29 protein-coding genes and 11 pseudogenes are annotated in these 40,708 nt (G+C 56.4%); 5 read left to right on the top strand and 35 right to left on the bottom strand.

Going from position 1 to position 40,708, the window contains the following annotated elements; translation table 11 throughout:
• Positions 1-170: 170 nt before the first annotated feature.
• From JCM13995_RS04885 to ruvA, 21 genes and pseudogenes are all read right to left on the bottom strand, one after another.
• A complete protein-coding gene (locus JCM13995_RS04885; protein WP_054663075.1) occupies positions 171-701 on the bottom strand; it encodes a CvpA family protein in 531 nt (176 codons plus the stop codon).
• Complete coding sequence (locus tag JCM13995_RS04880; protein WP_054663072.1) at positions 694-939, bottom strand: cell division protein ZapA; 246 nt, start codon at positions 937-939, stop codon at positions 694-696. The genes JCM13995_RS04885 and JCM13995_RS04880 overlap by 8 nt, the downstream gene beginning before the upstream one ends.
• Before the next feature lie 56 nt (positions 940-995).
• On the bottom strand, positions 996-1,316 hold the full coding sequence (locus JCM13995_RS04875) for a DUF1292 domain-containing protein (protein WP_054663069.1): 321 nt from the start codon (positions 1,314-1,316) through the stop codon (positions 996-998).
• Between the two features lie 13 nt (positions 1,317-1,329).
• Entirely contained in the window at positions 1,330-1,752 is a 423-nt protein-coding gene (ruvX, locus tag JCM13995_RS04870; RefSeq protein ID WP_054663066.1) for a Holliday junction resolvase RuvX, read from the bottom strand.
• Positions 1,752-2,012 carry an IreB family regulatory phosphoprotein gene (locus JCM13995_RS04865; RefSeq protein WP_054663081.1) on the bottom strand — a complete coding sequence of 87 codons (261 nt, stop codon included), beginning with the start codon at positions 2,010-2,012 and terminating at the stop codon, positions 1,752-1,754. The genes ruvX and JCM13995_RS04865 overlap by 1 nt, the downstream gene beginning before the upstream one ends.
• A gap of 217 nt (positions 2,013-2,229) precedes the next feature.
• Positions 2,230-4,831: pseudogene (gene alaS, locus JCM13995_RS04860) on the bottom strand (alanine--tRNA ligase).
• Positions 4,832-5,126: 295 nt separating this feature from the next.
• The gene (locus JCM13995_RS04855) at positions 5,127-6,062 is read right to left on the bottom strand and encodes a hypothetical protein (protein ID WP_054663063.1); all 936 of its coding nucleotides are present in this window, start codon (positions 6,060-6,062) and stop codon (positions 5,127-5,129) included.
• Positions 6,063-6,104: 42 nt separating this feature from the next.
• Positions 6,105-6,596, bottom strand: coding sequence for a helicase-related protein (locus tag JCM13995_RS17550; protein ID WP_369385610.1), 492 nt, complete (start codon positions 6,594-6,596; stop codon positions 6,105-6,107).
• Between the two features lie 49 nt (positions 6,597-6,645).
• Positions 6,646-7,446 (bottom strand): annotated as a pseudogene (locus JCM13995_RS17545) (DEAD/DEAH box helicase).
• A pseudogene (locus JCM13995_RS04845) lies at positions 7,430-8,402 on the bottom strand (DHH family phosphoesterase). The pseudogenes JCM13995_RS17545 and JCM13995_RS04845 overlap by 17 nt, the downstream one beginning before the upstream one ends.
• Before the next feature lie 31 nt (positions 8,403-8,433).
• Complete coding sequence (locus JCM13995_RS18010; protein WP_156314320.1) at positions 8,434-9,012, bottom strand: CBS domain-containing protein; 579 nt, start codon at positions 9,010-9,012, stop codon at positions 8,434-8,436.
• Positions 8,991-9,575 (bottom strand): DRTGG domain-containing protein, encoded by a 585-nt coding sequence (locus JCM13995_RS18005; RefSeq protein ID WP_225350719.1) that lies wholly within the window; start codon positions 9,573-9,575, stop codon positions 8,991-8,993. Before JCM13995_RS18005 ends, JCM13995_RS18010 begins: the two co-directional genes overlap by 22 nt.
• A 197-nt stretch (positions 9,576-9,772) precedes the next feature.
• Positions 9,773-10,855, bottom strand: a complete 1,083-nt coding sequence (gene dinB / locus JCM13995_RS04835) for a DNA polymerase IV (protein WP_054663078.1) — start codon at positions 10,853-10,855, stop codon at positions 9,773-9,775.
• A gap of 75 nt (positions 10,856-10,930) precedes the next feature.
• Positions 10,931-12,408 (bottom strand): annotated as a pseudogene (gene zwf / locus JCM13995_RS04830) (glucose-6-phosphate dehydrogenase).
• Positions 12,409-12,439: 31 nt separating this feature from the next.
• Positions 12,440-13,084 carry a metal-dependent transcriptional regulator gene (locus JCM13995_RS04825; RefSeq protein ID WP_054663060.1) on the bottom strand — a complete coding sequence of 215 codons (645 nt, stop codon included), beginning with the start codon at positions 13,082-13,084 and terminating at the stop codon, positions 12,440-12,442.
• A 116-nt stretch (positions 13,085-13,200) separates the two neighbouring features.
• Positions 13,201-15,805: pseudogene (gene adhE, locus JCM13995_RS04820) on the bottom strand (bifunctional acetaldehyde-CoA/alcohol dehydrogenase).
• A gap of 255 nt (positions 15,806-16,060) precedes the next feature.
• Positions 16,061-16,449, bottom strand: a pseudogene (yajC, locus tag JCM13995_RS04815) (preprotein translocase subunit YajC).
• Positions 16,450-16,514: 65 nt separating this feature from the next.
• A complete protein-coding gene (tgt, locus tag JCM13995_RS04810) occupies positions 16,515-17,654 on the bottom strand; it encodes a tRNA guanosine(34) transglycosylase Tgt (RefSeq protein WP_054663056.1) in 1,140 nt (379 codons plus the stop codon).
• Positions 17,655-18,016: 362 nt separating this feature from the next.
• Positions 18,017-19,051 carry a tRNA preQ1(34) S-adenosylmethionine ribosyltransferase-isomerase QueA gene (gene queA / locus JCM13995_RS04805; RefSeq protein ID WP_054663053.1) on the bottom strand — a complete coding sequence of 345 codons (1,035 nt, stop codon included), beginning with the start codon at positions 19,049-19,051 and terminating at the stop codon, positions 18,017-18,019.
• A 9-nt stretch (positions 19,052-19,060) separates the two neighbouring features.
• Positions 19,061-20,062 carry a Holliday junction branch migration DNA helicase RuvB gene (gene ruvB, locus JCM13995_RS04800; RefSeq protein ID WP_054663050.1) on the bottom strand — a complete coding sequence of 334 codons (1,002 nt, stop codon included), beginning with the start codon at positions 20,060-20,062 and terminating at the stop codon, positions 19,061-19,063.
• A gap of 21 nt (positions 20,063-20,083) precedes the next feature.
• Positions 20,084-20,658, bottom strand: a pseudogene (gene ruvA, locus JCM13995_RS04795) (Holliday junction branch migration protein RuvA).
• A gap of 202 nt (positions 20,659-20,860) precedes the next feature.
• Between ruvA and JCM13995_RS04790 the strand changes: the two are divergent.
• Entirely contained in the window at positions 20,861-21,469 is a 609-nt protein-coding gene (locus tag JCM13995_RS04790; RefSeq protein ID WP_054663047.1) for a TVP38/TMEM64 family protein, read from the top strand.
• Positions 21,470-21,557: 88 nt separating this feature from the next.
• Here the strand turns inward: JCM13995_RS04790 and JCM13995_RS04785 are convergent, their stop codons facing one another.
• The 9 genes and pseudogenes from JCM13995_RS04785 to groES all read right to left on the bottom strand — a co-directional run bounded on the left by JCM13995_RS04785 (position 21,558) and on the right by groES (position 32,177).
• Positions 21,558-21,893, bottom strand: a complete 336-nt coding sequence (locus JCM13995_RS04785) for an LPXTG cell wall anchor domain-containing protein (protein ID WP_056989446.1) — start codon at positions 21,891-21,893, stop codon at positions 21,558-21,560.
• Between the two features lie 5 nt (positions 21,894-21,898).
• On the bottom strand, positions 21,899-22,867 hold the full coding sequence (locus JCM13995_RS04780) for a WxLIP family cell surface protein (RefSeq protein ID WP_054663041.1): 969 nt from the start codon (positions 22,865-22,867) through the stop codon (positions 21,899-21,901).
• A 78-nt stretch (positions 22,868-22,945) separates the two neighbouring features.
• Positions 22,946-23,659, bottom strand: coding sequence for a WxL domain-containing protein (locus JCM13995_RS04775; protein ID WP_162230908.1), 714 nt, complete (start codon positions 23,657-23,659; stop codon positions 22,946-22,948).
• A gap of 779 nt (positions 23,660-24,438) precedes the next feature.
• A complete protein-coding gene (locus tag JCM13995_RS04770; RefSeq protein ID WP_054663035.1) occupies positions 24,439-24,990 on the bottom strand; it encodes a Maf family protein in 552 nt (183 codons plus the stop codon).
• A pseudogene (mutL, locus tag JCM13995_RS04765) lies at positions 24,987-26,933 on the bottom strand (DNA mismatch repair endonuclease MutL). The gene JCM13995_RS04770 and the pseudogene mutL overlap by 4 nt, the downstream one beginning before the upstream one ends.
• Positions 26,934-26,937: 4 nt before the next feature.
• A pseudogene (gene mutS / locus JCM13995_RS04760) lies at positions 26,938-29,511 on the bottom strand (DNA mismatch repair protein MutS).
• A 204-nt stretch (positions 29,512-29,715) separates the two neighbouring features.
• Positions 29,716-30,066 (bottom strand): DUF1827 family protein, encoded by a 351-nt coding sequence (locus tag JCM13995_RS04755; RefSeq protein ID WP_054663032.1) that lies wholly within the window; start codon positions 30,064-30,066, stop codon positions 29,716-29,718.
• A 139-nt stretch (positions 30,067-30,205) separates the two neighbouring features.
• On the bottom strand, positions 30,206-31,834 hold the full coding sequence (groL, locus tag JCM13995_RS04750; protein ID WP_054663029.1) for a chaperonin GroEL: 1,629 nt from the start codon (positions 31,832-31,834) through the stop codon (positions 30,206-30,208).
• Positions 31,835-31,892: 58 nt separating this feature from the next.
• Positions 31,893-32,177 (bottom strand): co-chaperone GroES, encoded by a 285-nt coding sequence (groES, locus tag JCM13995_RS04745; protein WP_054663026.1) that lies wholly within the window; start codon positions 32,175-32,177, stop codon positions 31,893-31,895.
• Positions 32,178-32,332: 155 nt separating this feature from the next.
• On the opposite strand from groES, the gene JCM13995_RS04740 reads away from it, so the two are divergent.
• Together JCM13995_RS04740 and JCM13995_RS04735 are read left to right on the top strand one after the other, a co-directional pair.
• Positions 32,333-32,962 (top strand): CPBP family intramembrane glutamic endopeptidase, encoded by a 630-nt coding sequence (locus JCM13995_RS04740; protein WP_054663023.1) that lies wholly within the window; start codon positions 32,333-32,335, stop codon positions 32,960-32,962.
• A 94-nt stretch (positions 32,963-33,056) separates the two neighbouring features.
• Positions 33,057-34,137, top strand: a pseudogene (locus JCM13995_RS04735) (LCP family protein).
• 52 nt (positions 34,138-34,189) lie between these two features.
• Here the strand turns inward: JCM13995_RS04735 and JCM13995_RS04730 are convergent.
• On the bottom strand, positions 34,190-34,852 hold the full coding sequence (locus JCM13995_RS04730) for a redox-sensing transcriptional repressor Rex (RefSeq protein WP_054663020.1): 663 nt from the start codon (positions 34,850-34,852) through the stop codon (positions 34,190-34,192).
• Positions 34,853-35,055: 203 nt separating this feature from the next.
• On the opposite strand from JCM13995_RS04730, the pseudogene JCM13995_RS04725 reads away from it, so the two are divergent.
• Positions 35,056-36,976: pseudogene (locus tag JCM13995_RS04725) on the top strand (ABC-F family ATP-binding cassette domain-containing protein).
• Positions 36,977-37,044: 68 nt separating this feature from the next.
• Here JCM13995_RS04725 and JCM13995_RS04720 read toward each other — a convergent pair.
• Positions 37,045-37,455: a MarR family winged helix-turn-helix transcriptional regulator gene (locus JCM13995_RS04720; protein ID WP_054663017.1), complete on the bottom strand. Its 411-nt coding sequence runs from the start codon at positions 37,453-37,455 to the stop codon at positions 37,045-37,047.
• Between the two features lie 133 nt (positions 37,456-37,588).
• Between JCM13995_RS04720 and JCM13995_RS04715 the strand changes: the two genes are divergently transcribed.
• On the top strand, positions 37,589-38,146 hold the full coding sequence (locus JCM13995_RS04715) for a LysE family transporter (protein ID WP_054663014.1): 558 nt from the start codon (positions 37,589-37,591) through the stop codon (positions 38,144-38,146).
• A 74-nt stretch (positions 38,147-38,220) separates the two neighbouring features.
• Here JCM13995_RS04715 and tsaD read toward each other — a convergent pair whose 3' ends face one another.
• From tsaD to tsaB, 3 genes are read right to left on the bottom strand one after another with little or no spacing between them, the layout of a single operon-like run.
• On the bottom strand, positions 38,221-39,243 hold the full coding sequence (gene tsaD / locus JCM13995_RS04710; protein ID WP_054663012.1) for a tRNA (adenosine(37)-N6)-threonylcarbamoyltransferase complex transferase subunit TsaD: 1,023 nt from the start codon (positions 39,241-39,243) through the stop codon (positions 38,221-38,223).
• 12 nt (positions 39,244-39,255) lie between these two features.
• Entirely contained in the window at positions 39,256-39,789 is a 534-nt protein-coding gene (rimI, locus tag JCM13995_RS04705; RefSeq protein WP_054663009.1) for a ribosomal protein S18-alanine N-acetyltransferase, read from the bottom strand.
• A complete protein-coding gene (gene tsaB / locus JCM13995_RS04700; RefSeq protein WP_054663006.1) occupies positions 39,773-40,495 on the bottom strand; it encodes a tRNA (adenosine(37)-N6)-threonylcarbamoyltransferase complex dimerization subunit type 1 TsaB in 723 nt (240 codons plus the stop codon). Before tsaB ends, rimI begins: the two co-directional genes overlap by 17 nt.
• Between the last annotated feature and the right edge of the window lie 213 nt (positions 40,496-40,708).

Raw genomic sequence — 40,708 nt, 5'->3', positions numbered from 1 at the left:
GTCGGCCGTCGGGGTCAGCGCGAGGGCCCGCGCGTGGCCAGCCGCCGTCACGACATCCTTGGCCAAAGCCGCTTTGATCTGGTCAAACCCAAGGGTGCTCAAAATTTTTTTTATTCATGCTTAGACTCCTTAAAAATGCGAAAAACCAGCACGCAATGATGTGCTGGTCGTTAAAGCCAAAGTGCCGTGACCCAGTTTGTCAGACCCAGCGAGTACCGGACAATCGTGCGGGCCAGAAACGAGTTTGCCAACATGTTCTGGAGACCGGCCAAAGGAATGAGCGCCACCACATAAAGGACCAAGAAAAGGAACACGTAGCCCATCACCAGGTTCAGTAAGCCGCCGGTGATGAAACTGGCACGGTCCGCCTTGCGGTACTTCAGGTCGTGGACCCACAGCGCGCCAAACCGCGTCAGCAGCCACCCGACTGCCAGCACCAGCAGAAACGCGATGCCGCGGTAAAAGGCATCATCCAGTGTCAGCCCGACCCGGTTCGAGAAGAAAACAAAGTGGCTGGACTGAGTGGCCGAAGGGTACGGGACCCAAAGCGAAAGCAGCTTGGCGACCGGCTGGTAAAGCAGCGCCGCCAGGCCCAGGCTCACTAAGTAACCGCCGACGTGAACTAACTGAAGCCACAGCCCCCGTTCAGCGCCTGCGTAAAAGAAATACGCCAGAAAGACGATGATCGCAAAGCTAAGCATCCGGCTCCTCCGTCTTTTGCTGGGCGGCCGCCTGATCCACCTGGTCGGAAAGCGCATTGAACGCCAACAGCACCGCTGCGTCTTCCTTCGTTAACTTGGGCGAGGCCTCACGCAGTGCCGCCAGGCGCTGATTCAACAGCGTAGTGACCGCCTCAAAGTGGGCAGTCGTCCCCGGCCCAATGATCGTGTATTCTTTTCCGTCAATCACAGCTTTGAACCGCCGCTTGCGTTCAGCCATTACTGGTCCCCTTCCGTAAAAAAACCGCGCCCCATCACTGCGGCGCGGTGCATTGGTTATTCGCCGTCCTCATCCTCATCGGCCAAGAAGGTATTGAGCACCTCTTCGACCATGTCCCATTCGTCGTCGTCTTCGATGGGGTAAAGATTCCCCGAGCTGGCGTCGCCGTTTTCGTCTGGGGTGAAGGAAAAGGCTTGAATATCAACCTCTTCATCGTCGCTGGCGCTTTCTGGATACAACAACACGTAACTCTTGCCGTAATCCTCTGAATCGAAAGTGAAAAGCACCTGATATAATTCTTCGTTGCCTTTATCGTCGATCAGCGTGATCTGCTGCTGGTCGTCGCCTTCGTGCACATGGTTATTCTTGTCTGCCATGATGGCCTCCTTGTTAGCGGCTGTGAAGATCTAGGTAATTCTGCAAAATCAGCTGTGCCGCCAGTTTGTCGATGACTTGTTTTTGTCGTTTACGTGAGGCATCCGCCTCTTCAATGAGCATCCGACTCGCTTCGACGGTCGTCAGCCGCTCGTCGGTGTACGCGACCGGCAACTTGAACCGGTCGGCCAGCATCTGCCCGTACGCCTTCGATTTCTCGACGCGCGGACCTTCGGTGTTGTTCATGTTCTTGGGCAGGCCCACAACAAAGTTGGTCACCTCGTACTGGGTGACCAACTCCGCAACGCGGGCGAGGCCAAATTCTTCCTTGTCCTCGTTGATGCGAATGATTTCAAGTCCCTGAGCCGTCCACCCCAAAGGATCAGAAATCGCGACGCCCACCGTGCGTGACCCCACATCCAGTCCCATGTAGCGCACTACTTTTTCTCCTTGCCGAGGTAGTTGCGAACAAGCTCCTCAATGATCACGTCGCGTTCGTATTTGCGAATCAAGTTCCGCGAGTCGTTGTACCGCGGAATGTAGGCCGGATCTCCTGAGATCAGGTAGCCGACAATCTGGTTGATCGGGTTGTACCCCTTCTCCTCCAGCGACTTGCTGACCGTCTCCAGCGTCTCATGAATGTTTTTCGGATTATTCTCCGGAAAATCAAAATGAACGGTTTGATCTAATGTGCCCATTTTCAACACCTCTATCCCTTCCAGCTAGCCTCTATTTTACTTGAAAGCCGGTTAAAGTACAACGTTCCGTCAAGGCCGCCACGAGTCGCCTCGGGCTTGATGTGCCAGCCATTGCGGCCGTGCGACCAACGGCGTGTGCGTTACATTTTCATTGCAAACAAAAGCCGCGGCGCCATGACGCCGCGGCTTTTGAACTCATTCAGCCTTGTCACACTACTTAGCTGCCAGCGCCTCTTGCGCCTGCTTCAGCTGATGGGATCCCCTCTGGCTTCTTACCACCGGCCTGAGCCATGTCCGGCCGACCGCCGCCACCGCCACCGATGGCCGGCGCAATGGCCTTGATGAGGTCACCGGCCTTCACACCCTTAGCAATGGCAGCCTTGGAAGCGCCCACCAGCAGGCTGACCTTGCCGCCGTTGGCCGTCGCCAAGACCAGCACGTCAGACGCATCCTTATCGCGCCACTGGTCAGCCAAATCACGCAGTTCCTTCATGCCAGCCACCTTGAGCTGCTTGGCGATCAGGGTAAACTGACCGGCCTTTTCCGCATCGTCGAAGATGCCGGCCGCCGCTTCATTTGCGAGCTTGGCCTGCAAACCTTCGACCGTCTTCTGGCTGGCCTTAAGTTCCTGCTGCAAGCTTTCGACCTTAGCCGGGACGCCGTCCACGTGATCGATTTTAAGCGTCCGCGCCGTTTGGGCCAGCTCGTCTTGCTGCTTGGTCAGGTAGTCGTACGCCTCTTTGGACGTCACGGCCTCAATGCGCCGAATGCCGGCGCCAATTCCCGACTCGCCGGTGATTTTGAACAGGCCAAGCGCGGCGGTGTTGGTCGGATGCGTGCCACCATCGAACTCACGGTTAAAGTCCCCAATCGTCACAACGCGGACGGTTTCGCCGTACTTATCGCCGAACATCGCGATGGCGCCTTGCTTCTTGGCCTCTCCAATCGGCATTTCCTTCCACGTGATCGGCAGCTGCCGCCAGATCTGTTGGTTGACGACGGTTTCGACCTCCCGCAGCTGTGCTTCGGTGACCTGCCCAAAGTTGGTGAAGTCAAAGCGCAGATAGGTCGGCTCGACCAGCGAGCCCGCCTGGTGCGTGTGCTCGCCCAGAACCTGCCGCAGGGCCTGATCCAGCAGGTGCGTCGCGGTGTGGTTCATGGAAACCTTCTTACGCCGTTCGACATCGACCTTCAGGGTGTAAGTCTCGCCCTTCTTCAGGGTGTTTTCGACCTCAACCGTGTGCAGATTCTGGCCGTTGGGCGCATGCTGCACGTCAGTGACCTTGGCCACGACAGCGCCAGTGCCATCGACGATTTCGCCGTGGTCGGCCACTTGGCCACCCATTTCCGCGTAAAACGGGGTCTGGTCAAAAATCAGCTGGGCCACGCCGCCGGTGACCCGGTCTTGTTCCTGATCATCCTGAATCAGGTCAGTCAGCTTGGCATCGTCCTGCAAATCAGTCCAGCCAGTGAACTTGCTGGGGGTCTTGATGGCCATCAGCGTCTTATCCTGACTGCCCATCGACTGCGCGTCCCCGCGTGCGGCCCGCGCGCGCGTGCGCTGGGCCTCCATATTCTTTTCGTAACCCTTCATGTCAACGTCAATGCCTTGATCCTCGGCAATCTCCTTCGTTAGCTCAACGGGGAAGCCGAACGTATCAAACAGCTTGAACGCAGTTGCCCCGGGCACCACAGTTTCGTTATTGGCTTTCAGGTCCGCAATGGTTTGGTTCAGCAGGCTCAGCCCCGCGTCCAAGGTCTCGGCAAACCGATCCTCTTCAGACCGAATGACCTTCTGGATAAAGGCCTTGTTCCGGTTGATCTCCGGGTAATAGCTTTCCATAATGTCACCAACCACCGGCACCAGTTTGTACAGGAACGCATCCTTGATGCCCAGCCGGCGGCCATTGACGGCCGCGCGCCGAATCAGGCGGCGCAGCACGTAGCCGCGGCCCTCGTTGCTGGGCAGAGCGCCGTCGCCAATGGCAAAGGTGACTGTGCGCGCGTGGTCCGCAATGATCTTGAAGGCCACGTCGTCGCGGCCGCCGTTGCCGTAGGTCTTGCCGGCCGAAAGCTTTTCAGTCGCCTTGATGATCGGCAGGAACAGGTCGGTCTCGAAGTTGGTCTTGGTGCCTTGGATAACTGACACCAGGCGTTCAAGCCCCATCCCTGTATCAATATTCTTGTGCGGTTGGTCGACGTAGCGGCCGTCCGGCAAGTGGTTGTACTGAGAGAACACGATGTTCCAGATTTCCTCGTAGCGCTCGTTTTCACCACCAGGATAACTTTCCGGATCATCTTCCGGCAGATTGTTGAAGCTTTGACCCCGGTCGTAGAAGATTTCGGTATCCGGACCAGAGGGTCCTTCACCAATGTCCCAGAAGTTGTCCTCTACCTCGTAAATGTGCGAAGCCGGCACGCCGGTCTTCTCCACAGTTCCTTGGCGTCTTTGTCCTTCGGGTAAACCGTCACGTAAAGCTTATCCTTGTCCAGACCAAGCCACTTGTCCGACGTCAGAAATTCCCACGCCCACGGAATGACCTCTTTTTTTGAAGTAGTCACCAACACTGAAGTTGCCGAGCATTTCGAAAAAGGTCAAATGCCGCGCTGTTTTGCCGACGTTTTCAATATCGTTGGTGCGAATCGACTTCTGCGCATTCGTGATCCGCGGGTTCTTCGGGATCACCGTGCCATCGAAGTATTTCTTCAACGTCGCGACCCCGGAGTTGATCCACAAGAGCGTCGGGTCGTCCACTGGGATCAGGCTGGCACTGGGCTCAACCGAGTGACCCTTGGACTTGAAAAAAATCAAGAAACATTTGGCGAATTTCGCCGCTTGAAAGTTTTTTTCATGCTGTCCTCCTTGGCAAAAGAAAAAAAACACCGCTGCATTCCAAGGACGCTTGCGCGCGGTACCACCTTGGTTGCAACGATGTTGGTCGTTTACCACTTCATTAATTGATTATCGTCTTCAGATCAGGGAGCACAAACGTCTGTCCCTATCGCCTCACAGCACCCGGTGACTTTCTGAAAGTGGGCAACACGTTTGCATATCCTAACAAAGATTCATTATACGAACCGAGTTAGACGGTGTCAACAGGTCACCGGTCAGGCCTACTGTAGCTCGACCTTGGCGATTTTACGGTAGCGCATGGTCTTAAAGGCCCCAGGCCGCGTGCGATAAAACTGCGACAGGGGCAGCAGCGCTTGGACGGTTGCCCCGGCCGAAACAGCAGCGCTTTTGGCAAAGGCACTGCGCACCAGCTCGGCGCCTTTGCGCGCGACTGGCACAGTCAAGCCAAAACGGTTCGGCACGTACCGCATCCCCGCTTCGGGCAGCCGATTACCCCAGCCAAACAGCGAATCCAGCCCACCGCCCATCAGGTACTCGTACTCGCGCTCATCCGGCAAAGCAAAGCCAAACCCGGAAAGGCGCTTGACTAAACCCGCCTGGTCCCAGTCCCGCTTCACGGCAACCTGATAGGTGTGTTCGCCGGCCAGCCGCAACACCACGGTCGCGTTCTCCAGGCGAGGCGCAAACGCGTCTGCGCGAGTCGGGGTCAGCCCCGCCGCTTTTGGCCGCAGCAGTGCCAGCACCTGATTCTTGATCGGGACGTAGGCAAAATGATCGCCGGAAAACACCTGAGTTGTCAGGTCAATCGTCCCGATCACTTCTTCCCCTGTGTTGACGCTTGTACGCGCCACCAGCATCGGCGGCATATCTCGCACTGCCGCCGGACTGAGGTGCTGCTGCGCGGTCGTCTTGCTCACCCCAAGCGCGTTTAACGTCCCCTGCATCTCAGCCGGGATCGGCTGCTTGACGCCCAGCGCCACGTGCCGCATCCCTGGAATAAACCGGAGCCACTCCCCGCCAATCAGAATGTCAAAGGTGTTCAGGTGATTGCCGAAATAATCCACCGCAACTGGCATGATGGCATCAACTGAAAGCAGCGGACTGAGAAAGTAGCGACTCAGCTGGCTCGCAATAAAGCGCTGACGTTCAGGTGCCAGTGCGTTCCATTCTGAAAGCATCAGTTCAACTTTTGGCATGGGACCCTCCTTTAAATGCGATGGTTACCGGAGTAGCGACGACTACTGCTGCGTCTTTTTGGCCTTGCGGGCGGACCGGGCAGAATTGCGCTTCTCGACCCGGTTGTTGAACCAGGCCTCTTTTTCCGCCGCCTTGCGGATCTTCTTCTTGTAGCCTGGCATCTTTTTCTTGGCCTCCTTGGCGGCCATGCCGGCGATTTTGCCGGACACTGGGGTGGCCTTCTTCTGCCGGTGGATGCGGCGATTGCGATCATACGTGTCCACCAGCTCGCCGTTTTTCAGCGCTTTCGGGGTGAAGTGCACACCCATGTGCTCGAGCTCGGCGATTTGGGCTTCTTGCCCAGGCTCGTAAAGCGTGATGGCGGTGCCGGACTGGCCATTGCGCCCCGTCCGACCCACGCGGTGAATGAAGAACTCGTTGTCTTTAGGCAGCTCGGCGTTGATCACCAGTGATACCCCGTCGATGTCGATTCCGCGCGAAGCCAGGTCAGTGGCAACGACGTACTGGTACTTGAGCTCGCCGATCTGTTTCATCACCTGCGCCGGCGCCTTGGCTCCACGTCGCCGTGGATCTTGGCTACTTTCAGGCTTGATCCGTCAAGTACTTGTGAAGCGCGTCCACGTGCGTCTTGGTGTTGGCAAAAATCAGCACCAAGAACGGTTCCCCCATGGTCGCCAGCTTATAAATCAGCGCGTTGCGGTCGCGGGCTGGGACCTGAATCAGGTCATTCTGGACGGTGTCAGCAATCACCGTTTTGGGCTTGAGCTCGATCACCGTGGGGTTGGCCATATACTTTTTCAAAAACGGCTGCAGTTTTTGCGGAATCGTGGCGGAAAATACCGCCATCTGAAGATTCTCGCCAAACTGGCCGGCGATCTGGTCCACAGTCTCCAAAAAGCCCATGTCCAGCGTCATGTCCGCCTCGTCGACCACAAACATGGTCGCCGTGTATGCCGTCAGCGCGTGATCCGAGATCAGGTCAAGCAGCCGGCCCGGAGTGCCAATGGCCACTTGCGCTGCTTGCTTTCTAGCTTACCTTCCTGGCGGCTCTTGTCCGTGCCGCGACGTAACGCTGGATTCGCAGCTGCGGCTCAAACTGGGCCAGGTCGCTGGCGACTTCGTAAAGCTGATCGGCCAGCTCGCGCGAAGGCGCGTGATCACAAGCTGCACCTCGTCTTTGGCCAGATCGATGCGCGACAGCAGCGGTAGCAAAAAGGCGTGCGTTTTACCAGACCCGGTCTGACTTTGGCCCACGACACTTTCGCCCCGCAGCAAAGCCGGGATCACTTTTTCCTGGATCGGCGTGGGCGTGTCGATGTGCTCAGCGTCCAGCGCCTTGAATAAAAATGGGGCTAACTGATATTGCTTAAATTGATTGGTCATGATGTCCTACTTTCGAAAATCCTGCGGTAAGCTCGTCTAGTTCTTTGGTGATCTGGCAATCTCTGCTTGGTCCTCTGCCTTAGCCCCACTGGCGAGCGGATGCCCACCGCCGCGATGGGCCTTGGCCAGGCCATTAATGATTGGCCCCTTGGAGCGTAAGTTGACGCGGTAAGCTCATCGCCTGCTTGCTCTACAAACAGCGCCCAGGCCTGGACTTCACCCAGTCGGCCCGGAGTGCCAACTGCGGCGTGGACCTCGTCAGGCTGCAGGCCGAGCTTTTCGGTTTCCGCAAGCGGGATTGTCACCGTCGCCGCGCCACTGTCTGAGATCGTCATGTGGTCGAATATGTAACTCTGCAACTTAGCCTGCGCAAAGGTCATCGCGTTCATGCGGTTGTTCAGGCCGGCCGGATCGAAGTCCTCTTCAATCAGCCGGGCCGCTGCCGCCAGCGTGTGCGGCTGCGTGTTGTTGAACCGGAAGCGGCCGGTGTCACCGACAATGCCTGCATACAGCAGGCGGGCGCTGGCCGCGGTCAGAAACAGTTTGCGCGTTGAACCCTGGATCAAGTCAAAAATCATTTCCGACACCGAGCTGGCATCCTCGTCGACCCACTGCAAGTCACCGTACGCGTCGTCATTTGGGTGGTGGTCGATTTTGATCAGCATGGCCCCACGGTCAAACCGGTCATCCGAGATGCGTGGCCGATCGGCAGTGTCGCACACGATCACCAGTGCGCCCTGGTAGGTGTCATCTGGCACCTCCTGCATCGTACTCAGCCAGTTCAGATCGCCGACCGGCCCACCGACTTGGTAGACATGCTTGCTGGGGTAGGCTTCGCGAATGGCCGCGGCTAACCCACCTTGAGAGCCCAAAGCGTCGGGATCCGGCTTCACGTGCCGGTGAATGATGATCGTAGCATAACTTTGAATGGCTTCTAGAATCTTTTCTTGAATCATCGTGTTGTCCTTTCCAATAACTGACAAGTGGTCAGCGCCAGGCCGCCAGCATGCCGTCCGCTGACAGCGCCACTTCAAACACTGCGGTGTGCGAGTTCAGCTCCAACGTCTTCACTGCAATGTGAATCGTGGTTTCCAGCTGAATCGGGCGAAACGCGTGCAGTGAGAGTTGTTCAATCAACACGTTGCGGCGCCCCTGCGCGTTAAGAAAATGCGTCACGGCATAATTGACGATTTCATTCATGACGCCAAAGCTCAGCGTGCCCAGCTTGTTCATCATCATCGGAGTGGTCACCAGCGTGTAGGCCGCACTTTGCGCCGACTCGGAAGGTGCCGGCGTGACTGCCGTGGCAACCGAATCGGCAATCGTTGTCCCTTGAGAGTTGGTCCCAAGCTCCGCCAGCGCCGAGTACACCGATCCGCGCGTCACGATGCCCAGCAGCTGCCAGGAATCATCGACCACTGGCAGCACGGACAGGCCGTTGCCTTGCATCATGTGACCGACGGCAGTGACCCCTAAGTAAGGCCGCACCGTGATCGAATCTTTGATCATGACGCGCTCCAGCGCGGTGCTCGGCTTCTTGCCGGTCACCTGCTTTTTCCCCACCATGCCCACCAGCGCCCGGCAGGCGTGACGATCGGTAAAGCAAAATCGCTGCGGCCGGCCCGCAACTTCGTGAAGTCCGCCACTGTCTGATCCGGCCGGCCGGTTTGGACCCCATCGGCCAGCGGCGTGTAAATAGCCGCAATCGTCAGGATATCCTGTTTGATGGCCTGGTCAGACAGTGCCCGGTTGATCATGGTCGCCACCGTGAACGTATCGTGCGTGGTTTGCATGACCGGCAGCTCCATCTCGTTGGCCAGCCGGATCACCCGGTCGGTCGTTGCAAAGCCCCCTGTGATCAGCACTGCGGCACCGTTTTGTAAGGCCAGCATTTGCGCGTCTTCTCGGTTACCGACGATCACCAGAGAATTTTTCGTGATGTAGCGCAGCATCTCGTCCGGCGTCATCGCCCCGATCACAAACTTGTCCAGGTGCTTCGCTAGTCCGGCAGAGCCACCTAAGATCTTCGCGTCGGTCAGCGATAGCAGGCCGCGAAAAGTCAGCGAATCAATATTGTTGAGCGGTTTTTGCTCGATGCGGATCGTCCCGACCCGTTCGATGGTTGACACCAGCCTGTGGTTTCCGCCTCTTTGATTGCCCGGTAAGCTGTTCCTTCTGAGACGTGTTGCTCCCTGGCAACAGCCCTGACAGAAATCTTCGTGCCCACCGGCAAACTGCCGATGTAGGCTAGAATTTGTTCATGTTTGGTGGCCATAGACGACGCCTCGCTTCCTGCTTTTTCTGTAGTATAACACATGTCAAGCTGTTATACCGGCAGGTCGATATTCTCATACTGCTGGGGGTCAAGACCGGTCACCGTGATCCCGAGCAGGCGGATCTGCGCAGGCTGGTCCGTGTCCTGCGTCCACAGCTGCCAGGCCGCGTCGAGGATGGACTGCGCGGAGCGGAAATAATGGTCGGAAGTCTGGCGCCTGGTTTGCGTGTTGAATTCCCCATCCCGGACCTTCAACACCACAGTCTTGCCATGCATTTGCTTCTTGGCCAGGGCTTCAGCCACCATGCCCGCCAGCTTTTCCAGCTGAGCCCGCACCGCTGCCTCACTGGTCAAAAAGGCGCGGTAAGTCCGCTCCTTACCAATTGACTTGGCTGTGCGGACTAGGACGGGCCGGTTGTCGATGCCCAGCGCGTGGCGGTACAGCTCGTAGCCCATTTTTCCAAGCTTGGCGATCAGCCGGTCTTGACCATACGCACGCAGCGTGGCACCGTTCGTGATCCCCAGGTCCTGCAGCATTGGCGCGGTCTTTTTCCCGACCCCGCGAAATTCCTCAATTGGCAGTCGGTCCAAAAACAGCTGCGCCTGCTCCGGCAAAATCACTGTGCGCCCGCGCGGCTTGTTGTACTCAGAGGCCTCCTTGGCCAGAAATTTGTTGTACGACAAGCCAATCGAGCTGCTGAGCTGCGTCTGCTGACGAATCTGATCTTGGAGCCAAAGCGCCAGTTGAATCGTGGTGTTGAAATCATGGTTGGCCGTGACGTCAAGGTACGCCTCGTCCAAGGCCACAGGCTCGATCAGGTCCGTCACTTGGTGAAAAAGCTGATGGATCTGATCCGAAACGGCTCGGTACTTCTCAAAGTCCGGGGTCTTGAAGGTCAACAGCTTTTGCGGCACCAGCTTCAGGGCCTCGTTGGCCGGCATCGCCGAATGAACGCCGTACTGGCGCGCCACGTAATTCGCCGTGGTCACCACGCCTTTGCCGCCAGTTTGCCGCGGGTCATGCGCCATCACCAGCGCCCGGGGTTTGAGGCTGGGGTCGTCGCGCTCCTCGATTGACGCGTAAAAGGCGTCCATGTCGACGTGCACGATCTTGCGCGTTGTATCATTTTGCATTGGGATCTCAAGCACGTCGCCCCTCTCCTTTCCGGGCAAAAAGGCCGGCGCGCGGCCGACCTTGATCCATCATATTTAATCAGCCAGCTGCGTGTGCCGCGGCTGCCAATACCACTTATGATCACCGGGTTTGAGCAAGTCAAACGCTGCTTGGGGACCCATCGACCCCGCCTTGTAAGTGGGCATGGTCTTGTCATTCGCCCAGGCGCGGGTGATCACATCCACATAACGCCAAATCTGGGCCAGCTCGTTCCAGTGGTTAAAATTCGTCTGATCGCCGGCCAGCACATCGCCAATCAGGCGTTCATAGGCTTCCGGCGCATCGCTAACAGCCTGATCATCGTGGCGCATGTTGAGCCACTCGCGCTCAAGCGTGGCCGTCTCACCGAGTTTCTTGGCGTTGATCTCCAGCGTGTAGCTTCGTTCGGCTCAATGTAAACCGTGAGCTGATCGCCAGGGGTGTGGCCGAACAGGCCGTCGCCGTCCTTAAAGGTGACCGTGACCTGCGTCGACTTGCGGGTCAGCCGCTTGCCGGTGCGAATGAAAATCGGCACGCCGGCCAGCTTCGGGTTGTCCGTCAGCATCTTCCCCGCCACAAAGGTATCCGTCAGCGAATCCGGCGCCACGCCGTCTTCTTCGCGGTAGCCAGGCACCTTTTTGCCATCCACAGTGGCAGAGGCATACTGAGCGCGGACAAAGTTCTGCCGTGCCTCGTCTTCGGTGTACCGGTGCAAGTCGTCGAAGGCCTTGGCCTTGACCGCGTGGATTGCCTCGGAAGTCAGCGCCTCAGGTTCATCCATAGTCAGGTAGGCGAGCAGCTGCATCACATGATTTTGCACCATGTCCCGCAGCGCGCCAGCCGTTTCGTAGTAACCGGCCCGCTCCTCGACCCCGACCGCTTCGGCCAACGTGATCTGAATATCTTTGATGTGATCCTTGTCCCAAACTGCCTTGAACCAAGGATTGGCAAAGCGCAGCGCCAGGATAGCCTGGGCCATGTCCTTACCCAGGTAATGATCGATGCGGTAAATCTGCTCTTCCTTAAACGTCCCGGTGATTGCGTCGTTTAGCGCCTTGGCGCTTTCGTAATCGTGACCGAACGGTTTTTCAATGATCAGCCGGTTGAAGCCGGTATTGGTCAACAGCGACTCCGACTTGAGGTGCGTCGCGATCGTGCTGAAGAACTTCGGCGCCATCGCCATGTAGTACAGGCGGTTGCCCCCCACTTCGTACTGTTCGTCCAACTTGGCCGCCAATTGTTTTAGGGTGACGTAGTGATCGGCGTCGGTGACGTCGTGGGATTGGTAATAAAAGTGCTTAGCGAAAGCGGCAATGGCATCTTGATCAGTGTTGCCCGCTTCTTTGACCGAATCACGCACGACCTCCTGATAATGGTCGTCGCTCCACGGCCGCCGCGCGGTCCCAATCACTGCAAAGTGGTCCTTCAATACCCCGTGCTGAAACAGGCCAAACAAGGCTGGGTACAGCTTGCGATGCGCGAGGTCGCCCGAGCCACCGAACATGATAATTACTGCATTGACTTCGTTACTCATAGTGATACTGCCACCGCTTTCAAAAAAATGATTATAATTCAACAAAAATGTGCTCCGCACGGACCGGGTCAATGTCGAGCTCCTTGCCCGTCTCACGCTGCCGGATACGAATGGCCGAAGAGCTTTTGGCAATGACTTCAAAGTGGTCCTCGATCGCCAGTCCCAGACCGAAGACGTAATCGATCAGTCCCGGCTCGTCAACGATGCGCTCGATATGCCCTTGAGTGCCCACGTCGACCTGGCTCAGCGTGACGCGGCTTTGATCCAGGTAATGACCGTCGGCGTCGGGAATGACGCCGCCGTGCGGACAATACTTCGGGTTGCCAAGAAATTTCGCCATGCGATCGGCCATTTCCGGTGTCATCGCGTGCTCCAGCATTTCGGCTTCGGAGTGCACGTTATCCACCGGATAGCCTAAGTCTTCAGTCAAAAAGACTTCCCAAAGCCGGTGATTGCGCACTAAGGCCGCCGCCCGGCTTTGGCCGCTGGCGGTCAGCTTGATTCCTTGGTACGGCGTGTGGGTCACATAGTGCTGCTCGACCAATTTGGTGACCATCTCACTGACAGAGGCTGCCGAAACGTTCAGCCCGACCACAATCTGCTTGTTGGAGATCAGAGCCGTGTCACCGCCCAGTTCGAAAATCATTTTGAGGTAGTCTTCTTTATTTGGTGTCATACTCATCCTTACTTTCAGTTTATACACATTACCTATTATGCATGACTTGCACAAAAAAACACGCCTTTCGACGTGTTCTTCCGGTTTCCCTAGACTTGTGTGAAGGCTTGAAATGGTTACTTGGTGCCCTCGCTTGAGGCGGTTCCTTCGTACTCATCGAGCACGATCTGCTTCATGTCGGCGATCAACGGCTCAACTGTTCGTGACCGTGCAATTGTCTTCGTAGGCCAGTTCGGCGATGCGATCAACGTTATCCAGCACGTCCTGCTTGGCGATACCCTGGTCCTTCAGGCTCATCTTGACGCCGACCCGGTGGGCCAAGTCAATGTATGCATGCGCAAAGGCTTCAACCAGCTCGGCGGTCGTGTCGCCTTTCAAGCCCAGGAAGCGGGCAATTTGGGCGTAATCTTCGTCGGCACGGAAGTAGTTGTACTTCGCCCATACGGCACGCTTCTTCGGCCGTGCGGCGTTGTAGCGAACGATGTGTGGGAAGGTGATCGCAATGCAGCGTCCGTGAGGCAGGTGGAAGGTCTGACCCAGCTTGTGCGCGATACTGTGGTTGATGCCCAGCAAGGCGTTGGCAAAGGCCATCCCGGCGATGGTCGAGGCGTCGTGCATCTTCGCTTTGGCTTCCAGATCGCCGTTGTAGGAGGCTTCCAAGTTTTCGAAGGCCAGCTTCAAGGCTTGCAGGGACAGGCCGCGCGTATAATCACTGGCCATGGTCGAGACAAAGCTTTCGGTGGCGTGGCAAATGACATCCAGCCCAGTGTCGGCCACAACCTTCGGCGGCACTGTTTCGATGAACTGAGAGTCAACTAGGGCAACGTCCGGGGTCAGCGCATAGTCGGCCAGCGGGTATTTGATCCCGGTGTCGGAGTCGGTGATGACCGCGAATGGGGTCACTTCGGAACCCGTCCCGGAAGTGGTCGGGATGCAGACCAGCTTAGACTTAGTCGGCTTCGGGAACTTATAAGTCCGCTTGCGGATATCCAGGAACTTCTGCTTGGCGCCGAAGAAGTCGCCATCGCCGTCGTAGAACAACCAGATGCCTTTGGCCGCATCCATGACAGAGCCGCCGCCGACCGCAACGATCGCGTCAGGCTTGAAGTCCTTTGCAATGGCTGTGCCCTTGTATACCGTGTTGGTCGAAGGATCCGGCTCAACGTCCAAGAAGGTTTGGATGTCGACTTTATTACTGCGGTTCTTCAGCACGTCTTCAACGATCCGGACATAGCCTAACTTCTCCATCCCACGGTCCCCAACAATCAGGACGCGGTCCAGGCCGTCCATCTTTTCGAGGTAACGAACCGAGTTGCGTTCGAAGTAAATCTTCGGCGGCAGCTTGACCCATTGCATGTTGTTGCGGCGCTTTGCCAGAGTTTTGATGTTAAGCAAGTCGATCGTCCCCACGTTGTGTGAAATTGAGTTACCACCGTACGAGCCGCAGCCAAGCGTCAGACTTGGAATCATTTCGTTGTACAGATCTCCGATCCCCCCGAAGGTCGACGGGCTGTTGACCAGCACCCGGCACGCCTGCATTTTATCGGCGTAATCCAGTGCCAGGTCCTGATCGGCGGTGTGGATGATGGCTGTGTGGCCCAGGCCGCCGATGTCGAGCATCGTTTCGGCCAGCGTGAACGCGTCCTCGTGGTCCTTAGCCTTCATCATGGCTAGAACTGGGCTCAGTTTCTCGTGTGACAGCGGGTAAGCATCCCCGACGCCCTTGAGCTCGGCAATCAGAATAGTGGTGTCTTGAGGAATCTCGATGCCGGCCCATTCGGCGATCTGCTGAACACTTTGGCCGACAATCCGTGGGTTGACCGCCATCTTCTCGGTGTTGATCACGGTCTCAGTGAACTTCTTCATGTCCTTTTGCTTAACAAAGTAAGCGCCTGGGCCTGGAACTCTTTCTTAACGTCCGCGTAAATCGGCTCGTCCACGATAATGCCTTGCTCGGAAGCGCAGACCATGCCGTTATCGAAGCTCTTGGACAGCACAATATCGTTGACCGCCTGCTTGATGTTGGCCGTCTTTTCAATGTAGGCCGGCGCATTGCCCGCGCCAACACCTAAGGCAGGCTTGCCGCTTGAGTAGGCGGACTTGACCATGCCCGGGCCGCCAGTCGCCAGAATCGTCGCAATGCCCGGGTGGTGCATCAGGGCTTGGCAGGCCTCAATGCTTGGCTCAGCGATAAACTGCAACGCGCCTTCTGGCAGACCGACCTTCATCGCCTCGTCGCGAATCACTTCCAGGGCCTTAGCAGAGGACTTCTGCGCGCCTGGGTGGAAAGAGAAGATGATCGGATTACGGGTCTTGATCGCGATTTCCGACTTGAACATGACCGTCGAAGTCGGATTGGTGACCGGGGTGACCCCAGCGATGACCCCAATTGGCTCAGCAATCTTGGTCAAGCCGCGCTGCTTGTCCTCAGAAATGACGCCGACCGTCTTATCGTTCTTGATCGAGTGCCAAATTTCCTCGGTGGCGAACATGTTCTTGATGGCTTTATCTTCGTACACACCACGGCCGGTTTCCTCAACCGCCATCTTGGCCAGTTCCATATGGTGGTCCAGCCCGGCAATCGCCATGCGGTGCACGATGTGATCAATTTTGGCCTGATCATAGGTCTTCAGCACTTTGAGCGCTTCTTGGCCTTTTTTTGACCAAGTCGTCGATCATCGCGTCGATGTCAGTTTGTGTCTCTGGCTTCTGTTTGAGCATTGATATCCCTCCACAAGTCTGTCAAAGTTTTTCGTTAACCATTTCACAAACAATAATATACAGGACCTATGTGAATTTGTAAACAAGTTTGAGTGAAAAATTTCACGGATTTGGTCTCGACCAGCGTTTATCCCCGGTAATAAAACATTTTCACAAAAAATTTCTTTAGTGACTGGATGAGCGTAACCGAATTCATTCATTAGATTTTGGCAAAAAAAAACTCCGCAACTGCGGAGTCTCGCTTCAGGCCTAAATTTACTTGTTCGTATCGTCTTGGTCATCGGCAGATGAATCGCCATCGCCTTCGGAGTACGGCTTATCGTCGTCACTGGAATCTTTAGCGGTGTTTGTCGTGGCGACCGGCGCCGGGGTCTCCCCTTGCGGCGTCACTGTGCGAATCGCCGAAAGGTTAAACGTCAGATAAACCCCGTCAAGATCCAAGTCTACCGTGTTATTGTTACGGTCGATTTTATCGATCACCCCGTGCAACCCGCCAATCGTGATGATCTTGTCGCCTTTTTTTTCAGGCCGCTAAGCATTTCTTGACGTTGCTGTTGCTGCTTTTTCTGTGGCCGCATCATGAAGAAATAGAAAAACGCAAACATGACGACGATCATTAGAATTGTAGATATACTTCCTGCCAAATTACGCACCTCGTTTTCTTATTGTTCATGGAACACTGTACCAAAGTTAAGGCTTGATAGCTAGTTCAGAAGTTCTTGGCGTTCGGCTTGAAGTACCCATACCGCGCGAAAAAGTCCTGCCGAAAATCGTTCAAAGCGTCTTCCGCGATTGCCTCGCGAACCTGCTTCATCAAATGTAGCAGGAAATAGACGTTGTGATAAGACGTCAGGCGCTCGCCGAAGCTCTCGTTTGCTTTGAGCAGATGCCGAATGTAAGCCCGGCTGTAATTGCGACAGGTATAGCAGTCGCAATTGTCATCAAGCGGCGTGAAGTCACGCGCGTACTGGGCGTTTTTGACGACCAGACGGCCGTACGACGTCATGACGGTGCCCTTGCGCGCAATTCGCGTCGGCAGGACGCAGTCGAACATGTCAATGCCGCGCAAAACACCATCGATCAGCGCATCAGGCGACCCAACCCCCATCAGGTAACGGGGCTTGTTGGCCGGCAGCATCGGCACGGTGAAATCGAGCACGTGGTTCATTTCCTGTTTCGACTCGCCGACGGACAAACCACCGATGGAGTACCCCGGGAAATCCAGGCTGACCAAGTCCTTCGCGCTTTGCGCCCGCAAGTCGCGGAAGCCGGCGCCCTGGACAATACCGAACAGCGCCTGGCGGTCGGGGTGTTGGTGGGCCTTGAGCCCGCGCTCAGCCCAGCGGCTGGTGCGCGCCACGCTTGCTTTAACGTAATCGTAGCTTTCAAAAAACGGCGGGCATTCGTCCAGACTCATCATGATGTCCGGGCCGAGTGCGTTTTCAATCCCGATCGCCTTTTCTGGGGACAAGAACATCTTGGCACCGTTCAGGTGGTTGCGAAAAGTCACGCCTTCCTCGGTGATGTCGCGATTTTTAGCCAGTGAGAACACCTGAAAACCGCCGGAATCAGTCAGCAGACCGCGATCCCAGTTCATGAACTTGTGCAGCCCGCCGGCTTCTTCAACAATGTCTTCCCCCGGCCGCAGCCAAAGATGGTAGGTGTTGGCCAGGATGACGCCGGCGCCCATCGTCTTGAGCTCTTCAGGGGCCAGCGTCTTCACCGTGGCCTGTGTGCCCACCGGCATGAACATCGGCGTCGGGAACGTCCCGTGCGGCGTGACGATTTCGCCAAGCCGGGCGCCGGAGTGCTTATCAATGTGTTTAAGGTGATATTCGAGTGCGGGCATAAAACCTCCTGGTAGACTTTGATTGCAGTGAGTAATGACACGGTGTTATAGTCACTACGAAGGACCCAGCTAGAGTGTCATACGTGATCGATTAATTCGATTAAGAGTTCCGCGCAGCGATGCGTTAAAAGAAAATCTGGTTGGTTGTCGTTTTCGATAGTGAGAATTTATCTGGGCCCTTCGCAATAAACCACGTGGTGCCGCCGCAGAGTGATCTGCGGCGGCTTTTTTTTAGGCTGCTGAGGTGAGCGTGCTTAGCTCGACGCATAGCCTAGCCTGGTGCGTGAGCCGCTTGCGGATCATGTGCCGAGCGTAGCTATGCGCTCGAGCGTTGCTCACCGAAGCGCGACTGCGCGCAGCCTTTACTTGTGAATATACATGGCATCCCCAAAGCTGAAGAAGCGGTACTTCTCCTGAATGGCGTGCTGATAAGCATTCAGAATGTTTTCGCGTCCCGTAAATGCCGCCACCAGCATCACCAGGGTGGACTTAGGCAGGTGGAAGTTCGTGATAAAGGCGTCGACGAGCTGCCACTGGTACCCTGGCTTAATAAAAATGTCAGTCCAACCGGAACTCGGCTTGATTGCGCCATGGAACTTGGTGCCAATCGTTTCCAGCGTGCGAATGGACGTGGTCCCAGTTGCGATGATGCGGCCACCGTTTTGCTTGACCTCGTTCAAGGTGTCAGCGGCTTCTTGGGAGAAGCGGTAGAACTCACTGTGCATCTTGTGGTCCTCGATGTTATCCTCGGAAACCGGTCGGAAGGTACCGAGGCCGACGTGCAGAGTCAGGTAAACCAGCTTGATCCCCTTGTCCTGGACCTTTTGCAACAACTCGGGCGTCCAGTGAAGCCCGGCCGTTGGCGCCGCTGCGGAACCCATTTCCTTGGCGTAAACCGTTTGGTACATATCCGGGTCATCAAGCTTGGCCTTGATGTACGGTGGCAACGGTGTTTCACCAAGTTTATCCAGAATTTCCATGAAAATGCCGTCGTAGTGGAACTCAATGATGCGACCGCCGTGGTCGAGTTCTTCCTTGACAGTGGCCTGAAGCAGGCCGTCGCCAAAATCGATGACGGTGCCAACCGGCGCCTTCTTGGCCGGCTTCATCAGCGTTTCCCACTGGTCGCCTTCCGTATTGTGCAAGAGGAGCACTTCCATGTGTGCGCCGGTTTCCTTCTTGACGCCGTAAAGCCGGGCGGGCATGACCTTGGTGTCGTTCATCACGACCGCGTCGCCGGGGTTCAGGTAGTCGAGAATATCGTAAAAATGCTTATCCTCATACGCACCGGTTTCGGCATTCAGCACCAGCAGGCGGCTGGCGTCGCGCTTTTTCAGCGGTGTTTGAGCAATCAGTTCATGAGGCAGGTCGTAGTCAAAATCTTCAGTAGTGAGCATGTTTTCTCCTTAGTGTTCTGTGAACGGAATGTTCAGGTGCTGATACCCGGCGCGGGTGACCATTCGACCACGCGGCGTGCGCTTGAGGTACCCGATCTGAAGCAGGTACGGTTCGTACATTTCTTCGATCGTCGCGGTTTCTTCGCCGATATTCGCCGCGATGGTGTTCAGCCCAACAGGCCCGCCATCGTAATCGCGGATCATCATCATGAGGAGTTTGCGGTCAATCGCATCCAGCCCGCGGTCATCGACCTGCAACTGATCCAGCGCGTGATCAACGAGCCGAACAGATAGCTCGGTCCCCTCAACTTCGGCAAAATCCCGAATCCGCCGCAGCAGCCGGTTGGCGATCCGCGGCGTGCCGCGAGACCGCCTTGCCACTTCGAGCGCTGCGCTGTCCGGCACGGCCATGTTAAAAATGCCGGCCGACCGCAGCACGATTTGCTTAAGCTCGTCCTCGTTGTAGTAGGCCATGTGCTCCGTGATGCCGAAGCGGTCGCGCAGCGGCGCCGACAGCATCCCTGCCCGCGTCGTGGCACCGATCAGCGTGAACGGCGGCAGCGGAAAATGAACGGGGTGAGCGGTTGGGCCTTCGCCAACGACAATGTCGATGTAAAAGTCCTCCATCGCCGAGTAAAGCATCTCTTCGACAATTTTTGGTAAGCGGTGAATCTCATCGATGAACAGCACATCGCCGGGCTGAAGCTCGTTGAGCAGCGCCACCAGATCGCCGGGCTTTTCGATTGCTGGGCCTGAGGTCGTCCGAATATGCACCCCCAACTCGTTGGCAATCACCAGCGCCAGCGTCGTTTTCCCTAAACCAGGGGGCCCGTACAGCAGGACGTGATCCATGGCTTCCTCGCGTTTGAGCGCCGCCTTTATGTACACTTCCAGCTGCGACTTCACCGCCGTTTGGCCGATGTAGTCGCTCAACTGATGCGGACGCAGGCTGCGCTCAACCGCATCGTCTTGACTATCTGCGTCCTTAGACACGATCCTATCGTCAGCCACGTTGTCCCTCCTCTCTCCTCGTTAACTCAACAGTTGCAAACCGCGGCGCAGGTAACCATCGGTCGTGGTTTCACCGCTGGCCGCCAGCTTGTCGGCCAACTTGTTCACGGCCTTTTCTTGGTACCCAAGTGCAACCAGTGCTGCCAAGGCATCAGCAATTCTGGGGCAACATCCGGCGCCTTGGCCGGTGCAGGCTGCGCAGTCAAGGCCAGCTTGCCCTTCAGATCTAAGATGATCTGCTGGGCCGTTTTTTTACCGATGCCGGGAAACTTGGTCAGGTAACTGACATCGCCGCTTGACACCGCTTGGCCGAGGCCGTTGGTGTCCGTATTGGCCAAAATGGCCAGCGCTGATTTGGGGCCGATCCCGGTGACGGTCAGCAGCTGGTTAAACGTGCGTTTCGCCTCTTCCGACTCGAACCCGTAAAGCGCCTGGTCATTGTCGCGAATGATGTGCTGCACCCAGATCTTCGCCTTCTGGCCCGGCGTGTAGGCGTAGGGATTTCCCATCAGCAGACGGTAGCCGATGCCGTTCACGTCGAGGACCACATAGCCCGGCTCGGTCGCGGCGATGATTCCGTTCATATATTCGTACATATTGTCCTCACTTGCTAGTTTTGATGTCATTCTAGTTTACCATATTGCGCAAGCCCTGGTTGGGCGCTGGTGACGAAATTGTTCGCTGCTGGCAAACGCCGTGACGGCGGCCTCCGTCCGAGGTCTGATGGCTTGTCAGCCCCACGCGAGTACCCAATCAATACTCAGGCTGTTAAAATGACGATGACAGAAAGTTTAGGAGGTGGGGAAGACGAGCGAGACAACCTCAAGACGATTAATCAACCTCACTGCGCTGTGCTCAGTGGTGGCAATCGTGTTTGTCACGATCTACTGGTATCGCATCGGGGTGTTCCACGATTTGGCCAGCCTTCATGCCTACATCAACTCCACCGGGCTGATTGGACCGCTGATTTTCATCCTGATTCAGGTCGTCCAAGTGGTCATCCCCATTATCCCCGGAGGCGTCAGCACTGCCGCCGGCGTCATCTTGTTTGGACCATGGCAAGGGTTTCTGTACAACTATATTGGCATCGTGATTGGGTCCTTCATCAATTTCTTTCTGGCCCGCAACTACGGTAAGCCCTTCATTTTGCACATTGTGTCGGAAAAAGTCTTCGACAAGTACATGGCCTACGCGAAAAATCAGCAGAAGTTCGACACGTTTTTCGCCATTGCAATCGTCGCACCAGTTGCCCCGGATGATGTCCTGTGCCTGATTGCCGGCCTGACCCACATGAAGTTCAAGTTTTTCGCCTGGGTCATCATCCTTGGCAAGCCGATCACCATTGCGGTATACAGCATGAGCCTGGTGTTCGGTGCCCACTGGCTGCTGCACCTCTTTCACCGCTGACCCATGACCAACGTAAAACACGACCCACCGTTTCTTTCGGTGAGTCGCGTTTTTTTGACTTCGGACCGGAACCGCGCATCGCCCATAGTCACTGCGCCGCGGAGGCCAGCGCTCGCTTCGCCTGCGTCTTTCGCCAAAAGACGTAAAGGCCAAGTCCCACCACCAGCAGCAAGCCCGCCACCGTCAAGCGGAGAGGCTCTGTCTCACCAGTGGCGGGTGACGACGATGATCGATCAGTGATGGTTAGGGTTGGGCGCGGTGGCTGTTCCATCGGTGCAGCCGGCAGCGGCACCGGGCCAGGCGCACCCTTCAGGGCAAACGTCGCCACACTTTGCTGAGTTACTGCAGCTTGGGACAGCTGAGCCCCACGCACCGCAACGGCGACTAGCAACACCAGAGCACTTGCGATAAACCACTTGCGCATTTCTTTCACCTCCGAGAGCGGCGGCCGCGCCACCACCCAATCAGACCCCCAACCACCACGCCGAAGGCCAGCACCCATAACCACGGCCACAAGTCAGTACTTTTTTGCGCAGACAAAGTGCCCGGCTTGGCAGACATTGGCTTTTTAAGCGAGAAGGCACGGGTGAAGCGCCACTTGTATGCGCCGGCCGTCGCAGCGATCACCAGTTGATACTCGCCAGGCTCAAGCCCCTTTGGCGGCGCGATTTGATAGTGAAAGGCCGAGTTCGGCGCCATTGCATAATTGGTGGTCAGTTGTTGAAGCACCGGTTTGGTCTTACCAGCTGGAATCACTTCTGTCTGTAACTTTAATTGGCCAAATAAGCGCGGCGCCGCATTTTGAATGGTGGCCTGCACACTTTCGGGCTTGGCTTTGACGCTCACCAAATGCAGCACTGGAGGGGCTAATTTCTCACTGGTCTGAAGCTGGACCGCCACGACCATCGAAAACCGATTGGTCACCGCAAACCCACTCGCCGACGCCGCGTCAGATTCAGTCAACTCTCGCACGTATATTGCACCGAGAACCTGCCCGGCAAACCCGTTTGCCGGTGGGGTAACCTGAAACGTGACTTTGCGACCTTGGTGGGCGGCCAAATCGATTCTGATCGGTTTGGACCCAATCGCGGTCAGTTGAACTTCTGCAGACTCATCCTTGTCTTGATTGGGCTCGTAGCCCACCTGGCCATTGTCCTGCGTGAAAGCATTAGTGAGCGATAGTTCCAGCTTTTTGGCTTGATTGGCCTGATTCCCGACCGCGACCGTTAAATCCTGCTTCTGCCCTGGTTTGACTAACAAATTGAACCACCCGGTATTCCCACCAAGCTGGTTGGCTGGCAGCTCGGGCGTCACCGTAAACCCCGCTCCCTCGGCCAGCACTGAGCGACTTGGCGCAATGAGCCAAACGACTATCAGCACCCACCACCATTGCCGCATTACAATCCCTCCTACCGAAAAACTGGGACTAACTCAGCAGGTCTGCCCCAGTTCGACGTGCTTATATCGATACAGCCACTACAGTGAATAAAAAAATGTCAGGCCAAGTTCAGCTTGGGTGTCGCTGCCAGAATCCGAATTGCCGTCATCAGATGGTGAGGTAGCACCCGGGGTGGCTGCTAGTGTCCAGACAATTTGGGCTTGGTAATCGCCTGCGACTGCCTTAGAATCTTTTTTCAGTACCAGTTTTGCATCATTGACCGTTGCTTTGGTCGCGCCCGCACCGTAGCCGTTAGTCGGGTCAAGAATCGCGCTCGCCTCAGTGGCAAAGTTGCCTTCACCAAGATCAGCGGCGTAGTTGTCCGCCGCCACGGCACCGGTTAATGTGAGGCTTGCTGCCTTCAGGGTGGCTGCGCCAGAGAAGTCACCCAGCTTTGCAGTTAGCGTCCAGCCGGCATTTGTGCCGCGATAGTCGATCACCTGAATCAGTTTCTCAGGGTTTCCGTCGTAACCTTGGTTATTCGAGGCAACGTCGCCACCTGCCAATGCCAACGGCGTGTCTGCCTTGATCAAATCTGCAACCTTGCCCGGCTTAAAGCGAAGATTTGGTACTGCTTTCAGTGACAGCGTTCCCGGCGTAATCTCAAACTGCGCTACACTATTTGCTTCTGCCGTTTGCCCGTCAGCGGTCAATTCAAAACCTTTCCCTGCAGTCGTCAGATTACTGGTCGTCGATTCTCCAGGCCCGATGTTGGCCGCCTTGATTGTCATTGGGGCACCACTGGCGATCAATGCCGCCCCAATCGTGCCAAGAAACCATGTTGCTTTTTTTCATTTACGCTCCCCCTTGAACTTTAACCGATTGGATACTTAATGCAGGGACCACTGCCTGCTCTCAATCAACGATCGCGGTATCCGCGTCCACGACAGATTTTTGAGTTGCAGCTCGCGTCAAGACCACTTGCATAACCCTATTGACCCCCTCTGCCTGCGCCGCCAGGACGAGTGACAATCGTCACAAGCACTTCCTCCCTGGCCGCTATCGGTGCAGAGGTGAGCACCACCTCCTTTTCGTCTGTCAAAAGCACCCCATCTCCGCTTGTGAGGCGAAAAAGGCATCTCGACTGTGAAGCCGTTTGCATCCGCCATAGCGCCGTCAGGAACTACAACCGTCAGCGCGAGTCGCCCGTCAGCTACCGTTAACCACGGTGAAGCGTCTACTCTCCCGACGCCAAGAAAGCCAACATGCCGCGCACAATGGCCCGCGATCATTTTCTGAACCGGCGGTGGGCCCAGCAGCCGCCAACTGGATGGATAAAGAGTATAGCCGGCACATTCAGCAACATTAACGCGTCAGGGTAGATGATTTGCAGGCTGACCGAAACCCCCGCCTCAATCACCTCATCTGAAAGATTACGCAATCGCCCAGTGCACCGCGCCGTTTTGAAGCGCAGGGAGAACCATCAACTGCGAAGTTCCCACTGTGTCGTCATTGCTGAGCTGCGACGCAAAACGCATCAGCGGAGGCTCGCCGAAAGCAAAAAAAATAAGCCGACAACCACGTCGACTTATCATTTTGACTTTAGCATGCGCGCCAGCGTGCTGATCGGCAGGCCAACAACGTTATAGTAATCGCCTTTAATTTCCTTGACCAGTAGTGCGCCCTGACCCTGAATGCCATAACCGCCGGCCTTGTCCAGCGGCTCACCAGTCGCGACATAATCCGCAATCTCACGCTCAGTCAGCGGCCAAAAGGTCACCTCAGTGGTCACCACGACCTGCCGGGCCGTTTTGTCCGGCCAGCACACGCACATACCGGTGTGGACCTGGTGCGTCTGCCCGGAAAGCTGGGCGAGCATCTTCGCCGCGGCCTCGGCCGTCTGTGGTTTGCCGAGCAACTGACCCTTGAACGCCACCATGGTATCAGCGGCAATGACCGTTGCCCCGGGGTGCCGCTGAGCGACAGTGCCACACTTCGCCATTGCCAGCCGCTGCACATACGCCCGCGGAGGCAGTACTGGCAACGCGCGCTCATCAATTTGCGCCGGTGCCACTGAAAAAGCTGGGACCACTCGCTTCAGCAGCTCCTGCCGGCGAGGCGAGCTGCTTGCTAGAATAATCATTTCGCACCGCCGAAGCTCTGGTGGCTATCCTGAATGCGCTTGAACATTTTCTCCAAGTCAGTGTTGGAAAAATGAACCAGTGTCGCCGGCGTGGGGGCAGTTAAAGGGATTTTCGCACTGTGCAAGGTTTTTCAACAGTGCCTCCGCTTGCGGGCGGTCAATGTGGTGGTTCGCCTTGATGGCTTGCTTGCAGCTCATCATGATCGCCGTTTTCTCGCGGAACGAGGCAACCGTCACGTGCCCTTCGTCAAGCACCCAGTCGATGATGGCGCGAATCGTTTGCTCTTCTTCGCCCTTCTTGAACCAAGTCGGGTGCTGACGAACGACAAAGGTGTTCTGACCAAAATCTTCAAGAAAAATGCCGACCCCTTCGAGTACGTCACGCTTGTCGCGAATCGCCACGGCGTCGCTCGCCGGGTAGTCCAGCGTGATCGGCACCAACAGTGCCTGCTCATCCGCGCTGACCTCACCGATCTCACGCCGCAGCCGCTCGTAGTTCACACGCTCTTGGGCCGCGTGCTGGTCCAGCATGTACAGACCGTCCGGCGCCTCGGCCAGCAAATAGGTGCCGTGCACCTGGGCCAGATAGCGCAGCTCGCTTGGAAACCGCTCTTTGGGTTTCGGTTCTGCCACCAGCGTCGGCCGGGCCGAGGTCTCTGCAGCGACCGGGTGGCGGTACTTTTTGTCCCATTCGGCCAAGCGGTCGGGTTCGTCAAAAATCGGCTGGTCGTCTAAATCGGTGATGGCCAAACCGGTGTCTTCAGCAGGCTCATCGACAAATTCTCGGCCAGCCGGCTCAACGGTCCCGTAACCTTGCGAGGACGTCGGCGTCTGCTGTTCACCGACCATACTTGGCGCATCAGGCATCGAACGGGAGGCCTGGTTCAGCGCGATGGTCAGCTGGTCCATGTCCACTGGCTTGTGCTGGCGCAGATTGTGCAAGGCATCCGGAATCAGATTTTCCCGGCCGAGACGCTCCCGAATCGTTTCCGTGAGCAGCGCGCCGAGCTGGTCCTCCTTGCTCAGGCGCACCTCCTGCTTCGTCGGGTGCACGTTGACGTCGACCAGCAGCGGATCCATTTCCACGGCGATCACGGCCAGCGGATAACGGCCGACCATGAGCTTCGAGCCGTAGCCGGCAATAAACGCCTTCATCAGCTGGTAATTCTTGATGTAGCGCCCGTTGATCATCAGACTGATGTAATTGCGCGAGGAACGCGTGGTATCCGGCAAACTGGTGTAGCCGTGAACGCGAAAATCGTTGTCCTCGCCTTGGAAGTCCAGCATGCTCTTGGCCACCGGCACGGAATAAATACCAGCAATGGTCTGCTGCAGATCATTGGTACCGGCCGTTTTGATCACGACCCGGTCCTTATTTTTCAGCGAAAAAGCAATCTCAGGGTGGCCCAGCGCCAGCCGGTCGATGATGTCCAAAATGTGATTGAGCTCGGTGTTCTGCGACTGCACGTACTTCAGCCGCGCCGGCGTGTTGTAAAACAAGTCGTTGACGGTGATCTGCGTGCCCTTGCGCAGGCCCTCAGAGTGCTGGTCCAGCATCTTGCTCCCCTTGATGTGGGCGATGGTGCCAAGCCCGGCCGTCGTGGCTGTGGCCAACGTCACATCGGCAACCGCCGCGATCGACGCCAGCGCCTCACCGCGAAAGCCCAGACTGTGCACGTTAAACAAGTCGCGCGTGCTGGCAATTTTAGACGTGGCATGGCGCAAAAAAGCGTCGGCACGTCATCGGGCTCGATCCCGCCACCGTTATCGACAACTTTGATGGTTTTCAGGCCCGCCTCCTCAACGGTCACGTCCACTTGGGTCGCGCCGGCATCGATCGAGTTTTCGACGAGCTCCTTCACGACCGAGGCCGGCCGCTCGATCACTTCCCCAGCGGAGATCTGATTGCTCAGCGCCGTTGAAAGCTGATGAATTTTAGGCATACGCTCACTTCTTCTTTAATTGCTTTTGCAGGTCGTACAACAGGTTCATAGCGTCCATCGGCGTGGCCGCCATCAAATCAAATTTTTCCAGCTTTTTCAGCACCGGATTCGCCTTGGGCTTGACCGGCTCAGTCGGGAACAGACTCAGCTGGGCCTCCTCCTCGGCGGGCTTGGCGGCCGGCTGGGCCGCGTGATCCGGCGCCGTGTCTTCCAGGTGCGTCAAGATCTTGTCCGCTCGATCAAGCAGCGAGCTCGGCAGGCCGGCGAGTTTGGCAACGTGGATCCCGTAAGACTTGTCCGCCGGTCCCGGCATCATTTTGTGCAGGAAAACCAGGTTGCCATTTTCCTCGACCGCCCCGACATGGACGTTTTCCAGTTTGTCCAAGCTGTCTGCCAGCGCCGTCAGCTCATGATAATGGGTGGAAAACAGCGTCTTGGCGTGCACGTGATCGTGCAGGTACTCGATGATGGCCTGCGCCAGCGCCATGCCGTCATAAGTCGCGGTCCCACGGCCAATCTCATCAAACAAGATCAGGCTGGAGGCAGTCGCGTGGCTCAGCGCCGCGTTGGCTCGAGCATTTCGACCATGAAGGTACTTTGCCCGTTGGCCAGGTCGTCTGCCGCGCCAATGCGCGTGAAGATCTGATCAAAAATGGGCAGGTCCGCGTCATCGGCAGGGACAAACGAGCCGGCTTGAGCCATGATGACGGTCAGCGCCAACTGCCGCATGTAGGTACTTTTCCCTGACATGTTGGGTCCGGTGATCAGCAGAATATCGGTCTTGGAATCCATGATCACGTCGTTGGGAATATACTTGGCCTCGCCGAGCACTTGCTCGACGACCGGGTGCCTGCCGCCGTGGATCGTCAGGTCGTGGCTACCAGCGTGCATCGTTGGCCGCACATAATGGTTGTCCTCGGCGACCACGGCGAAGCTTTGCAGCACGTCAAGCCCGGCGATTTGCGCCGCTAGCTTCTGCAGCCGGGCAATCTCTTGTTTGACTTGATCGCGGATCTTCTGGAACAAGTCGTACTCAAGCCCGGTCGCGCGTTCCTCGGCCTCGAGGATCGTGCTTTCCTTGGCTTTGAGCTCAGGCGTGGTGAAGCGCTCCGCGTTGGTCAGGGTCTGCTTGCGCTCGTAGCGATCTTCCGGCACCTTGTCGAGGTTGCTGTTGGTGACCTCGATGTAGTAGCCAAACACCTTGTTGTAGCGAATGCGCAGGTTGTGAATGCCGGTCTTTTCCCGCTCGGAAGTTTCCAGGTCGGCGATCCACTGCTTTGAGTTCGCCTGGGCGTCGCGGTACTCGTCCAGCTGCTTATCGTAGCCGCGCATAATCACACCGCCATCGGTGATCGAAATCGGTGGATCCGGCTCAATGGCGCGACGGATCAAGCCGGCCACATCCTGCACCGGATCCAGGGACTTCAGCAGCTGAGTGAAACTCCCGTCGTCCAACTTCGTCAAGATCTCTTGAATCGTCGGCACCTGGTCCAGCGAGGTTTGCAGCTGAATCAAGTCGCGGCCATTGACCGTGCCGAACGCCACGCGGCCCGCCAGACGCTCCAGGTCATACACCTTGGTCAGGCGGTCCTGCAGCTCCGAACGCTCAAAGTAGTGATCCAGCAGCGTCTGCACCTGATTTTGCCGGGTGGAGATCGCTGCTAGGTCCAACAGCGGCCGGTCGAGCCACTGCTTCAGCAGCCGCCCGCCCATTGCGGTTTTGGTGTGGTCAAGCACGGCCAACAGGGTGTCCCCCTTGCGGCCGGTGCGAGAATTCTTGATGATGTCCAAGTTGGTACGGGCATCCTGATCCATTTCCAAATACTCAGCTGGCGCGTACGCCACGGCTTTTTGAATGTGCGCCAGGCTGCGCTTCTGCGTCGTCAGCAGGTACTGCATCAGCATGGACACGACCTGGACCTGCAGCGGATCGGTCAAATCCTGGCTGACGTAGCTTGCCTCGGCCGACACAACCGCATCCGCGCGGCTGAGCAGCCGCTCGCCCTGGCCGAGTAGTTTCTTGTCGTCCTTGCTCAGCCCGTCCGGCACCACGATTTCGCGGCTGCCCAACGCGCCGAGTTCGTTTTGCAAGGTGAAGCGGTTGTTCAGTGTCGTCACCTTGAACTCGCCGGTCGACAGGTCCGCGTATGCCAGGCCATATTTGCCCTTGGCTGGCACGACGGCAGCCAGGTAGTTGTTTGACTTGGCCTCACCGATTTTGACGTCCATCTTGGTGCCAGGCGTCACGAGTTGAATGACGGCCCGCTTGACCATGCCAACGGCCTTTTTCGGATCCTCCATCTGCTCACAAATTGCGACCTTGTAGCCGTGGTCGACCAGAATATCGATGTACGACTGGGCGGCATGGTGCGGCACCCCACACATTGGGATCGGATTGTCTGCGTTCTTGCTGCGTGCCGTCAGCGTCAGCTCGAGCAGTTGGGACCCCTTGATAGCATCGTCGTTGAACAGCTCGTAAAAATCCCCGATGCGGTAAAACAGGAACGCATCCGGGTACTGGTCTTTGATTTTTTTGGTACTGCTGCATCATCGGGGTAACACTTGCTGCTTTCGCCATGACGGGACTCCTTTTAGTTGAAAACTACCTTGTATTTTAACATTTATTAGCCGTCACTGCCGCCGTGATCATTGGCCGCTCACCTGGGCAAACAACTTAATCGGCCGCCCGGCCAGCGGCTAAGGACTTGGCGACGGGGTACGTGTGCCGGGTCTTGCCGCTTGGCTAAAAAAGCCCGCCGAGCGGCCTCGGCGGGTAGGAAGACTATTTAAGCGACTTTTCAATGATCACCAGGTCCTTCACGCGGATCTTTTTGTGCAAATCGCCTTCAATGCGGTCCTTGGCGGTGTGAGAAATCTTCAGTGTTGCGGGATCGTCGCCTGGCAGCAGCGCCTTGAGCACAAAATCGATCTCATCCTGTTTAATATTGCGATGCTCGTGCGTCATCACAATGTCCATCCGATCAAAAGCATCGATCGAGTACACGTGCACCGAGCCTAACGTGTAAAGCCGGAAGGTCTTCACATTACTTTTCCCATACAGGTAACGCATGGTGTAAGGCAGCGATTTGTGCAGGCTGAAGTTCAGGCGGATCGGGTTCTCAATCAGTTTCACAACGCATCAGCTCCTTTTCTTCTAACTTAAATATAGCATACCCGTCAACGATTATTGGGGTCTGTGCCCCGGTGAAAAAAAGAAAAGGCGGGAACTCGCTCATTGCGAGCCCCCGCCTTCAAATTGGTTGGAGGTAAAATTACATCATGCCGCCCATGCCGGCGTTAGGGTTGCCCTGCGCAGGAGCTGCTTCCTTTGGTTCCGGCTTGTCAGCCACAACGGCTTCAGTCGTCAACATCAAAGCAGCAACAGACGCCGCATTTTGCAGCGCGGAACGGGTAACCTTAGTTGGGTCGATGATGCCGGCCTTAGCCAAGTCTTCCCATTCGCCAGTCGCAGCATTGAAGCCGAAGCCGGTCTTTTCCTTCTTCAGGCGCTCAACAATGACGGAGCCTTCCAGACCGGCGTTAGCCGCGATCTGGCGAACAGGCTCTTCAAGGGCCCGCAGAACGATGTTGATCCCGGTCTGAACGTCGCCGGACTCTTTGAGGGCAGCAACCGCTTTGGAAGCGTTGACCAAAGCAACACCACCGCCGGCCACGTAGCCTTCGTCAACGGCCGCACGGGTCGCGTTCAAAGCGTCTTCGATGCGATACTTGCGCTCTTTCAGCTCGGTCTCAGTTGCGGCACCGACACGGATAACGGCAACGCCGCCGGCCAACTTAGCCAACCGCTCCTGCAGCTTCTCCTTGTCAAAGTCGGAAGTCGTCTCTTCGATCTGCTTGCGAATCGTTGCCACACGCTCGTCGATTGCTGCCTTATCGCCGGCACCTTCAACAATTGTAGTGTTGTCCTTGGTGACCGTGACTTTGCCAGCTTGGCCGAGTTGATCGATCTTGGTGTCCTTCAGGTCCAGGCCAAGGTCGGAGGTGATAACCGTCGCGCCGGTCAAAGCCGCGATGTCTTCCAGTTGGGCCTTGCGACGATCGCCGAAGCCAGGCGCCTTAACCGCAACCACGTTGAAGGTCCCACGAATCTTGTTCAGAACTAAGGTCGGCAGTGCCTCGCCATCCACGTCATCGGCGATGATCAGAAGCGCCTTACCTTGCTGAACAATTTCCTGAAGCAGTGGCAGGATGTCCTGAATGTTTGAAATCTTCTTGTCGGTGATCAGAATGTATGGATTGTCGAGATCGGCTTCCATCTTGTCATTGTCGGTCACCATGTACTGAGACAGGTAGCCACGATCGAACTGCATCCCTTCAACAACGGAGAGCTCGGTCTGAATGCCTTTGCCTTCTTCAAGCGTGATGACACCATCGTGACCAACCTTTTCCATTGCGTCGGCAATCAGATCGCCGACTTCAGTATCGGAGGAAGAAACGGAAGCAACCTGCGCGATTTCCTTCTTGCCGGAAACTTTGTGAGAGATCTTCTTCAATTCATCAACGGCGGCGTTGGTCGCTTCCTCGATCCCTTTGCGAATGCCAACCGGGTTAGCGCCGGCAGTGACGTTCTTCATGCCTTCGCGAATAATGCTCTGAGCCAAAACCGTCGCAGTGGTGGTCCCATCACCGGCGATGTCGTTGGTCTTGGTCGCAACTTCGGCAACCAACTTTGCACCCATGTTCTCGTAGTGATCTTCCAAGTCAATGCTCTTGGCAATCGTCACACCATCATTCGTGATTTCAGGAGCGCCGTAGGACTTGTCCAAAACAACATTCCGGCCTTTTGGCCCCAGCGTTGTCTTAACGGTGTCAGCCAGCTTGTCGACACCTTTCAACATGGAACGACGTGCGTCTTCACCAAACTTAATTTCTTTAGCCATGTGTTTATTTCACCTCATATTATTTATATAGTTAATGCAGGAATTGCGATGAGCCAAACTAGTCGACAATTGCCATGATGTCCTTTTCGTGCAGGACCAGGTAATCTTCGCCGTTGACCTTGACTTCAGACCCGGCGTACTTGTCGTACAGGATCTTGTCGCCTTTCTTGACGGCCATCGGCAGGCGCTTGCCTTCTGGGCTCAGTGCGCCTTCGCCAACTGCCACGATAGTGCCCTGTTGCGGCTTTTGCTTGGCGTTGTTGGCAAGTACGATGCCGCCAACAGTTTCCTCTTGCTCTTCCTCAACTGAAACGACCACGCGGTCACCTAATGGTTTTAACAAAACGATCCCTCCATATTCACAAAGTTTAAATGTTTAGCACTCATTCGTCCTAAGTGCTAACTACACTAGATACTATACCGAATCAGTTTAGCAATTGCAACCCCTAAGTGCTAATTCTGTTATACTAGGCCCATAATTCTCAAGGAGGTCCTTTCATGTCGTTGCAAAAACACGCGGTGCAGATTCTCAGCACCTATCTAGCCGTCCTGCTGGGCAGCCTGCTCATCTTGCACATTTGGCCCGGAGAAGCTGGCCTGTGGGGCACGACCGCCTTGGCCGTCGCCGGCGCGCTGCTTGCCTGGTGGTTCAACCGCCGGCTGCGGCTGCCAACCGCCATTGAAACAACCGGGCTGGCCAGCGCCGAGACCCGCGTGATCTGGGGCGTGTCCGGAATCGCCATCATCCTGGTTATTCAGCTCATTGGCACCTGGCTGGAGTCCCTGTTGTTCTATGCACCAGCTCCGACCCTGGCACAGGAAACAACCGCCTTGCACAGCGTCCCACTTTACGCGCTGGCCTTGGTCTGGGCGCTGCCACTGCTTCAAGAATACGCGTTTCGGCGGGTCATATTTGGCAACTTGGCCAGTGTCACCGGTGTGTTCGGTGCTGCACTGATCTCGGGGCTGCTGTTTGCCTTAGCAACCGACCCCAGCCACTGGCTGACCGGCACGCTGGTCGGCATTGCTTACGCCTACTTATACAAGCAAACCGGCAGCGTACAAACCCCGCTGATCGCCCACATTGGCGTGCTTGCCCTCACGCTCGGTTATGCCATTTGGAATTGACTAGGAATTTAAACCTCGTTTAAGGTCTGCCGGCGTTCGGAATGACAGGCGTGAACGCGGTATACTGAAGCAAACACATGAAACGAGGACTACCATGGACAGTCGTGTCAATCGTCGGCAGAATCTGCACCCTCACCGCCCCATCCTGAAAATCATGCTCCTGATTGTGACCACCGCGCTGGTGGCGCTCGGCGCTTACGGCTTGCGCTTGTACTCCCAGACCAAATACGCCCTGAACTCGACTTACCAGGGCATCGGCACCGAAGACGGCAGCGCCGGCACTGTTGCCAAGACCATTCAGCAGAAAAAGCCGTTTGCCGTGCTGCTGCTCGGCACTGACACTGGCGCATTCGGCCGCAACGACACCGGCCGCTCGGACACGATGATCGTGGTCGTGATCAACCCCAAGACCCAAACGACCAACATGGTGTCCCTGCCCCGTGACACGGCGGCGAAGATGATCGGCACCAAGAGTTTCAACATGCAAAAGATCAACGCCGCCTACGAAATTGGCGGATCAAAAATGGCCGTCAACACCGCCTCCGCGCTAGTTAATGTGCCCATCAAGTACTACCTCACCGTCAATATGGGCGCCTTGGAAAAAGTCGTCGACGCGGTCGGCGGCGTTGACGTGAACGTCGCCTTTTCCTGGAGCGACCCACACGTGGGCACTTACAAGTTCACCAAAGGCAAAATGCACCTCAATGGTGCCGAGGCCTTAGCATACGCACGCATGCGCCACGCGGATTCGGAAGGCGACTACGGCCGGCAAAAACGCCAGCAGCAAGTGATCAAAGCCATTGTCAAAAAAAGCCCTGTCGACCGACACGCTGAAGAACTTCGACCAGCTTTTGAAGACCGTCTCGAGCAACATGCAAACGAACCTGTCATTCGCCGACATGCTGGCCTTGGTGCAAAATTATCGCGGCGCCGCCAAGACCATCAAGTCGACCACGCTCAAGGGCCACGACGCCATGGTTTATCCTGGCCCGGCGTCTTACCAGATTCCATCCACCAAGGAGCTGCAGCGCATCTCAGATCGTCTGCGCACCGCACTGGGACTTTCGACCACACCAATCAGCAACCAAAATGTCCGGGAAAACCGGGCCAATTCAGAATTTAATTGGGATGATCCGGCCGCGCAAAACTACGTGATTTACAACCCGGATCTTTAACGCAAAACAGGCGTGCCACTTCTCACTACGAGAAGGGGCACGCCTGTTTTTTTCAGTCTTCGTCTTCTTCGGTATCCTTCAGCGTCGGGCCGTAGTGGTCCAAGAAGTAGATCAAGGTCTGGAGCTCAGTGGCCAGGTCCACATTTTGCACGCGAACATAGGCTGGCACCGAGATCCGCAGCGGCGTGAAGTTCATGATGCCTTTGATGCCCGCTTTCACGAGGTCATCAGTGATGCCTTGGGCCGCGTCAGTTGGCACCGTCAGAATCACGATTTCAATCTGCTGCTGCCGGAGCTGATCGATCAGGTCGGTCATCGGGTAAATCGGCACCCCGCTTTGAATGGTGCCGGCAAGGTCCGGATTGACATCGAAGCCGGCAGAGATGCGGATATTGTTTGCCTGCCGGAAGTTGTAATTGAGCAGCGCGTGGCCCAAGTTACCAACCCCGACCAGCGCAACGTTGGTCAAGCGATCCTGGTTGAGAATCTTCTTGAAGAACTTGAGCAGATCCATCACATCGTACCCGTACCCCCGCTTGCCAAGGGCACCAAAGTAGGAAAAGTCACGGCGAATCGTCGCTGAATCGACTTTGACCGCCTCGCTCAACTCAGTGGAGCTGATCTTGGTCGTCCCAGAGTTCGCCAAGAAGTTAAGGTAGCGGTAATACAACGGCAAACGTTTTGCCGTCGCTTTTGGGATCATTGTTTCAGCCATAAGTCTCCTCCGTCTCTGTTCACGCCGGGCGCATTTGTGAAAAGCCCGGCATACTTATGTTTCGATAGTAATCGCTTTATGCAATGAAAGCAAGCCCAATGACCTCACCCTGCTCACCTTTTTCACATATACGCAGTTTTGGGTATGGTAAACTGGGAGCAGACGATTCGCGCCCAAAGTGGGCAAAGTAAGGAGAAATCACCATGATCATCATGCAAGCCCAAGGCGTTGGCCGGACATTTAACGGCAGCGACCTATTTACGGGGATTAATTTAGAGGTCCAGACCGGTGCCCGCATTGGCCTGGTGGGCCCCAACGGCATCGGCAAAACGACCTTGCTGGAGATCCTCGCCGGCCTTAATCCGCCGGATTACGGCCAGGTCACCCTGGCCCACGACATTTCAATCGGGTACCAAGCTCAGGACTCTGGGCTGGATTCCGAACGCGGCATTTTTGACGAATTACTGACGGTGTTCGCCCCACTGATTGCAATGGAAAAGCGGATGCACGCACTTGAAGCCCAGATTGCGGACCCGGCGCTGGCCAAGGACCAAGTGGCATTCGACCAAACCATGAAGCAGTATGATCAGCTGCAGCATGATTTCCAGGAACAAAACGGCTACGGCTACCGCGCCGAGATCCGCGGCATTCTGCACGGCTTCAATTCCGGAAAACACCTGGGACATGAAGGTCGCTACCCTATCCGGCGGCGAGCGCGCCCGCCTGGCCCTGGCCAAACTGCTGCTGGAAAAGCATGATCTGCTGATCCTCGACGAGCCAACCAACCACTTGGACATCGATACGCTGGGCTGGCTTGAAGGTTACCTTAAAGGCTACACCGGCGCGATCCTGACCGTCAGCCACGACCAGTACTTCCTGGATCACGTGGTGACCGAAATCTATGAGCTGACGCCGTCCATGGCGGTGCACTACACAACCAACTATTCCGGCTACCTGAAGCGCAAGGCGGAAAATAACGCACTTGCTTGGAAGGCCTACAACAAGCAGCAGGAAGAAATCGCCAAGCTGCAGGACTTTGTGGACAAAAACATCGTGCGTGCCTCCTCCACGAAGCAGGCACAGGCGCGGCGCAAGCAACTGGAGAAAATGGTTCGCCTGCCGCGGCCAAGTGGTGCCGAGAAAAAGGTCCACTTTCACTTCTCTGCGGAAAAAACCAGCGGCAACGAGGTGCTGAAAGTCCAGCACGCCACCATCGGCTACGAACAGGCCACACCAATGGCCGGCCCCATCGATTTTCAGGTCAACAAGCACGATCGCATCGCGGTGATCGGCCCGAATGGCGTCGGCAAGTCGACCCTGCTGAAAAGCATTCTCGGCCAGATTCCCTTTTTGGCGGGTGAGGCCCGATTCGGCACGAACGTTGAAACTGGGTACTACGATCAGGATCAACACCAGCTGCACTGGGACAAAACCGTCATCGCCGAAATCTGGGATGAACATCCGACCATGACCGAGCAAAACGTTCGCTCCGCGCTGGCCGCCTTCCTCTTTGACGCCGAAGACATTGAAAAACGCGTCGGCGACTTGTCCGGCGGGCAAAAGGCGCGGCTTGAGCTCACCAAACTCGCACTGCGGCATGACAATTTTCTGATTCTTGACGAGCCGACCAATCACCTGGATATCAACTCCAAGGAGGTCCTGGAAGACGCACTAGCCGATTTTGACGGCACCGTGCTGTTCGTTTCGCATGACCGGTACTTCATCAACGAACTAGCGACCAGCATTGTGGCCATCACCCCTGACGGCTCCGACCTGTACCTGGGCAACTGGGATTACTACCAGCAGAAGTTGGCAGAGGCCAAAGGCGAACAGCCTGAAACGAAACCCACCAATGCCGCGGCCGTCGACTACCAGCAAAGTAAGCAGAACCAGCGCGACCTGCGCAAGGTGCAGCGAGAAGTTGAAAAGCTGGAACAGCAAATTGATGATCTGGCTAAACAGGCCGAACAGATTCAAACCGCCATGGCAGCCCCGGAGGCCCTGAGCGATTACGTCAAAATGCAAAAGCTGCAAGCGCAATTAGACGAGAAGCAAAAAGCCTCCCAGCAGGCAGAAGATGCTTGGGAGGAAGCCAGCCTCAAGCTGGAGGACATGCAGGACTAAAACGAGAAAAAGGCCCGACATTTTGCGGCGGGCTTCGATCACCGAGTAATCGGTGATTTTTTTATTGGCTAAAGTTCTTCGACCTTTAGCTTTTTGACCAGCGCGGTCAGCCGCGTTTGCTCCCTTGGCGTCAAACCGCTGAGCAGGTAATCCGACTGCGCCTGTTCGAAGGCGTGCAGGCGCGGATAAACCGCCTTGGCTTTCTTGGTTGGATAAACCCGGCGCAGTCTTTGATCAGTCGCGTCGGCTTTTAGCTCAAACCAACCGGTCGCGACCATTTTCTTGATTGTGCGAAAGGCGGTCGTGCGGTCGATTTGGACCGAATCGGCCAGCTCACCCATGAACATACCGGGTTGCTCACAGGCGCGAATGACGTAAATAAACGCGTTGTTGCCTAGGCCCAACCCTCGAAACTCAGCGTTGCTTTTGGTTTGAATCAGGCGCGTGATGGCCCCAATCTCTCGAATCACATCAAACATCGGCTCGCCTCCCCCTTAAGTATACCGGCCTGACTCGTCAAATGAAACTGACAACTGATTGTATTTGCAATTAGAAACGAGTAAGCTTGACATCATTATCCCATTGCATCTGCAACTATATTTGGAGGCGCCTATGCTCGCTTTTCTCTCGTTTCTCTTAATTATGTCCTTCACCCCAGGACCCAATACCATCATGGCGATGGTCTCGGGGCAAACTCGCGGCTTTGCGCGCAGCCTACGCTTAAACCTCGGCATGGCGGTCGGGATGGGCGTGATCGGCATCGCCGCCGGGCTGTTTGCCGGCTGGCTTCAGCGTGCCCCGACCTTTATCACCGCAATGAAAGTAATCGGCTCGGCCTATCTCGTCTACTTGGCCTATCACGTCATGATCAGTCGCCCCGACGACAACAGCGCCAGCACGGCCAGTTTCACCACTGGGCTGCTGCTTCAATTCACCAACATCAAATGCTACCTGTACTTTATCACCGGGCTGGGGGCCTTCAGCCTGACCGGAGCACTATCGGCGATTCCCCTGCGCTGGGCCTTGATGGTCGCGCTGGGGGCTTTAGGCACGCTGACCTGGACGCTGGGCGGCCAGCTGATCAACCGCTTCTACCACCACCACTTTCACGGCATTAACCTGATTGTCGGGGCTTTACTGATCTTTTCGGCGATCGATCTGTGGCGGTGAGCCAAATAAAAACCACCTTGCTGCCCGAGACACTCCTCCGGCGGCAACATGGTCTTATCGATGATTGGTCACCTTTAAGCGTGCTGAAAGTTCAGGTTCGGCACGGCGTTTAGCGTCTCGTCGGCAAAGTGGTGCTTGGCCAGCTCAATGTGAGCGGCCGCGCCAATCATGGCCGCGTTATCGCCGGTCAGGCGCACTGGCGGAATGATGACGTCAATGTTGGGAAACTCCTTCGCCAGCCGCGCCGTCATGGCCTCGCGCAGGCCCTGGTTGGCCGCGACCCCACCGGCGACCACTAACTGATCGACCGGGTGCTGGCGCAGCGCCTGCACCGTTTTATCGACCAACACGTCGACGACCGCCGCCTGAAAGCTGGCGGCCAAATCCTCGCGACTCAGCTGCTGGCCGAGTTGGTCGGCATGGTGCACAGTGTTGATGAACGCCGACTTCAACCCGCTGAAGGAAAAGTCCAAGTTGTCTTCCCCATCCATTGCACGGGGAAAATGGAACGTATCCTTACCGAGGTGAGCTAGGCGATCAACTTCCTTGCCGGCCGGATAAGTGATGCCAAGCACGCGGCCGATTTTATCGTATGCTTCACCGGCCGCATCATCCCGCGTTTCGCCGATGATGCTAAACTCACCAGGGCCTTTGACCATCACCAGCTCCGTGTGCCCTCCGGACACCATGAGCGCCAGCAGCGGGTAGTGCAGCGGCTTGACGAACCGGGCCGCATAAATGTGGCCAGCCATGTGATTGACCGGGACCAGTGGCAGATGGTGGGCATATGCCACGGTCTTTGCCGCAGTGACCCCAATCAACAGCGAGCCCACCAGGCCCGGGCCGTAAGTCACCGCTACCGCAGTCAAGTCGGGATAATCGACCTTGGCCTGACTCAGCGCCAAATCGATGCAGTCTGTGATCTGCTCAACGTGATGGCGGCTGGCCACCTCGGGCACGACGCCGCCGAAGCGCTTGTGCGAGTTGATTTGCGTGGCAATGATGTTGCTGAGGATCTTGGTGCCGTCCTCGATCACTGCCACCGAAGTCTCATCGCAGCTGCTTTCAAATGATAGGATCAATTCGCGCTTCGTCATGTCATGTCCTTTCTAGTCCAAGGGTTTACGCATATCCATTGCGTCGGCGTGCGTGCTGACGTAATACCCGTGTCGAATCTCGCCATCCTGGAACCCCAGCTTGTGATAAAGGTGCTTGGCCACCGTGTTATCGGTTCGCACCTCAAGGGTGATCTCACTGGGGCCCAGATCATACGCCTTATCAATCATCAACTGCATCAGCCGCTCGCCGATTCCCTGGCCCTGGTAAGCTGGCGCAACCGCAATGTTGGTGACATGCGCCTCGTCTTTGCCAAACCAGCAGCCGATAAATGCCACCATCACGTCGTCATCAAACAACACTAAATAAAGTGACCGTTGCGTTTTACGCAGCTCAGAGATGAAGGCGATACGGTCCCATGGCGTGTCATGATAAATCGCTTTTTCCATGGCTAAGGCCGCGTCGATGTCGTCGTTGGTCATCCGCCGGAGCTGATAGGTCTGTTCACCCACCCGCATCGTTTGCGGGGGAAAAGCCAGCTCAACTGGCGGTTCGTGGTCGAACCACTGCTTAAACTTTCTGAACATAAGGTGCGTGCCCCTTATCGTCATGCGTCTTGAGCCAATTAGTCTCCGCCTCGGTGAGCCGCAGGTACCGCGGCACAAAACTGGTCACGTCGACCGGCGACTTGTTAGCACCAAGCAGCGCTAACCGCCCCGCTTGCGGCAGGTTTGAAAGTGAATCGACAAAATGTGCCGATGCCCCAAGTGTCGCCTTGATCGGGTCGGCAAACTTGGCCACGTCACTGCCGACAAAAGTGCTGGGCTGGCGCAGCAGCTTGAGCTCCTGAAGCAGCTCAGCCAGTGCCAGATGCCGATCCTCGACCACATTGATCAACTCGCCGTTCAGCCACTGGTAAACGCCGGCAAACACGTTCTGCCGCCGCGCGTCCATCACCGGGACGATCAAGTTGGTGGTCCATGTCACGCCAGCCGCCATCACCGCGAGACTGGAGACGCCCACCAGTGCCAACTTAAGGGTGTCGGCCAACGTTTTAGCGGTGGTCACGGCGATTCGCACCCCGGTATATGAGCCTGGCCCGTCTGCCACAACGACGCGATCAAGGTCAGCCGGTTCAAGACCGCTGACGGTCATCAACCGGTCGATGGTCGGCAGGAGTTGCTCGCTGTGCGTCTTCTTATGGTTTAACGTCGATTCCGCCAGCAGTTCGCCGTCCACCATCACTGCGACGCTCATCGCGCGATTGGACGTGTCCATTGCCAGGATTTTCATTGCTGTGCCCCCGTTTCTAGTCGGTCTTTATTCTACCATTGAATGGCTATTTGCCAACCCGGCAATGCGCCATGACGCTGAGAACACGCAAAGGGCACCATCCCTTGCGAAATGGTGTCCCCTGCCACCAGGTGTAACCCTGGTGGCTTTTATTGCAGGGTTGCCCCTGCCTGCTATCCCAACCGCTGTCACCAGGGCCGGTCGCTTTATTTA

It is taken from the genome of Lacticaseibacillus camelliae DSM 22697 = JCM 13995 (assembly GCF_001311195.1).
Taxonomy (GTDB): Bacteria; Bacillota; Bacilli; order Lactobacillales; family Lactobacillaceae; genus Lacticaseibacillus; species Lacticaseibacillus camelliae.
Note: the sequence above shows the minus strand (reverse complement) of the source record. Positions and strands in the feature narration are given on the sequence as shown.

Excerpts from the sequence above, each read along its gene's own strand:
- JCM13995_RS04885 (WP_054663075.1), bottom strand. The coding sequence starts at position 701 with ATGCTTAGCTTTGCGATCATCGTCTTTCTGGCGTATTTCTTTTACGCA.
- JCM13995_RS04880 (WP_054663072.1), bottom strand. The coding sequence starts at position 939 with ATGGCTGAACGCAAGCGGCGGTTCAAAGCTGTGATTGACGGAAAAGAA.
- JCM13995_RS04875 (WP_054663069.1), bottom strand. The coding sequence starts at position 1,316 with ATGGCAGACAAGAATAACCATGTGCACGAAGGCGACGACCAGCAGCAG.
- JCM13995_RS04865 (WP_054663081.1), bottom strand. The coding sequence starts at position 2,012 with ATGGGCACATTAGATCAAACCGTTCATTTTGATTTTCCGGAGAATAAT.
- JCM13995_RS04855 (WP_054663063.1), bottom strand. The coding sequence starts at position 6,062 with ATGCCAAAAGTTGAACTGATGCTTTCAGAATGGAACGCACTGGCACCT.
- JCM13995_RS17550 (WP_369385610.1), bottom strand. The coding sequence starts at position 6,596 with ATGAAACAGATCGGCGAGCTCAAGTACCAGTACGTCGTTGCCACTGAC.
- JCM13995_RS18010 (WP_156314320.1), bottom strand. The coding sequence starts at position 9,012 with ATGGTGGGGAAAAAGCAGGTGACCGGCAAGAAGCCGAGCACCGCGCTG.
- dinB (WP_054663078.1), bottom strand. The coding sequence starts at position 10,855 with ATGCAAAATGATACAACGCGCAAGATCGTGCACGTCGACATGGACGCC.
- JCM13995_RS04825 (WP_054663060.1), bottom strand. The coding sequence starts at position 13,084 with ATGACACCAAATAAAGAAGACTACCTCAAAATGATTTTCGAACTGGGC.
- tgt (WP_054663056.1), bottom strand. The coding sequence starts at position 17,654 with ATGCCCGCACTCGAATATCACCTTAAACACATTGATAAGCACTCCGGC.
- queA (WP_054663053.1), bottom strand. The coding sequence starts at position 19,051 with ATGCTCACTACTGAAGATTTTGACTACGACCTGCCTCATGAACTGATT.
- JCM13995_RS04785 (WP_056989446.1), bottom strand. The coding sequence starts at position 21,893 with ATGCGCAAGTGGTTTATCGCAAGTGCTCTGGTGTTGCTAGTCGCCGTT.
- JCM13995_RS04780 (WP_054663041.1), bottom strand. The coding sequence starts at position 22,867 with ATGCGGCAATGGTGGTGGGTGCTGATAGTCGTTTGGCTCATTGCGCCA.
- JCM13995_RS04770 (WP_054663035.1), bottom strand. The coding sequence starts at position 24,990 with ATGATTATTCTAGCAAGCAGCTCGCCTCGCCGGCAGGAGCTGCTGAAG.
- groL (WP_054663029.1), bottom strand. The coding sequence starts at position 31,834 with ATGGCTAAAGAAATTAAGTTTGGTGAAGACGCACGTCGTTCCATGTTG.
- JCM13995_RS04740 (WP_054663023.1), top strand. The coding sequence starts at position 32,333 with ATGTCGTTGCAAAAACACGCGGTGCAGATTCTCAGCACCTATCTAGCC.
- JCM13995_RS04730 (WP_054663020.1), bottom strand. The coding sequence starts at position 34,852 with ATGGCTGAAACAATGATCCCAAAAGCGACGGCAAAACGTTTGCCGTTG.
- JCM13995_RS04720 (WP_054663017.1), bottom strand. The coding sequence starts at position 37,455 with ATGTTTGATGTGATTCGAGAGATTGGGGCCATCACGCGCCTGATTCAA.
- JCM13995_RS04715 (WP_054663014.1), top strand. The coding sequence starts at position 37,589 with ATGCTCGCTTTTCTCTCGTTTCTCTTAATTATGTCCTTCACCCCAGGA.
- tsaD (WP_054663012.1), bottom strand. The coding sequence starts at position 39,243 with ATGACGAAGCGCGAATTGATCCTATCATTTGAAAGCAGCTGCGATGAG.
- rimI (WP_054663009.1), bottom strand. The coding sequence starts at position 39,789 with ATGTTCAGAAAGTTTAAGCAGTGGTTCGACCACGAACCGCCAGTTGAG.
- tsaB (WP_054663006.1), bottom strand. The coding sequence starts at position 40,495 with ATGAAAATCCTGGCAATGGACACGTCCAATCGCGCGATGAGCGTCGCA.